Source organism: Paucidesulfovibrio gracilis DSM 16080, from assembly GCF_900167125.1.
In the GTDB taxonomy this organism is placed as follows: domain Bacteria; phylum Desulfobacterota; class Desulfovibrionia; order Desulfovibrionales; family Desulfovibrionaceae; genus Paucidesulfovibrio; species Paucidesulfovibrio gracilis.
In genome coordinates this window covers 1-46,625 of sequence record NZ_FUYC01000016.1, presented here as the reverse complement: position 1 = coordinate 46,625, position 46,625 = coordinate 1, and the positions used below count along the sequence as shown (strand labels likewise).

44 protein-coding genes and 2 tRNA genes are annotated in these 46,625 nt (G+C 60.6%); 27 read left to right on the top strand and 19 right to left on the bottom strand.

The window, feature by feature from the left end; genetic code table 11:
• The 3 genes from B5D49_RS12225 to B5D49_RS12215 all read right to left on the bottom strand — a co-directional run.
• Nucleotides 1-834, bottom strand: an 834-nt coding sequence (locus B5D49_RS12225) for an RHS repeat domain-containing protein (protein ID WP_327083021.1), incomplete at its 3' end; no start/stop codon positions are given.
• Between the two features lie 338 nt (nt 835-1,172).
• Nucleotides 1,173-1,248: transfer RNA gene (locus tag B5D49_RS12220), tRNA-Glu, on the bottom strand.
• A 4-nt stretch (nt 1,249-1,252) separates the two neighbouring features.
• Nucleotides 1,253-1,328: transfer RNA gene (locus tag B5D49_RS12215), tRNA-Lys, on the bottom strand.
• Between the two features lie 230 nt (nt 1,329-1,558).
• Here B5D49_RS12215 and B5D49_RS12210 point away from each other — a divergent pair.
• The 12 genes from B5D49_RS12210 to B5D49_RS12155 all read left to right on the top strand — a co-directional run bounded on the left by B5D49_RS12210 (nt 1,559) and on the right by B5D49_RS12155 (nt 14,595).
• Entirely contained in the window at nt 1,559-2,824 is a 1,266-nt protein-coding gene (locus B5D49_RS12210; RefSeq protein ID WP_078717995.1) for a phenylacetate--CoA ligase family protein, read from the top strand.
• Between the two features lie 118 nt (nt 2,825-2,942).
• The gene (locus tag B5D49_RS12205) at nt 2,943-3,743 is read left to right on the top strand and encodes a DUF429 domain-containing protein (protein ID WP_078717994.1); all 801 of its coding nucleotides are present in this window, start codon (nt 2,943-2,945) and stop codon (nt 3,741-3,743) included.
• Between the two features lie 79 nt (nt 3,744-3,822).
• A complete protein-coding gene (locus tag B5D49_RS12200; protein ID WP_159447227.1) occupies nt 3,823-4,983 on the top strand; it encodes a ChaN family lipoprotein in 1,161 nt (386 codons plus the stop codon).
• Complete coding sequence (locus B5D49_RS12195; RefSeq protein ID WP_078717992.1) at nt 4,980-5,477, top strand: hypothetical protein; 498 nt, start codon at nt 4,980-4,982, stop codon at nt 5,475-5,477. The genes B5D49_RS12200 and B5D49_RS12195 overlap by 4 nt, the downstream gene beginning before the upstream one ends.
• Before the next feature lie 56 nt (nt 5,478-5,533).
• Complete coding sequence (locus tag B5D49_RS12190; RefSeq protein WP_078717991.1) at nt 5,534-7,516, top strand: O-linked N-acetylglucosamine transferase, SPINDLY family protein; 1,983 nt, start codon at nt 5,534-5,536, stop codon at nt 7,514-7,516.
• Between the two features lie 69 nt (nt 7,517-7,585).
• The gene (gene mutM / locus B5D49_RS12185) at nt 7,586-8,473 is read left to right on the top strand and encodes a bifunctional DNA-formamidopyrimidine glycosylase/DNA-(apurinic or apyrimidinic site) lyase (protein WP_078717990.1); all 888 of its coding nucleotides are present in this window, start codon (nt 7,586-7,588) and stop codon (nt 8,471-8,473) included.
• A gap of 324 nt (nt 8,474-8,797) precedes the next feature.
• Complete coding sequence (gene murJ / locus B5D49_RS12180) at nt 8,798-10,375, top strand: murein biosynthesis integral membrane protein MurJ (RefSeq protein ID WP_078717989.1); 1,578 nt, start codon at nt 8,798-8,800, stop codon at nt 10,373-10,375.
• Complete coding sequence (locus B5D49_RS12175; RefSeq protein WP_078717988.1) at nt 10,372-11,232, top strand: tRNA1(Val) (adenine(37)-N6)-methyltransferase; 861 nt, start codon at nt 10,372-10,374, stop codon at nt 11,230-11,232. The genes murJ and B5D49_RS12175 overlap by 4 nt, the downstream gene beginning before the upstream one ends.
• An 81-nt stretch (nt 11,233-11,313) precedes the next feature.
• Nucleotides 11,314-12,561: an AAA family ATPase gene (locus B5D49_RS12170; RefSeq protein ID WP_078717987.1), complete on the top strand. Its 1,248-nt coding sequence runs from the start codon at nt 11,314-11,316 to the stop codon at nt 12,559-12,561.
• Complete coding sequence (locus B5D49_RS12165; RefSeq protein WP_078717986.1) at nt 12,558-13,532, top strand: metallophosphoesterase; 975 nt, start codon at nt 12,558-12,560, stop codon at nt 13,530-13,532. Before B5D49_RS12170 ends, B5D49_RS12165 begins: the two co-directional genes overlap by 4 nt.
• Nucleotides 13,525-13,878 (top strand): hypothetical protein, encoded by a 354-nt coding sequence (locus tag B5D49_RS12160; RefSeq protein ID WP_078717985.1) that lies wholly within the window; start codon nt 13,525-13,527, stop codon nt 13,876-13,878. Before B5D49_RS12165 ends, B5D49_RS12160 begins: the two co-directional genes overlap by 8 nt.
• A gap of 3 nt (nt 13,879-13,881) precedes the next feature.
• Complete coding sequence (locus B5D49_RS12155) at nt 13,882-14,595, top strand: P-loop NTPase family protein (RefSeq protein WP_078717984.1); 714 nt, start codon at nt 13,882-13,884, stop codon at nt 14,593-14,595.
• A gap of 74 nt (nt 14,596-14,669) precedes the next feature.
• Here the strand turns inward: B5D49_RS12155 and B5D49_RS12150 are convergent, their stop codons facing one another.
• Together B5D49_RS12150 and B5D49_RS12145 are read right to left on the bottom strand one after the other, a co-directional pair.
• Entirely contained in the window at nt 14,670-15,749 is a 1,080-nt protein-coding gene (locus tag B5D49_RS12150; protein WP_078717983.1) for a Fic family protein, read from the bottom strand.
• Nucleotides 15,750-15,925: 176 nt separating this feature from the next.
• Complete coding sequence (locus tag B5D49_RS12145) at nt 15,926-17,035, bottom strand: HEAT repeat domain-containing protein (protein ID WP_078717982.1); 1,110 nt, start codon at nt 17,033-17,035, stop codon at nt 15,926-15,928.
• A 142-nt stretch (nt 17,036-17,177) separates the two neighbouring features.
• Between B5D49_RS12145 and B5D49_RS12140 the strand changes: the two genes are divergently transcribed.
• Nucleotides 17,178-17,558 carry a response regulator gene (locus B5D49_RS12140; RefSeq protein ID WP_078717981.1) on the top strand — a complete coding sequence of 127 codons (381 nt, stop codon included), beginning with the start codon at nt 17,178-17,180 and terminating at the stop codon, nt 17,556-17,558.
• Nucleotides 17,559-17,774: 216 nt separating this feature from the next.
• Here the strand turns inward: B5D49_RS12140 and B5D49_RS12135 are convergent, their stop codons facing one another.
• Nucleotides 17,775-18,458 carry a CBS and ACT domain-containing protein gene (locus B5D49_RS12135; protein ID WP_078717980.1) on the bottom strand — a complete coding sequence of 228 codons (684 nt, stop codon included), beginning with the start codon at nt 18,456-18,458 and terminating at the stop codon, nt 17,775-17,777.
• 674 nt (nt 18,459-19,132) lie between these two features.
• Here B5D49_RS12135 and B5D49_RS12130 point away from each other — a divergent pair.
• The 3 genes from B5D49_RS12130 (at nt 19,133) to B5D49_RS12120 (ending at nt 21,294) form a co-directional block, all read left to right on the top strand.
• The gene (locus tag B5D49_RS12130; protein ID WP_078717979.1) at nt 19,133-19,351 is read left to right on the top strand and encodes a hypothetical protein; all 219 of its coding nucleotides are present in this window, start codon (nt 19,133-19,135) and stop codon (nt 19,349-19,351) included.
• 79 nt (nt 19,352-19,430) lie between these two features.
• Nucleotides 19,431-20,696 (top strand): EAL and HDOD domain-containing protein, encoded by a 1,266-nt coding sequence (locus tag B5D49_RS12125; protein ID WP_078717978.1) that lies wholly within the window; start codon nt 19,431-19,433, stop codon nt 20,694-20,696.
• A gap of 64 nt (nt 20,697-20,760) precedes the next feature.
• Nucleotides 20,761-21,294 (top strand): MORN repeat-containing protein, encoded by a 534-nt coding sequence (locus tag B5D49_RS12120; RefSeq protein WP_159447226.1) that lies wholly within the window; start codon nt 20,761-20,763, stop codon nt 21,292-21,294.
• Nucleotides 21,295-21,414: 120 nt separating this feature from the next.
• On the opposite strand, the gene B5D49_RS12115 is transcribed toward B5D49_RS12120, so the two are convergent.
• The 4 genes from B5D49_RS12115 to B5D49_RS12100 form a co-directional block, all read right to left on the bottom strand.
• The gene (locus tag B5D49_RS12115) at nt 21,415-22,449 is read right to left on the bottom strand and encodes a 4Fe-4S binding protein (RefSeq protein ID WP_159447225.1); all 1,035 of its coding nucleotides are present in this window, start codon (nt 22,447-22,449) and stop codon (nt 21,415-21,417) included.
• A 174-nt stretch (nt 22,450-22,623) separates the two neighbouring features.
• Nucleotides 22,624-23,388, bottom strand: a complete 765-nt coding sequence (locus tag B5D49_RS12110; protein ID WP_078717975.1) for an amino acid ABC transporter ATP-binding protein — start codon at nt 23,386-23,388, stop codon at nt 22,624-22,626.
• Between the two features lie 28 nt (nt 23,389-23,416).
• On the bottom strand, nt 23,417-24,424 hold the full coding sequence (locus B5D49_RS12105; RefSeq protein ID WP_234990734.1) for an amino acid ABC transporter permease: 1,008 nt from the start codon (nt 24,422-24,424) through the stop codon (nt 23,417-23,419).
• 57 nt (nt 24,425-24,481) lie between these two features.
• A complete protein-coding gene (locus B5D49_RS12100) occupies nt 24,482-25,270 on the bottom strand; it encodes an amino acid ABC transporter substrate-binding protein (protein WP_078717973.1) in 789 nt (262 codons plus the stop codon).
• Between the two features lie 517 nt (nt 25,271-25,787).
• Here B5D49_RS12100 and B5D49_RS12095 point away from each other — a divergent pair.
• Both B5D49_RS12095 and B5D49_RS12090 read left to right on the top strand, forming a co-directional pair.
• The gene (locus tag B5D49_RS12095; protein WP_078717972.1) at nt 25,788-28,610 is read left to right on the top strand and encodes a PAS domain S-box protein; all 2,823 of its coding nucleotides are present in this window, start codon (nt 25,788-25,790) and stop codon (nt 28,608-28,610) included.
• Between the two features lie 90 nt (nt 28,611-28,700).
• Nucleotides 28,701-29,120: a hypothetical protein gene (locus B5D49_RS12090; RefSeq protein WP_078717971.1), complete on the top strand. Its 420-nt coding sequence runs from the start codon at nt 28,701-28,703 to the stop codon at nt 29,118-29,120.
• Between the two features lie 176 nt (nt 29,121-29,296).
• Here B5D49_RS12090 and B5D49_RS12085 read toward each other — a convergent pair whose 3' ends face one another.
• Both B5D49_RS12085 and B5D49_RS12080 read right to left on the bottom strand, forming a co-directional pair.
• Nucleotides 29,297-29,626, bottom strand: a complete 330-nt coding sequence (locus B5D49_RS12085; RefSeq protein WP_078717970.1) for an AzlD domain-containing protein — start codon at nt 29,624-29,626, stop codon at nt 29,297-29,299.
• Nucleotides 29,602-30,348 carry an AzlC family ABC transporter permease gene (locus B5D49_RS12080; RefSeq protein WP_078717969.1) on the bottom strand — a complete coding sequence of 249 codons (747 nt, stop codon included), beginning with the start codon at nt 30,346-30,348 and terminating at the stop codon, nt 29,602-29,604. Before B5D49_RS12080 ends, B5D49_RS12085 begins: the two co-directional genes overlap by 25 nt.
• Before the next feature lie 218 nt (nt 30,349-30,566).
• On the opposite strand from B5D49_RS12080, the gene B5D49_RS12075 reads away from it, so the two are divergent.
• The gene (locus B5D49_RS12075) at nt 30,567-32,009 is read left to right on the top strand and encodes an aminotransferase-like domain-containing protein (protein WP_078717968.1); all 1,443 of its coding nucleotides are present in this window, start codon (nt 30,567-30,569) and stop codon (nt 32,007-32,009) included.
• Nucleotides 32,010-32,098: 89 nt separating this feature from the next.
• Here the strand turns inward: B5D49_RS12075 and B5D49_RS12070 are convergent, their stop codons facing one another.
• Complete coding sequence (locus B5D49_RS12070) at nt 32,099-34,246, bottom strand: methyl-accepting chemotaxis protein (protein WP_159447224.1); 2,148 nt, start codon at nt 34,244-34,246, stop codon at nt 32,099-32,101.
• A gap of 170 nt (nt 34,247-34,416) precedes the next feature.
• On the opposite strand from B5D49_RS12070, the gene B5D49_RS12065 reads away from it, so the two are divergent.
• Nucleotides 34,417-34,713: a hypothetical protein gene (locus B5D49_RS12065; RefSeq protein ID WP_078717966.1), complete on the top strand. Its 297-nt coding sequence runs from the start codon at nt 34,417-34,419 to the stop codon at nt 34,711-34,713.
• A gap of 76 nt (nt 34,714-34,789) precedes the next feature.
• On the opposite strand, the gene B5D49_RS12060 is transcribed toward B5D49_RS12065, so the two are convergent.
• A complete protein-coding gene (locus B5D49_RS12060; RefSeq protein ID WP_159447223.1) occupies nt 34,790-35,803 on the bottom strand; it encodes a nickel/cobalt transporter in 1,014 nt (337 codons plus the stop codon).
• A 25-nt stretch (nt 35,804-35,828) separates the two neighbouring features.
• A complete protein-coding gene (locus B5D49_RS12055) occupies nt 35,829-36,398 on the bottom strand; it encodes a DUF1007 family protein (RefSeq protein WP_159447222.1) in 570 nt (189 codons plus the stop codon).
• Nucleotides 36,399-36,667: 269 nt separating this feature from the next.
• Here B5D49_RS12055 and B5D49_RS14980 point away from each other — a divergent pair, with 269 nt between their 5' ends.
• Nucleotides 36,668-36,829 (top strand): DUF5989 family protein, encoded by a 162-nt coding sequence (locus B5D49_RS14980; protein ID WP_200806802.1) that lies wholly within the window; start codon nt 36,668-36,670, stop codon nt 36,827-36,829.
• A 129-nt stretch (nt 36,830-36,958) separates the two neighbouring features.
• Nucleotides 36,959-37,999 carry a GGDEF domain-containing protein gene (locus B5D49_RS12050; protein ID WP_078717963.1) on the top strand — a complete coding sequence of 347 codons (1,041 nt, stop codon included), beginning with the start codon at nt 36,959-36,961 and terminating at the stop codon, nt 37,997-37,999.
• A gap of 115 nt (nt 38,000-38,114) precedes the next feature.
• On the opposite strand, the gene rmuC is transcribed toward B5D49_RS12050, so the two are convergent.
• Together rmuC and B5D49_RS12040 are read right to left on the bottom strand one after the other, a co-directional pair.
• Entirely contained in the window at nt 38,115-39,566 is a 1,452-nt protein-coding gene (gene rmuC, locus B5D49_RS12045) for a DNA recombination protein RmuC (protein WP_078717962.1), read from the bottom strand.
• A 134-nt stretch (nt 39,567-39,700) separates the two neighbouring features.
• Complete coding sequence (locus B5D49_RS12040; protein ID WP_078717961.1) at nt 39,701-40,780, bottom strand: hypothetical protein; 1,080 nt, start codon at nt 40,778-40,780, stop codon at nt 39,701-39,703.
• Nucleotides 40,781-41,025: 245 nt separating this feature from the next.
• Here B5D49_RS12040 and B5D49_RS12035 point away from each other — a divergent pair, with 245 nt between their 5' ends.
• The 4 genes from B5D49_RS12035 to B5D49_RS12020 all read left to right on the top strand — a co-directional run bounded on the left by B5D49_RS12035 (nt 41,026) and on the right by B5D49_RS12020 (nt 44,325).
• Complete coding sequence (locus tag B5D49_RS12035) at nt 41,026-41,328, top strand: hypothetical protein (protein WP_078717960.1); 303 nt, start codon at nt 41,026-41,028, stop codon at nt 41,326-41,328.
• A gap of 2 nt (nt 41,329-41,330) precedes the next feature.
• On the top strand, nt 41,331-42,932 hold the full coding sequence (locus B5D49_RS12030) for a portal protein (protein WP_078717996.1): 1,602 nt from the start codon (nt 41,331-41,333) through the stop codon (nt 42,930-42,932).
• Complete coding sequence (locus B5D49_RS12025) at nt 42,932-43,348, top strand: Bbp19 family protein (protein WP_078717959.1); 417 nt, start codon at nt 42,932-42,934, stop codon at nt 43,346-43,348. Before B5D49_RS12030 ends, B5D49_RS12025 begins: the two co-directional genes overlap by 1 nt.
• 137 nt (nt 43,349-43,485) lie before the next feature.
• A complete protein-coding gene (locus B5D49_RS12020) occupies nt 43,486-44,325 on the top strand; it encodes a hypothetical protein (RefSeq protein WP_078717958.1) in 840 nt (279 codons plus the stop codon).
• Nucleotides 44,326-44,403: 78 nt separating this feature from the next.
• Here B5D49_RS12020 and B5D49_RS12015 read toward each other — a convergent pair whose 3' ends face one another.
• The gene (locus B5D49_RS12015) at nt 44,404-44,661 is read right to left on the bottom strand and encodes a hypothetical protein (protein WP_078717957.1); all 258 of its coding nucleotides are present in this window, start codon (nt 44,659-44,661) and stop codon (nt 44,404-44,406) included.
• Between the two features lie 528 nt (nt 44,662-45,189).
• On the bottom strand, nt 45,190-45,834 hold the full coding sequence (locus tag B5D49_RS12010) for a hypothetical protein (protein ID WP_078717956.1): 645 nt from the start codon (nt 45,832-45,834) through the stop codon (nt 45,190-45,192).
• A gap of 88 nt (nt 45,835-45,922) precedes the next feature.
• On the opposite strand from B5D49_RS12010, the gene B5D49_RS12005 reads away from it, so the two are divergent.
• A complete protein-coding gene (locus B5D49_RS12005) occupies nt 45,923-46,501 on the top strand; it encodes a phage connector family protein (RefSeq protein ID WP_078717955.1) in 579 nt (192 codons plus the stop codon).
• The last annotated feature ends 124 nt before the right edge of the window (nt 46,502-46,625 follow it).

Genomic DNA, 46,625 nt, shown 5'->3' with positions numbered 1-46,625 from the left:
GTCCCCGATGGGGTCGGGCGCGGTCCAGCGGCCGGTGAAGGTGTCGTAATCACGCCAGCCGAAGCGGACAAAGCCCAGATCCCGGTCGTGCAGGCCGCCCGTGAAGCCGATGGGGACGCGGAAACCGGAGTTGGTGTCCTGGATGATCCCGCCGAAGGGGTCGTAGAGGATTACCTTTATCAGGTCGCCATCCGTGTCGGCAACCACACGTAGGGAACCGACTTGGTCGTAGTGCAGGGTGAAGACGGCACCGTCCTTGCGCCGCATGGCCGAGGGCAGCCGCTCGTTGCACCCGTACACGAACTCGTAGCCCATGCGCCCGTCGTGGAACGCGCGGAGACGGACGAAATCGAGCCATTGGTAGGCCTCGACGAGTTGGCCGTTGCAATACTTGGCGGCCCGCCGGCCCTCTTCATCGTGGCGAAAGGTGTAGACGCTGTTCTGGTTCTCCACTTCCATCTTGAGCAGCCGGTAGTCCGGCGCATACTCGTACAGGTGGTACGCGGAGCCGTTCGACCAGATGGACCGGAACCCGTTTTCGTCGTGCGTGAACCCATTGTTGCCCGCACTCATCAGCCGGTTGTCCAGGTTGTACCGGTAGTCGCGGTAGTGCGGCCCCACGGTGACGGGAAAGTAGTCCCGCTGGCGGCGACCGTCCCGGTCATAGTAACACTGGCAGATAAGCCGGTTGTCCAGATGCGCCTCGAAAAGCCTCCCGGCCTTGTCGTAGGCATACTTCCAGACAACGGGCCGCCCAGCCACGATTTCGGTTTTCTCCACGATTCGACCGTCCCGGTCATGCTTCAAACTCATTTCAAATACGCTCACATGCATCTCCTTCGGGCCACTGAGCGGACGGCCCTGCCGGTATTCGCGAGGAGCATATCACGGGTTTTTCGGCCAAAACGGCCAAAACTCGGCGGTGTCGGTGGGATGCAGCAGAATGTCGGTCGAATACACGGCGCGGTCGGTGAAATACAGAGTAATTTCTGAAGGTACCGCTTGACAGGTTTTGAATACAGACCGGATTGTAGCTGAAATGTTAGATGAAATGGAAAAACGAAGACCCCGGAACCACGAGATTCCGGAGCCTTTTGTTTGTTCAGGAAAAAATGATTTGTGCCAAGCACAAAAAAAGACACTCACATGTAATGTAAGTGTCTGATTTTCTTTGGCGTCCCCAGGGGGATTTGAACCCCCGCTACCGGCGTGAGAGGCCGGCGTCCTAGGCCACTAGACGATGGGGACAAAATGGTGGGCCGTATTGGGCTCGAACCAATGACTCTCTGCTTAAAAGGCAGATACTCTACCGACTGAGTTAACGGCCCTCCGGGTACGGCCCCGTTAAGGGAACGCATTGATATACGTTGAACCCCCGATGTGTCAAGCGTGATTTGCAAGAAAATAATGAAAGGGAACGACAAGGCGTAACCAGCTCGATTTATTGTATATAATAAAAAAAGCTTGAAATCTGCCATGAATTAGGGTATAGGCAATCTCCCATTTCTTTCCATATCAAAAATATATTCATTCCTGCTTTCAAAAGGGAGAAACGAGTATGACTCGCAAAGACCGCACCGAAGGCATCTACTCCAGGCGGGAAGTCCTGGACGAATCCGAACGGCGGCAATATTACCAGCTTCAGCTGAAAGAGCTGTTGTCTTACGCCTACCGGTATTCCGAAGATGTGAAGAAGCGCTTTGATCGCGCCCAGTTTAATGTGGACAAGTTCCGCACCCTGGCCGATCTCAAGCATATCCCCATCATCAAGAAGAAAGAGTTGATCTTTTTGCAATCCATGGGACCGCGTCTGGGCGGGCTGCTGACTAAGGATCTCGGGGAATTGCGCCGCGTGTTCCTCTCGCCTGGCCCGATCTTCGATCCCGAGGACCGCGCCGAGGATTATTGGGGCTGGACCGAGGGCTTTTACGCCTCGGGATTCCGTTCCGGCGATGTGACCCAGATCACCTTCAACTACCATCTGGCTCCGGCGGGCCTGATGTTCGAGGAGCCGCTCAAGGCGCTTTCCTGCGCCGTGATCCCTGCGGGTCCGTCCAACACCACCAGCCAGATTGAGATCATGCAGAAGTTGCGGGTCACGGGATATGTGGGAACCCCGAGCTTCTTGATGCACTTGGCGCAAAAGGCCGAAGAAATGGGGCTTTCCCTGCGGAAGGATTTGTTCTTGGAAGTGGCGTTCGTCACGGGGGAAAAGTTCTCCGAGAAAATGCGCTCCACCCTGGAAAAGAAATTCGACTGCATCATGCGTCAGGGCTACGGCACTGCGGATGTGGGCTGCATCGGGTACGAATGCTTCCACAAAACCGGGCTGCACCTCTCGAACCGGGCGTTCGTGGAAATCTGCCATCCGGACACGGGTATTCCGCTCAAGGACGGGGAAGTGGGCGAGATCGTGGTCACGGCTTTCAACAAGACCTATCCGCTGATCCGTTTGGCCACGGGCGACCTGGGATACCTTGACCGCAGCCCCTGCGCCTGCGGCCGTACCAGCCCACGACTTGGCGGCATTGTCGGCCGCGTGGACACCACGGCCCGCATCAAGGGTATGTTCGTGTATCCGCACCAGGTGGAACAGGTCATGGCCCAGTTTGAGGAAATTAAGCGTTGGCAGATCGAGGTCACCAACCCCGGCGGCGTGGACGAGATGGTGCTGAACATCGAGTCCGGAGCGTTCCGGCGTGAGGATGAACTGCTGCACACCTTCCGCGAGAAGATTAAGCTGCGTCCCATCCTCAAGGTGTTGGCTCCGGGAACCCTGCCGCCGCAGATCCGGCCCATCGAGGACAAGCGTACCTGGGATTAGCGAACACCCTTTCCATCGCGAAGATGCCCGCCCCGGAGTCACGTACTTCGGGGCGGTTTTGTTTGCAAAAAGATTAAAATTGGCAAAAGAAAAAGATGTAATGACAGAGTGATAAGGTATGCAAAAAAGCTTGCATGAAAAAGAAGTGCTCGGGATCGGTGTGGATGGATGCCGGGGCGGCTGGTTGGCTGCGATCCGCCGTGCGGACCGGTTGGATTTTGTCCTGTATCCAGTATTTGATTCGCTATTGGAGGAGCACCCGGGACTCGGTGCCAACGATGTACCGGAGACCGGGACCGTGCAAACCCGTCTGTTGATCGACATGCCCATTGGTCTGCCCCATGCGGGCATGCCGGTGCGGCCGTGTGACCGGGAGGCCAGAAAGCGCCTTGGACCACGCCGGGCCAGTGTGTTTTCCCCGCCATGCCGCGAAGCATTGGGCCAGTCCGACCATGCCCGGGCCTCAGCCGTGAACAGGGAGGTCACGGGCCGTGGATTGAGTATCCAGGCCTGGAACATTGCACCGCGCATCCGGGAGGTGGATCAGGCGTTGCGCGAGGGCCGGGCATGTCCTGACCGGGTCTTGGAATGCCACCCGGAACTATTTTTTGCGGCCTTGCTCGGTGGTCCCGCTGTGTACGCCAAACGGTCCGGCCCGGGACGGGAGGAGCGGGGAATGGCGCTGACCGGGTTGTGCCGGAATGCCAAAGACCGTATCAAGGAAGCGATGCGGAAATTCGGCACATCGGTGGCCTGGGATGATTGCGCGGACGCCATGGTGCTGGCGTTGGCTGGTGGACAAAATCCCTTGATCCGTCTGGGGAGCGATCCAAAGACCGGAAAGCCCCCTCGGGACGCGGCCGGACTCCCCGTGACCATTCATGCGCCGGAATTCTTGCTGCAAACAGACCCACGCTGAATCGTGGACAAGGAGCACCATGCAAACGAGGTTGAGCCAAGGGAAAAATTTGTCAAGAACATGGCCTCAGAGGATGATGATGGGGTGCGGACTGCTGGTCGCGTGCGTGCTTGCGGCCTGTGCAGGACCGAAGCCGGTTCCACTCAACCCCATGGTCCTGCGTTTTTTGCCCGAGCGCGGGGAGTTGGCCAACAGCAACGGGGATCGGCTTGCCCTGGAAGATGTCGCCCCATTGTTGGAGGAAGCGGATTTCGTGCTAGTGGGCGAGGGCCATACCAGCGTGTGTGACCATGCGTTCCAGCGTCGTATTCTGGCTCTGATGCTCAAGGGCGGGCAACGGCCCGCCGTGGGGCTGGAGATGGTGGGAGCGGACCTGCAGCCAGTGCTGGATCGGTTTGCCGCCGGGGAATTGGATCTGGAAACACTGCCAACGGCCTTGGACTGGAAAACCATTTGGGGCTATCCTTTCTCCCTTTTTGCCCCGCAGCTTGGGCTTGCGCAGGCGTATGGATTGCCCGTGGCCGGAATCAACGCCCCCAGACGTTTGGTCAAGGCTGTGGGGCGTCAAGGTCTGGAGGGGCTGTCCCCGGAAGACAGGGAGCAGCTCCCGCGCGAGATCATTCCACCGCCAAACGGACAACGCGAGTTTTTGCAACGGTTGTTTGGCGAGCACGCTACCAGAGGGCTGGGGTCCGGCGAATTGGAGAGATTTTTGACGGTACAGGCGCTCTGGGATACCGCCATGGCGCAAAATGCCCTTGGTCTGCACCGCAGCACCGGGCGGCCCGTGCTGGTTTTTGCCGGGTCCGGGCATGTGGAACGCGGCTGGGGCATTGCCTCAAGATTGCGGATCCTCGCCCCCAAAGCCAAGGTGGTTGCCCTGGTGCCCCTGCGCGACGCCACGGAGTTTCACCCGGAGGATGGCGATGTCCTGTTCTATTGCCCTCCGGCGTTTGAGAGCCGCATGGGGATGACCATTGAAGCGCGCGAAGGCCGGATCGTGGTTGTGGCGGTGCGGCCGGAGTCCAGGGCGGAGAGGGTGGGCATCCGCCCCGGGGACCGTCTGGTCGAGGCCCAGGGTCGGCCGATGCATGGGTTTATGGATTTGCACCGGGCAGGGAAGCAGGCGCATGAGCAAGGGCAGTCCCTGACCCTGGTGGTGGAGCGGCAAGGGGTACACTATGTTGTGGATGTTGGTCGTTTAGGAAAGCATCCTGAAAAAAAGAAGGGAAAAGAATGAGTTCTGTGCGGCGAGGATCCTTTGTATTGATTTGCGGATTATTGTGGTTGCTGCTGGCTGCCTGCGGCCAAACGCAGGATGTGGCGGACCTGCTGCCCACGGAAGTGGACGGAACCGCACGAACGGAATTTTTATCCGGTGAGGCGGGCCGGCATGCCGTGAACAAACTGCATGGCAAGAGCATCAAGGTGGAGGATGCGGCAGTGGCCACCTATGGGGGCGGGCATCCACCCGCGGCCCAGGTGTGGGTTTCCCGGGCGAGCAATGCGGCCGAAGCGCGGGAGCAATTGGCCGTGATGGTGGAGCGCATGCTCCGGGGACCGTCTCCCTTTACCCCGCCCAAGGCGGAGCGGCGCAGCGGAGTGGACGTTTACCGCACCGAAGGCTTGGGCATGGTCCATTTGTTGTGGACCCGTGGTGAGCTGGCCTGGTGGGTGTCGGTTTTGCCGGAACGGGAGCAGGCATTTATGGCGGAATTTTTGGAGCAGGAGTAGCCGGAACCGCTTGGGCAACCGATGGGGCGTCGCGGCCCGGCGCAAAGGGGGGAGCTATGGACGGACCGGACAGCCGGGATCGCTCAAAATTGTTGGAGTTGGCGAACATGGAGCAGCGCCGGGGGCGGCTGGACAGGGTTCGCGAGCTGTGTCGCCGGATCTTGAACCAATGGCCTGACGATGCCGAGGCATTGTGGCTGCTGGGGTCCGTGGCCCTGCAGAGCGGCCGTCACCGTCGCGCCGAGCATTTGTTGAGCCGTGCTGTAAAATGGCTGCCCAGGACCGGGCGGCTTCGTTTGCATTGGGGAATGGCGTTTGAGGGATGCGGTCGTCTGGCCGAAGCCGTGGAGCAGTATAAACAGTGCATTGCCATGGAACCGGAACTCGCCCAGCCCTATGTTCGCTTTGGCAATCTGCTCAAGGACAACGGCCAGCTGCGGGAGGCCATGGCCTGCTATGTGGAAGCCTTGCACCGCAACGCCGAGGATTTCGCCGCATTGGTGAATCTGGGTAGCGTGTTGCTGGATCTGGGTCGCGGCCGGGAAGCCGTGGGGTTTTTGCGCACCGCGTGCAAGGTGCGGCCCGATGCCGTGGCGGCCTGGCTGCACCTGGGCGCGGCACTGCACGATATGTGGGAAACCACGGAAGCGGAAAACGCGTACTCAAAAGCGCTGGAAATCGATCCCCGGCAGACCGGCGCCATGAACAATCTGGGCGTGCTCTTGCGTGATCAAGGCCGCATCCGCGAAAGCCTGGACTGGTTCTCCAAGGCCCGGAGAACCGATCCCGCGTTTTTGACGGCGCACAGCAACTATTTGTTGACCAGACACTACCTCCTGGATGAACCCGTGGAAACGTTTGCGGATCAAGCCCGGGACATCGCCCATGAGTTGTTTGACCCCTTGACCCGTCGGGCGCATCCCCATGCAAATGATCCCGACCCGGACCGCCGTCTGCGGGTGGGCTATCTGTCCGGTGACTTCCGCCGACATGCGGTGAGCAATTTTCTTGTGCCGCTGTTGGCCAATCATTCGGCTGAAAATGTTGAGTTTTACTGTTACTCCAGCAATCCGTATGACGATGGTATTACGGATCATCTTCGCAGCATTTGTGACCAATGGCGGGATATCCGGCATCTCAGCGGGGTAGAAGCCGCCCAGGTGATCCGGGATGACGGCATTGACGTGTTGGTGGATCTGAGCGGACACAGCGGACACAACCGTCTTGAGGTCGCGGCGCGCCGACCGGCACCGGTTCAGGCCGTGTGGCTGGGATATTTCGATACCACGGGGATGCAGGCCATGGATTACCTGTTGGCTGACGGTGTAACCTGCCCCGAGTCCGAGTCCGACCGCTATGTGGAAACGGTGGAGCGGCTGCCGGAGTGCTTGTGGAGCTACGGCCCGCCCATTGTGGATTTGCCCGAGCCGGAACCGGATTCCGAAGAGGAAAAACCCTTCACATTCGGGTGCTTCAATAATACCGCAAAGATCAACAAAGGGGTTGTGGATGCCTGGTCCGCCATCCTTCGGCAGGTGCCGGGCGCGGAGTTGCTGCTCCAGTCCGGCTCGTTTGCGGATGAGGCGGTACGGGAGCGGTATCAGGAGATGTTTCAGGACAGGGGCGTTGGTGACCGCGTGGTTTTCCGGCGCCACATGGAATTGCGGGGCTATCTCGCATCCTACCGTGAGGTGGATGTGGCGCTCGACCCCTTCCCCTACGCGGGGGGGGCCACAAGCGCGGATGCCCTGTGGATGGGAGTTCCCGTGGTAACGCTGCGGGGAGAGCGGTTCGAAGGGCGGCTCACGGCTACAACCTTACGGGCTGCGGGTCTTCAGGAGCTTGTGGCCGCGGACCTGGATGCGTATATGGGGCTGGCTGTGGAGCTGGCTCGGGATGGTAACCGGTTGGCGCAGTTGCGCCGGGGGCTTCGGGAACGCATGGAGGCTTCGCCCCTGTGCGATGCTGCGCGGTTCGCCCGGGACATGGAAGCCGCCTACCGGGCCATGTGGCGGCGGTGGTGCGCGGAACAGGGGTGATAACCGGGAGCCTTCTCCGGGATTGTTGCCATGCCGGGGGCAGGTTGGAGATTTGACAAGGGAAACATCATGCCGGAATTGCCGGAAGTGGAAGTTATAGCCCGTGGATTGCGGGACACCTTGGTGGGCCGCCGGGTCACGGCGGTGCGCGTTTTTGATGAACGGGCTGTGCCGGGGCATACGCCAGAGGAATTCGAGCAACGGGTCTGCGGTGTGGATCTGTGCGGTGTTGGCCGCCGGGGCAAGCTGCTTTTGCTGGACATCCGATCTTCCGTTGAAGAGGGCCATACCTCCGCAGAAGGGATATCCGAAGGGCGGGCGGCCGCTTCGGGGTCGGGTATGTCCGTACTCACCGTTCATTTACGGATGACAGGACGGATGGTGCACGGACCCGCGCGTGAGGCCGAGACCCATGAACGGATACGGTTTTGTCTGGACGACGGCAGTGTGCTGACCTTTGCGGACGTGCGGCGTTTTGGCGGTTGCCGGGTCTTCACCCGCAATCAGTTGGAACGCTGGAGCTTTTGGCAAAGCCTGGGACCGGAACCACTCGAGGTCTCGACGGAGAGTTTTGTAGAACGGTTGCAATCCCGACGCGCCCGGATCAAGGGGTTGCTGCTGGATCAGCGCGTCATAGCCGGCATCGGCAATATTTATGCGGACGAAAGTTTATTTCGTGCCGGAATCCGGCCCGATGCTCTGGCCGCAGGATTGTCTGCCGAACGGCTGGCCGGGCTGCACGCGAGTCTGCGTGAAGTGCTGACCCAGGCCATTGCGGAAAACGGCAGCTCCATCAGTGATTATCGCACGGCACGGGGCGATGCCGGGGCATTTCAGAATAGTTTTCAGGTCTATGGACGAACGGGAAAGACCTGCTTGCGATGCGGTGGGCTGCTGTGCGGCTGCAAGGTGGCTGGCCGGTCCACCTGTTATTGTCCGGATTGTCAAACAGATTGATATCATTAGTTATAGTTTTTCTGGCGGTTGGCATAAGCAAAAGTAGAAAAGTGCTGTAGATTCAGAATATAGAAAATCTTGAGTGATTGTCTAGAGAATTAAAAACGATAAAAAATGAGATGTTGTAAATTTCAAGGTGTAGGCCTTGTGGCGCGTACAAAGAGTTGTCGCGTGTAGGGGATAAAGAGTGTTGTATTTCAGTTTGATGGAATTGTTTTTGCTCGCAGCGGACAACGTAGGTGCGCCTGGGGGGAAAAAATGACCGAATCCGCATCTCCCAAAGCGGGCGATCAGAGCGTTGATTCGCGGGGGAATGGTGCGGCGATGGGCGCGGCATCCGGTGCCTGCCACGGTGGGACACCTTCCGGCGGACTGGCCCGCAACACCCTGGTGGTGGCAGGGGCCACGCTGTTGTCACGGGTGCTCGGGTTTGTCCGGGATGTGATCGTGGCCTTTGCCCTGGGCGCGGGAGCCGCCGCCGATGCCTTTTTCGTGGCCTTCCGCATCCCCAACCTGATGCGCCGTTTGTTTGGGGAAGGCTCGCTGACCATGGCCTTTATCCCGGTGTATTCGCGAGTGCGGGAGGAGCAGGGCGAGCTGGCCGCCCGGGAGATGGCCCGTTCCGCCCTGATCTGGCTGCTGCTCATCCTGGGGGCGTTGACCCTGGTGGTGGAAGTGCTGGCCGGGCCACTCACGTATGTGGTCGCCCCGGGGTTCGCGGATGATCCAGAGCGGTTTGGCATGACCGTGCAGCTGCTGCGTATCGTCTTCCCGTACGTGATCCTGATCTGTTCCGTGGCCTTGTGCATGGGCATTCTCAACGCGCATGGCCAGTTCCTGGCTCCAGCCCTGGCCCCGGTGATGCTCAATGTGGCGCTGATCGGTTCGGCTCTTGCGGGCTACTACGCGGGCGGCGACGTGGCCGTGTGCATGGCCGGGGGCGTTCTGGGCGGCGGCGTGCTGCAATGGGCGCTGCAACAGCCTGCCTTGCGGCGGCAGGGGTTTACCTGGCGCGGGGCATGGTCCTGGCGGGATGCCGGGGTGCGGCGCATGGCTCTGCTCATGCTGCCCACGGTGTTTGGCGCGGCCGTGTACCAGGTGAACATTCTGCTGGGAACGTTGCTGGCGTCATTTTTGCCTGAGGGCAGTGTTTCCTATCTCTATTATGCGGATCGGCTGGTGCAGTTTCCGCTGGGAGTGTTCGGAATCGCCGTGAGCACGGCGGCCTTGCCGAGCCTGTCCGCCCTGGCCGCAAAAAATCGTATGGAGGAGTTCCACGGAACCCTTGGCTCGGCCCTGGGCCTGACCATCTTCATCTCCCTGCCCGCCATGGCCGGTCTTTTGGCCTTGGCCGAACCGTTGATGAAGCTGTTGTTTTTGCGCGGCGCCTTCACCCAGGAGGCGGTCCGCGCTTCGGCTCTGGCGCTGTTGGCGTATGCCGGGGGGCTGCCGTTCATCGCGGGGCTGCGGCCTTTGGTGGCGGCGTTTTATTCGTTGGAGAACACGCGAACTCCCGTGGTGGTGGCGGCGGTGTCCATGGTGGCCAACATCGGCTTGGGCGCGTGGTGGATGGGTGGGTATGGGCATGTGGGGCTGGCCATGGCCGTGAGCGTATCCTCGGCGTTGAATTTTTCGCTGCTGTTGTGGTTTCTTGGGCGAGCGCTTGGAAAGTATCCTGCACCGCTGTTGACCATTCTCAAGTGTCTTGTGCTCTCGGGTGTGGTCTTTGCCGGAGCCTGGGCCTCGGCCCTGGGACCGTATCTGCTCTGGCTCGGGATGATCCCGGTATGGGTCGTGGTCTATTTTGCCGGAGCCGTTGCCCTGCGCGTGCCGGAAGCGAACCTGCTGCTCTCGGCGCTACGGCGGCGGGTGCGCGGAAAGACAAGCCGGAAAGCGTCATGACCACGGGACCGGAACAACGGGACGCCCAGGCGCAACCCAGCCCAAGGGACCGTTTTCCCCGGGGGTTGCAACAGCCCGGGAACGGCTACCGGTTTTCCATGGACGCTTTGCTGCTGGCCGCGTTTGCGGCTCGCGCCCTGGGCGGAAGTCCGGGAGGGCGAACGCGGCATGTGCTGGACCTGGGCACCGGGTGCGGCGTGGTCGGCATCGGCTTTTTGCTGGCCCGTCAATACATGGAGCAGGCGCACGCGGGCTGGAGTTTCTCCGGAGAAACAGCCGCCGCGCAATCATGGCAGGTTGTCGGGGTGGAGCGCCTGCCGGAACTGTTTCACTGTGCAGTGCAGAATATTCAGGAACTGGGCGTTGATGAGCAATTCACCCCTGTTTTGTCAGACGTTGCAGAATATAATGTGGCGAACAATACGTATGACGCAGTGATCAGCAATCCGCCGTTTCGAGCCTTGGGACGGGGGCGTGCCTGCCCATCGGCCGGGCGGGACGCAGCCCGGTTCGAGGATGCGAAAGGACCGGTTCCGTTTTTCCGGGCAGCCCGGGCCGCACTGCGGGACAAAGCGCCGTTTTATCTGGTGCATCTGCCGGAGCGACTGCCGGAATTGTTTTGCCTGGCCCGGGACATGGGCCTGGAACCCAAGCGAATGCGGCTGGTGCACGGGCATGGACAGGCTGAGGCGCGTATGGTCTTGCTGGAGATGCGCAAGAATGCCGGGTCAGGACTGCGTGTGGAGCCGCCGCTCCAGCTCTACCACGGCCACGGGCCGGACCGGTGTCTGACCCGGGAGGCACTTGCGTTTTGTCCCTTTTTGCAGTGCAATGCGGAAAAGCGGGGCGCTTCGTAAAGGGCGTTCCCCTGGATCGTGTTGATGGATGCGCGGGGAAGCCAGGTTCCCCCAACGAAACCCCCATAGGCGTAGCGGGCCATGATACAACGCATTATCCTACAGGACTTCCAGGCCCACAACCACACGGTGCTGGAGCTGGACCCGGGCGTGAACGTGCTCACCGGGCCGAACAACACGGGCAAATCCGCCATTGTGGAAGCGTTGCGTTGTTTGGCTACCAATCCTCCACCCAAGCATGTGATCCGCCATGGGGCCAAGCTGGCCCGCGTGGAGGTGGAGCTGGAGAACGGGGTACGCGTTGCCTGGAATCGTAAGAAAACCACGGCATGGTACGAGCTGTTCAAACCGGGGGACGAGGAGCCGGAATACTTCCGCAAGCTCGGCCGGGGCATGGTGCCGGATGAAATTCGCGACGCCCTGCGGCTGGACGAAGTGGAGCTGGAGAACAATACCCAGGTGGATGTCCACATTGGGGACCAGAAACGGCCGATATTTTTATTGGATAGCGCCGTCGCCGATGCAAGGTTGGCGGAGTTTTTTGCCGCGTCCAGCGAGGGTGCGCACCTGCTGGCCATGCAGAGCGCGCTCAAAAGCCGCACCCGGGAAGCGCGCATGCGGCACCGGGTCTTGGGCGAGGGCATGGAACGGTGTGAACAGGGGCTGGAACGGTTGCAAACCCTGCCCAGGATCACCCTGCACGGATTGCATGCCCGGGCAGCGGCCAAGGCCGCCGGAGAAGGGGAGGCAGCGCTCACCCGGTTGCAGCAGACCCGGGATCGGCAAAACGACTTGCAAATCCGGCAGCGCCGTGCCGGAAAACGGGCGCAGGCGCTGGAGGCTCTTGCTTCGCCGCCCACACCCGCCGACGTGCATTTGCTCAAAGAACGCCTCAACAGCATGCGACGGTTGGAGCAGCGGCGGGCAACCGCCCACCGGGTGCAGCACGCCTTGACTGCGCTCACTCCTCCGCCTGAGCCGGAATCCACAATAAACCACAAGCAACTGATTCACTCTCTCAACCATCTGGAACGTAAGCAATACTTCGAATCACAAAAGGCAACGATCCTTACTACACTACAAGGCGTTCCCCAACCGCTCGACGTGCAGCCTCTGGCCGAATTGCTCAAGGAGATGCAGGGGCTGGAGCAACGGATGGAATCTGCCCGCCGAATAGTGGCAGCCCGGGAGGACCGGTTGCGAAACCATGGGGAAGCATTGCAGCAACGCTTGCGTGAAGTGGGCCATTGCCCCCTGTGCGGCAATGCCCTGAATCAGGATGCGTTTCTGGGCGGCGCAGCCCGGGAAAAAGGGGACGGCAACGGATGAGCAATACTCACCCGATCCCCGAGCAACTGCCCCGGGTGCGAGGCAACGGACTGTTTTTGATCGGTGATCCGCACGTGGCGGATATCCCGCCCGGGCATCGCCTTCCGGGGTACCGTGAGCAGGTCTTGAGCAAATTGGCGGCCTGCCTGGACCGCGCCCGGGAACTGGAAATGCCCGTGGTGCTGCTGGGCGATCTGTTCCACCGACCCAGGGACAACTCCAACACATTGCTTGTGGAACTCATGAGCCTGTTTCGGCCGCATCGTCCGTTTGTGTTGGTGGGTAACCATGACAAGCACCTGGCCCGCTGGACCCGGGATGTGTCCCTGGCTGTGCTGGGCGAGGCCGGAGTCATCCGGCTCATGCAGGAGCCGGGATTGCAGTTCGTGCTGGAGACGCCGGAGGCAAAGGTCGTGGTGGGCGCCACCCCGGATGGTCACCGTCTGCCCAGAGGGCTGGACCGGGAGTATGTGCCGGATGAGGCGACCGTGCTCTGGTTCACGCACCACAACATCAGCTTTCCGGATTTTTTGGATCGCGCCGGGCGCATCAAGGAATTGCCCGGCATCGACTGGCTCATCAACGGGCATATCCACCGGCCTCAGCCCCAGGTGCAGGCCGGAAGCACCACCTGGGCCAACCCCGGAAACATCACCCGGCTGACCTTTTCCCGGCGTTCCAGCGAAAAGATTCCGGCCGCCGCAATCTGGACGCCGGGGTGTGAGGAATTGACAAGCTGGCAGGTGCCGCACGAACCGTTTTACGACGTGTTCCCGCGCCAGGAGTTTCCGCCCGAGGAGCAGGAGGAACACGGGGAGTCGCGGTTTTTGGAGGGGCTGGAACGGCTGGCCATGCGCCGTAGCAGCGAAGGAACCGGCTTGCGGGAATTTTTGCAGGCCAATCTCAACCCGGAGCAGCCCGAGTCGGCCTTGATCTGGGCGTTGTATAAAGAGGTGGTGGACAATGAATGAGAAGCCGAGAAGTGGCGGCGAGAGCGATGAAGCCCTCCAGCGTGAATTGAATCAGCTCAAGGACGAATATGAGCGGTTGCGGGATGAAAAGGTCCGCGCCCAGCGCGATGTGGAGACCTTGAACCGTCAGCTGGAGGAGTGCCGGAACCAGGCGGAGCAGGAATACGGCACATCGGACCCGGAGCAGCTCCAGGCGTTGCTTGTGGAGCGCCGCCGGGAGAATGCCCGTTTGGTGGCCGAGTATCGTACCCATTTGGAAGCGGTGCGAGCCGGCTTGGATGCGGTGGAAGCCGAGGAGTCCAGAGCCGCGGAGAATGGAGAGAACGGCGCCGAGGGAGCGTTTTAGGCCATGGATTGCAGCGAGCTGGATGAATTGTCGGAACGGGTGGCCCAATTATCGGGGCTGGCCGCAAGCCGTCACCAGGAGTATTTGGCGTTGGCCTCTGAGCGGGCGCAGCTGGACCGGTTTTTGGAACTGGCACCCCGGGCCGTGACCACCCTGGAGGAGCTTTCCACCCGGTTGTTTGGGGAAATACTCGATGAAATTGAGTCCAACCTGACCCACGCCGTGCGGGAAGTGTTGGGCCAGAACCGTACCGTGGTCAGCGAGCGGCGGACAGTCGGCAACCGGCTTCAGGTGCATTTTTCCATTCACAGCGGGGAGGATCCGGACCATCAGGAGGATATCCTGCGGGGGCAGGGCGGATCTGTGGCCAACATCCTTTCCGTGGGGCTGCGGCTCATTGCCCTGTCCCAGCTGGATCCGTACCGGCACCGGCCGTTTTTGGTGCTGGATGAGCAGGATTGCTGGCTCAAGCCGGAACTGGTTCCCCGGTTTATGCAACTTATAGCCCGTATTGCCCGGCGGCTTGACTTGCAATTGCTGGTCATTTCCCATCATCCCGTGGATACGTTTGCCTCGGCTGCGGACCGGATTTTGGAACTTGTGCCGAATCAGGACGAGGGACCAAGGGTTCGGTGCCGTCCCTTGCGGGAAAAGCGGCTGGCCGATCCCAATGGACCGGAACCGGAAGAGGAGGCAAACGTCGCGTCAGTGGACTAGGGCGTTGTGTGGCTTGCCATGCATGTCCAGCCGTTTGCGTGTGCAAAACCGTCGCGCCGCATCAGGGGGGAGGCTCAGCCCAGCCGGTGGTGCTGAAAATAATAGCTCGTGCCTTTTTTGACCAGCAGCTCCAACTCCAGCAACCGGCCGAGATCCCGTCTGGCCGTGTGTTCACTGACCTTGTCGTACAACAACTTGTAGGGCTGTTTAAGGAACAGATCCTTGAGCAGAAAAGGCAACGGTTCGCCGGTGTCCGGGTCGGTCTCTCTGTCCAGCAGCAGGGAGAGCAGCTGGTGCGTGCGTTTGTTAATGCGGCGCGATTCCGCCAAAATGCGGAAATGGTCGCCCAGGGCCAGCTTGCGCAGGGGGACCGTGCATTGGGAATGCAGGGCCGTGAGGTTGTCGCGCAGGACCGAAAGCATGAAGACCAGAAATTCCGTGAGCGAGTCCATCACGGCTGGTTCCCCTTGTTCCGAGGGGAAAAAACGCATGTATTCGTCGATGCGGCGGCGGTAGGTCAAGGGCTGCATCAGGCAGGCGAAGCGGTAGCCGCCCACGGCGAGGATGGAGCTTTCAAAGAAACGGGCCACCCGCCCTGTGCCGTGGGCAAAGGGCATGATCCGGTGCAGATGGTAGTGGAAGATTCCGGCCCGCACAGCTTGTTCCATGTCGGACATGTCCTGGGCATTGATGCGGGTGACCAGGGAGAGCACGCGATTTTCCGCGCCGGGTACGTATTCGCCCATGCCCCGGGCAAGGGTTCCCTGGACCATGACCGCGTGGACTTTGCGTAAAAACCCGTCGGACACGCCGAACACGCCCGGTTCGGTGCGCTGTTTGGGAAGCGGGGCGTAGGCCAGGCCCAGGTTGGCGATGACGCGCCGGGCGCGGGCCACAGTGGGACCGGCCGGATCATCGGGGCTGGTTCCTTCGTCAGCGAGACATTCCCGAACCTCGTCCAGGCGCATGGGGTTGCCTGCCATGGCGGCCGTGGCATGGATGGCCTGTTCCGTGAGGTCGCGCTCCAGATCGTGGGCCAGATCGGGCCGAACCGGCAGAGCGTTCAGGGACCGGCATATTCCCCGGACCTCTCCGGCCAACGGAAGCACCTCTACCGGGTCGAAATGTGTGGAAAATTTTTCATCGCCAGCCATTTTGCACCACCTAGTTTCCCGAAAATAAATGGATATCCTATGCTGCAAAAGTATTTCATGCAGCAAGGAGTGTCAAGAAGCCGCTTTGCCAAGCCCGGCCTCGGGCGCACCATGGCCGAAGAAGAATCCGGACCTTGCAGGAATCGGGCGCAGGAACCGAAGACCAGGGAAAAGGATCACGGGAGCTTCGGCATGGGTTTGTGCGCATGGTACCATTGCAGAAACGGCTCCGCACTGCCCTGAAATGTGATTCCGGTACGTTGCTCCCACACCTGGATAAGCATTCGATGGGATGCCGAGTACGCGGGATGATTGCGGTTCAGCAGGGCATGGGCCAGGGCTTCCAGGGCCGGGCCATGTTCTGGAAAACGAGCCAGCAAGGCGACCAGTCGGTCCTGGGGTTCGGCCCAGGCGTGGCGCAGCCCGTGGCAAAGCCGATCCAGCACCGGCAAGGGCTGGGCGCGGACCACCATTTCCACTGTGGGCACAGGATAGTTTCGTTCCAATTGCGCCAGAATCAAAGTGGCAGCATCCGGTTCGCCTGTACGGGAGGGTGTGGGGCAGCCCCCGGGAGCCGGAGCGCAAAGCAGCAACCCAAGGCAGCGAGCATCCACGTTCGTGAGGGCGAGCAACGCCCGCCATGTCTCGGAATAATCCTCCTCACGAAGCAATGCTGGCAGACGGCGTGCCAAGGGAACACGGCTCAAGGCGGCCGCGTAAGCGCGAACAAGAGCGGACTCGGGTTCTCGTGCCAGCGCCTTGAGCAGGTTCCGGGCCTGCTCGCCCTGTCCGGGATGCCGGGCCAGAGATTGCAGGATAAACCAGCGCACGGCCGTACTGTCGTCCTCCAGGGCGGGACCGACCAGTTCCGCGGGAAGTTCCAAGAGGGGCAGGTCCGCGGATGTCAGCGTGGGATCAAGGGCGGAAACAAAACGTTGCGTGGAAGTCAATTCCAGAGGGGTTTCGTCAAAGGAAAACGGCAACCCCGGATCAATCCAGCCGCCATTCAGCAACCGTTGGGCCGCCTCACGAGGCGTGAATTTTCGCAGATCCTGGGGACCATGCACCGCGATCACCGCATCCAGCGCACGGGTAAATTCTTCGGCGGCCAGCACCGAGGCGCGCAGCCGGGCATAAGTCCGCAGTTCCGGCAGACTTGTGGGGGCGTCCAGTGGCGCGGCATTGCCGGGCGCACACCACAAAAGGAGAAAAAGAATCAGCCCGGGAATGCTCCTTCCCCAAAAGGGCAGTGCAGGAAGATGGCGGCAGCACCATGCAGTGGGCATGAGGGAATCCTTTATTATCAGTCTGTTGAGCGAAGAACCAAAGTCGTATAAATTGTCAATTGCCTGATACTGTTTGCGAAATGACATAAGATGGAGTAGGAGGGCAACACCGTATGTCCCAAGAACAAGCAGGAGTGGCTTGATGACCGGCAATACGAACATTCGCATTCTTGTCGTGGATGACTCCAGCGCCATTCGACGCATCATCATCAGTGCGCTCAAAGAGCTGGGCTTTCGCAACGTGCTGGAGGCTGGCGACGGCGCCCAGGCTCTGGAGGTCTTGCAGAGCCACACAATACAACTGATCCTCAGCGACTACAAGATGCCCCGCATGAGCGGCATGGAGCTGTTGGAGAAGGTGCGCGCCAGTGAAGAGCACCGCAATATCCCGTTCATTATGGTCACAGCCGAGGCCCAGAAGGAAGCGGTTGTGGAAGCAGTGCAAAAAGGCGTGAACGGCTACATCGTCAAGCCTTTCAAGTCGGACGCCCTGGGTCGGAAGATTCTCCAGGTGCTGGGTTGATCCCCGGGACGCAAACCGCGAAACCTCCCAGCCGGACAAGCAAAACGGGTCTGACGTACAAGGACGCAGACCCGTTGCAATCTGTCAAATGATCTGAACAATGGAACAGTCTGAAGTTCCATTCGTATTTTTCAATTCGTCATAATTTTTGCAATTGAATTTGCCGCCGTTTTTCAGCCGTTTCCGCGGGAGTGATCCCTGCCGGACGCCTCGCGTTTAATCGTCAAGATACGTTACTTCCCCATCCAGAATGTAGTACAGCAGATCATGCTCGGCGCTCAGGTAGGCCACCAGGGATCCCAGGCTGTGGTCACCCATATGCTCCACCCGGATGTAGGCGTGGCGGTATCCTGCCTGGGACATGTCGTGCGAGGTCAGCACGCTGGAAAAATGGATGTTTTGCGAGCGGAGATCATCCAATAAAAGGGCCAGAGGGCCGGGCTTGGCCTCCAGCCGGAATGCAAACTGCGCCCCGCCGCGGGCCAGGCCCGTGGCCGACGCCAGGAAGCGGAACACATCCACCTCGGTGATGATCCCGCGCAAGGAACCATCCTTTTCCACCACGGGAAGTCCGCCCACCTTCAGGCGCGCCAGCAGACTCGCCACATGGTCCATGGCCGTGTCCGGTCCGACGCAGACAGGATCCTCGGTCATGATGGATCCGATGCGCAGTTCGGCCAGTCCGCGCCCCTGTTCTTCCACGCTTCCGCCAGGCAGGTACTTGGAGGGCATGGCGTCGCGGATGTCGCGGTCCGAAACAATGCCCACCACACGGCCGTCAGCGTGCAACACCGGGAACTGGCGGATTCCCTGTGTGCGCATGACCTCGGCCGCGGACACCACGCTCTGCTCTTCTCCAAGGGTCATGGAACCCTCCGTCATCCAATAGCGAACCAGCATGTAGCCACTCCTCGTGTTTTCGCAGTTTGCCCCAAAAGGCGATCCGCAGCGTTGTATTCGACTGAGTCCTCTGTAGCGTAACACCGCGATGTATCGGCGGTTTGTGCCTTGTTTAGCGCTTTGCGCCTCTCCATCCATGAACAGTCCGAAATGGATCTGGACACCGGGCCGTCGCCCCTTGCGATTGGCGGAAATCCTCCATGTCCGGGAATGGATCCATGATTTTCGGTTTGGAATGTAAAACATATTGCCGCGTATTTCCATAGCGGCCGTGTCAGGGAAACGGATTTCCCACGGGCAGCGGGGAACCGGCAGAGCTGGAAAGGTGTGTGCACTGCGCTGTGGAGTTTTACTGTTGAATTGTTGCAACAAGAAAAGACGCTCAAGAGTGTTTTGAATATACAGCAACTGTAGTGTACAGTCCTGTTCTGCTGCTTTGCGGAATATAGCCGCAGTATTCAGTGGTGTTAATAGTCTATATCAATAACATTTTCCAATATGGAATGTTGTAAGTGGAAAAAGCAAAATCTTACAAAATATTTTAAGGTGAAACGAAACTCAAATAGCTGAAATAGTGCAAATTTTATAGATCAAACTGTTGACAGTACGTATGGACGTACATATGCTCGCTTCTGTTATGGCAAACAGCAACAACTACGAACAGGAGCGGTATCATGAAACTGATACTCCTGCAGCGCGATAGCAACGGAAATCTTCCGAGTCCGGCCGAGTTGCGCGCCCAAGGGTTGTGGGTTTCCCGGGCGTGCGATCCCGAGGCGGACCAACCTTCCTTGGAGGCGGACGAAAAAGGCTCCCACGAAAACGAAGAGTCCATACGAAAGGCCAAACGGCATCTGGCCGGAGTGGTACTGACAGATCCCAAGGGAAAATAAGGGGGATGGCCGGACGTTGACAGGAGCAGACGCAACGAATAACTGATCCCTAAAGAGGAAACGGAACCAAATACGTATTGTGGAAGAAGCCAAACACTATACCAATACCTTTCTGGCCAGGCAGCCCATTTTCGACGCCACGTTGAACACCTGGGGATACATGGTGCTGTTTCGGGCCTGCCAGGGTGACGCCTGCGCTGAGATCGTGGATCCTTCCCAGGCCACGGCCGAGGTGCTGGCCACTTTGCCCATGCTCGCGGATACACTGCCCGAAGAGACCAAGGCCATGATCCGGTTTCCGGCCCGGAGCCTGCGGGATGACCTTCCCGGGGTGTTGCGGCCCGAAAGCACGGCCATGATCACGGCCCGGGTGGGCAGCGTGGACGAGGACGAGCTGTCGGTGTTGCGTGGCCTGAAGCAGGATGGCTATCTCGTGGCTGTGGACAACCTCACGCCCGGATGCGAAACAGACGAACTCGTGCGGATGGCGGACATTCTGGTGCTGGACTTTCAGGCGCAAAGCCAGGAGGAATTGCGTCAGCTGTCCCGTATCGGGGCGCAGAGCGGCCTGCCGCTCATGGGCAAGCGCGTGGAAAGCCTTGCCGCTGTGGAACTGGCCAGAGAATTGGGCGTAAGCCTGTTCCATGGCTATTTTTACCAAAAGCCGCAGGTGCAGTCCGCCAAGCGACTGACCACATCCAAGGCCACCCGGCTGCGACTGTTCGAGATTCTGGACCAGGACGAACCGGATTTTACCATGGTGGCCGAGGCCATTGAGCCGGATCCCGCCATTTGCTTCCGTTTGCTGAATTTTTTGAATTCCCCGTATTTCGGTTTTTCCCAGCCCATCGAATCCATCCGCCACGCCATCGTGCTGGCCGGGTGGTACAAGGTCCGCAACTGGCTGCGGCTTATTCTGCTGACGGACATCGCCCCCAGGGAGAAAACCGGCGAACTGGTCTATCTTTCCGCGCATCGTGCCCGGTTCCTGGAGCAGCTGGCCCTGGCCGCTGGACGGGACGAGCTGTCCTCCACGTTGTTTCTTATGGGTATCTTTTCGCTATTGGATGCGTTGCTGGACATGCCCATGCATCGCGTCATGGAGCTGGTCCACCTGGATGAGCGCATTGCCGCGGCCCTGCTTGGCGGAGTCAGCGCCCTGGCTCCCTGGTTGTCCCTGGTACGGACCATTGAAAACGGGGATTGGGACGCCATGGGGCATCTGGCCGTGAACCTGGACTTGCCCACGGGTTCGGTGTCCACGGCGTATGCCGACGCCTATTCCTGGACCGACGAGTTTTTCAAATTCGCCATGGATCGGACCGGCGAGGGGTCTACGACCTGATCCGGCACCAGAACACACCGGCAACGGCTGCGGCGTGCGGCCGCAACATCCCGACGGAGCGATCATGTTTGCAATGAGGCATCAGCAATGGCGGCGCGTGGCGCGGCGGACCCGGAGCCTGGCATTCGGCCTGGCTTTGGCGGGAGCGTTGACCCTCCCTCTCCAGGCCCGGGCGCAATGTGTGGACGGAGACTGCATCAACGGTTCCGGCACCAAGATCACCCGCGGCCACAAATACACCGGAGAATTTCGCGACAACCACCGCCACGGCTTCGGCGTGTACGAATTCCCCAATGGGGACGTGTACCAGGGCGAGTTTGTGGAAGGCGACATGGAGGGCAAGGGTACCTACCAGTACGCCAATGGGGACGTGTACGAAGGGGCATTCAAGGACAACCAGCCCGATGGTGTGGGCGAGTTTCGTTATCAGGATGGCACCCGGGTGCACGGCGTGTTTCACCAGGGCATTCTTGTGGGTCCGGGCCAGGAGGTGGTTTCCGAGGAGCTACCGGATTCGGATGCCTCGCAGACCGGCGCCGCGGACAGTGTTCAGGTGCGGCCTTGGGGATCGGGCGGTCCTGCCATTATGGGGGATTGAATCCGCGTATGCTTTGCAGGCCCAGAGCTTGTACAGCAACGGTTCAAAAGCCGGGTTCGTCTTGCTGGACGGACCCGGCTTTTGCATTGCAGGTTGAGGCGAGCCGCGCCCTGGTGAGGATCACGGCTCCGTCGTCAAGGCCATGCGCGTGAGGCGTTGGACCATCTCCCGGGGCAGGTCCGCATCCCAGTGGCCGGTGGCCCGCGCCCACGCATAAAAGCCGAGCAGCACGGCCACGGCTCCAGCCCCTACCAGCCAAAGCGGTACCCGCCGGGAGCCGGCCCGCAAGGAAAGACAGTCCGGAGCGGGGCAGGCGGCCACACATTCACCACAACCCAGACATTGGGTGGTGTTCACCCGTTGCTGTTGATCCACACGTATACCGTTGGGACAGGTTTGCGCGCATTTGCCGCAGGAAATGCAGCGGTCGGCATTCCGGTGCACGGCTACGGGCGAAAGCAGGCTCACCAGCCCCAGGAGCGCGCCGTAAGGACAGAGAAACCGGCACCAGAAGTTACGAATCAGCACGGAAGCAACGATCAACCCCGTAAGAATGAGCACAAGCGTGGTGGAGGGGTGCGAAAAAAAGAAAAGCATGCGCGCCTGGGCCGCCACATAGTGCGAACCGGACCGGAACGCTTCAATGGCGGGCAGGCTGAGCAGCACGAAAAACCCTAGCAACGAACCGGCCAAAAGCAGGTATTTGGGAAACCCCAGAATGCGCCGCCAGGGACCGGATACCGGGAAGGACAGCCCCAAGGCGCGCCCCAGCCGGTCCAACCCGTTGGATATGCCGCCCAAAGGACAGATCCAGCCGCAAAAGCCGCGCCGAAACAGGGCGCACATAACCAGCAAGGCAAGAAATATGGTCAGGGAAGCGGGGTGGACCGGATCCCACTGACCGGTAAGCGCCCAACGTTTCAGGGTCATCAGGGAGACGATGGGCAGCCAGCCGTCCACAGCTCCGGGCGCCTGCGTGTACGTTTCGGTTTTTCCCATGGCCCAGGCCACATGCCGCGCCAGTTGCCACACCAGGAACACATGAAACAAGGCGAACGCGGACTGGACGGTCAGGCGTAAGGCTTTGGGTCGCGTAAGGAATGGAATTGAGCCAGAACGTGTTGTTTTTTTGTGATAAAAAAATTCGAAAAGCATTCGACAACCTTTCGACCAGTGAGGGTCGCAGAGCCTGTGGCGAAGCGGGGGATGCGCATCATGCGCGTGGCAGCGGGGGATGTCAATGGAACCGGGACCGGGATCGCCAGCCATAGAAAGGCAAAAGGGACGGCGAACCGTCCCTTTTCTGCGGAAAGGTCGATGCCGACCGGATCAGAGCATTTTGTCCAGAAACGAGCGGATCCTGTCGTTGTCCGCGCCTTCGGAAAAGAATTGGGAAGGGGAACCCTGGGCCAGAAACCCGCCGTTTTCCATAAAGATAACCGTATCCGCAACCTCGCGGGCAAAGCCCATGTTGTGGGTTACGATGACCATGGTCATGCCCTCGTCGGCCAGGGAGCGGATCGTGTCAAAAACCTCGCCCACGAGTTCCGGATCCAGGGCGGAGGTGGGTTCGTCGAACAAGATCAGCTTGGGCTGCATGGCCAGGGCGCGGGCAATGGCCACGCGTTGCTTTTGTCCGCCGGAAAGGGTGGCCGGGAAACAGTCCTTGCGGTCCACCATGCCGACCTTATGCAGCATGGCCATGGCGATTTCGCGGCATTGGGACCGGGGTTTGCCCAGCACGGTGAGCGGCCCTTCCATCACATTGCCCAAGGCGGTCATGTGCGGGAAAAGATTGAACTGCTGGAAGACCATGCCGATTTCCGCCCGCAGTGCGCAGAGCTGGGATTGGGGAGCCGGGACGCGTTTGCCTTTGCGCTCGGTCCAGCCGCATTCCCGGCCTTCGAACACCAATTGTCCCTCGTCCATGGTTTCCAGAAAATTCATGGTCCGCAGCAGGGTGGACTTGCCCGAACCGGACGGACCCACGATGACCACTTTTTCGCCACGCCGGATGTCCAGGTCGATGTGGTCTACGGCCAGGGTCTGGCCGAACCGTTTGACCACGCCCTGTAGTTGGAGGATGGGCTGCATAGAAGACTCCTTGGGATGTTCCGGCATGTCAGCGCCGTTCATAGACGCCCACGCGCCGTTCCACCCACTCGAACGTCACGGTGAAGACCGTGGTGATGGCCAGATAGATGAGGGCGGCGAAAAACAGCACGCTCACGTTGAAGTAGGCGTTGAACATTTGATCCGCGGCGCGCATCAGTTCCACCATGGCGATGGTGGAGACCAGGGCGGTGTCCTTGATCAGGGCGATGAACTCATTGGCAAAGGGGGGAATGATGCGTTTGTAGGTCTGGGGAATGATGACCCGTCGCATGGTCTGCCGATACGTCATGCCCAGCGCCTTGGCTGCCTCGGTCTGGCCGTCGTCAATGGATTGGATGCCCGCACGGATGATCTCCGCAAGGTAGGCGGAGTAGTTCAGGCAAAGGCCGAGCAGGGCGGCCGTGAGCGGATCCAGGGTGATGCCGATGGCGGGCAGGCCGTAATAGATGAAAAAGAGTTGCAACAGCAGGGGCGTGCCGCGAAAGATCCAGATGTCCAGCCAACAAAGCGTGGAGAGCGGCTTGAACCGGGAGATGCGGCCCAGGGCGATGAACAGGCCGCCCACCGGGGACACGAGCATGGTGACAAAGACCAGCAGCAGGGTCATGAGCGTGCCGTGCAGCAGCGAGGGCATGAACCGACGGGCATCCTGAAGCAGTTTCTTCCAGGCCGGAAGCCGGGCCTCCTCGATGGAGCGGAGCAGGGTTTTGGCCTCAATGTTCTCGGGGAAGACGGCCAGCACGTCCCGGACATAGGCTTCCGCGGCATCAAGGTCCGTATCGGCCCAGGCCATGCGGGCCAGCTGCATGCGGGCATAGAGGTAGGTGCCGCCCCGTTCGCCCTCGGCCGGAGCCGGAACGCTGGAAAACAGTTCGCGGGCCGCGTCCATATCGCCCTGGTTCAGGGCGGTTTTGGCGTCTCCCACCAGTTCGGCCGGGGAAGCCGGAGCCTTAGCCGTGTTCGCCGCCAGGGGCAGCGCCCACCAGAGAAACACGATCAGGAGCGGGACCAGCACGGCCCCGCTCCGTTTCATCGCGTCGCGTGTCGCGCGCGTATGCATCAATATCCCCGCTTAGAAGTTGGCCGGATTGGTGATGTCCTCACCAAACCACTTGATGGAGATTTCGCCCATGGTTCCGTCGGCCACCATGGCGTCGATGGTTTCTTGAACCTTGTCGCGCAGGGAAACGTCAGCCTTGCGGAACGCCACGCCGAACGGCTCCTTGGTGATGAAGCCGGGCAGCGCCTTGAACTTGCCGGGCTGGGCCGCGGTGAAATACAAGCCGGAAAGGTTGTCCACCACGACGCTGTCCAAACGGCCGGACTCCAGGTCCAGGAAGGCCTTGGGGTTGTCGTCGTATTCGCGGATCTGGGCCGGGGCCATGGGCAGGGACTTGGCCGCTTCCAGAGCCGGGGAACCGGCCTGCACGCCCACGTTCTTGTCGCCGAGATCCTCATGGGCCTTGATGGCCTGCTCGTCCATGCGCACGATGGCGATCTGGCCGTCCATCATATACGGCTGGGTGAAGAGCACTTGGGCGGCGCGTTCCTCGGTAATGGTCATGCCGTTCCAGATGGCGTCGAATTTGTTGCTGTTCAGCGAGTTGATCACGCCCTTCCAGGCCGTGGGCTGCCAGACGATTTTGATGCCCAGGCGGCGGCCCACTTCCTCGGCGGCATCGATGTCGAAGCCCACGAGCTGGCCGTCGTCGGTGCGGAAGCCCATGGGCGGGAACGCATCGTCAAGGCCGATGACGAGTTGGCCGCTGGATTGGACTTTTTCCCAGGAGTCGTCGGCCTGGGCGGTCATGGCGGCGCAAAGAGCCGCCAGTACGATCAGCAGGGTCAGGATACGTTTCATGGATCTCCCTCCGGTGTCCTACATGTTGTTGTGACTGATACGCCCTAGCCCATGGCCGCGGAACATGCAAGCGCATGGTACCCGCAACCGGTCTGCGGCACGGGGGAGACCTGTGTGGAAAACCGCCTGACAACGGGCAATAGCGGCGATTTTTGCTTCTGCCGGTCTTGACTTGGAGGCGTGTGTCCTTATCTTATGCATAAGAGCACGAGGGCAATAAAAACGGAGGGTAGAATCAAATAAAAACCCGACAAAACAGAATGGCGGATGGAGCCGCCCCCGAACATCAGAAGTAGCGCAGCATTTCGTCCCCAAGGCCCAGGCCGGGGAACAGCCGGACAATCCGGCAGGCTGCGCGTTTTTTTGTCGTGGCGGACAAACGATCCTCTGGCCTTCCGAGATGTTGCACCATCTTCCCCACGCATGAAAAACCGATGCTGACGCGACCCTCACTTTGTCGTATGCTGCCTTGAGCAGACCGCCCGGTACAACCGGCGTTGGAAAACGGCATCAAAAAATGAAACACAATTCCGAACACAATATGGCAAGAGCCTTGGCCTGTCTCTGGATCGTGGTGTGTTGTCTCGCGGCACTGCCGGCCCAGGCAGCCTGTCTCTGGGACATGGATTGCGGCACGTTCTGGGGCTGGCTGCTGCTGGCGCTTCTTCCCCCCGGGTTGGTGGCGTTATGGTGGTTTGCCCTCATGGGGCTGCGTATGCGCCGAATCCGTTTCCTTGGCATGGGCATGGATGCCCGGGGGGACGGCATGGCCGTGTTGAACCGAAAACATGTGTACTGCGCTGTGAACGAGGCCTATGCCGCTTTGCTGGGATTGGCCCCGGAAGATATTGCCGGGCGGTCCGTGCGCGATCTGTGGGGTGACGAGGCGTATGCTCAGCGCATCTTGCCAAACCTTGAGGCCGCGTTTGCCGGAAAAACCGTGCGCGGTCGTCTTGTGGTCTCGATTCCGGCTCTGCAGGGTCGCAATGTGGAGGTTACCTACCAGCCGGTGTTCCAGCACGGCCGGGCCACGCACGTGAGCCTGTTTCTGCACGACGTAACCCGCAGGGTTCAGGCGGAAGCGGCCCTGCGCGACCGCACAACCCTGTACGAGACCCTGGTGGAGAGCACCAACAGTATTATTCTGCGGGTTACGCCCCAGGGCCGCATCACCTTTATGAACAACTACGGTCTGCGGTTTTTCGGCTACACCATGGAGGAAGTGCGCGACAGGCATGTTCTGGGGCTGATCGTGCCGCCCGTGGATTCCGATGGCCGCGATCTGCGGACCATGTGGGAATCCATCATGGCGGATGTGGACCGGCACGCCCTGAACCAGAACGAGAATTTGCGCCGCAACGGGGAGCGGGCCTGGATTCTTTGGAGCAATCGGGCGCTGCGGGATAACAATGGCCAGATCACCGAAGTGCTCAGCGTGGGGCATGACGTGACGCCCCTGCGCCAGAGCCGACAGGAGCTGGAAGGGTTGCGCATGGCCCTGGACCAGGCAGGATACGGCATGGCCGTGGCTGATCTGGATGGCCGGGTCCGCTACCTGAACCCTGCCTGGACCAGCATGCACGGTCTGGACCCCAGGGGCGGGGTGGTGGGCCGCAACATCGGTGAATTCCTGGCACCGCTGAACGATTTGGATCGCCTGGAGGCTGTATTCACCACAGTGCGGGAGCGCGGCGTATACCAGGAGGAAATGCAGCATACGGCCAGGGACGGCACGACCTTTACGGCCTTGACCTCCATCACGCTGTTGCGCAGTCCCTCCCGGGAGCCGGACGGATTGGTGCTCATGACCGTGGACGTAAGCGAGCGCAGAAAACTGCTTGCGGAATTGGAGCGCAGCCGGCAGCGGCTCAAGGTCATCGTGGACAACGTGCATGACGTGGTCTTCAGCATGGATGCGGACGGGCGGTTTCAATTCGTCTCCTCGGCCGTGCGGGAATTGTTCGGGTACGAGCCAAAAGAGGTGGAGGGCCGAAAGCTGGAGTTCCTCGCCCACCCGGAAGATGCGCTCCTGTGCCGCGAGGCGCTCACGGAATATGCCCAGGGTCGGTCCGCGCCCAACAGCCTGGAGCTGCGCGGCCGCAATCGCGAGGGACAGATCATTTGGTTGGTGGTCAATGTTTCCGGAATAATGGCCCGCAACGGTATTCCTGAGCAGCTGGTGGGCGTCATGCGCGACACCACGGAATACCGGCGCATGACCATGGAACTGCACGAAAGCCGGGAACGTTTTCGGGAATTGGTCCAAGCCATCGAAGAAGCCTATTGGCTCCAGGATGAGCACGGGATTGTGTATACCAGTCCGGGGTTTGAGCCTATTTTCGGTTTGACCGGAACGGCGCTGCAGAACACTCCCGCGCAGTTGCTGGAGCATGTCCAACCTGAGGACAGGGAGTTGGTTCGGCAAATGCTGCCCGGCGGAAAACTGGCCGATACCCAGCAGGACGTGACCCTGCGGGTGCTGCTGGAGGAGGATGCCGTTCGCTGGGTGCGGGTGCGCACCTTCCCGGTGGTCCGCAATGGCAAAGTGCTGCGTGTGGCGGGTGTGGCCCAGGATGTCACGGCCTATACCCTGGCCGTGCAGCAGCAGCGCGAGGCCAAGGAGGCCGCGGAACAGGCCAGTCGTGTCAAAAGTGATTTCCTGGCGCGCATGGGCCATGAATTCCGGACGCCCCTCAATGGGGTGCTCGGCATGCTCCAGCTCATCGCCATGCCCGGCGTGGACAAGGAAACGCGGATGTCCCGCGTGCGGGAGGCCGAACATTCGGCCCGGAGCCTGCGGGATCTGTTGGAACGGCTGTTGGAATTCGTGTCCCTGGAGTCCTGCTCCCGTGCCGAGGTGGAGGAGTACCCCTTCAGCCTGCGGGATATGCTGCGGGGAATCCAGTCCCGCCATGAACAATCAGCCCGGGAAAAGGGGCTTGACTTTGCGGTGCTCGTGGACGAGAAGCAGCGCGACTTTCGCGGTGACGGGGCCAAGCTGCGGCGTGTCCTGGAGCAGTTGGTGGACAACGCCGTCAAATTTACGCCCAAGGGGCGGGTGAAGGTGCATGTCCGGCAGGAGCAGACCGGAAAAAACCGCTTGCGGACCTGTTTTTATGTGGACGATGAAGGGCCGGGTATTCCTGAGGAAATGCGTGAAGTGGTCTTTGAACCGTTTATGCAGGGAGATGGAACCTACACCCGCAGGTACGGCGGAACCGGCCTGGGATTGGGAATCGTACGGCAGCTGGTCAAATGTCTGGGCGCAACCATCGCACTGGAAGAAAGTCCCTGGGGCGGCACCAGGGTGGTCATGTGTCTGGAGGGGGATTCTGTTTGAGCAAAGTCCGAGCTGGCCGAAAAATGTGGACTTTTTTTTCTTGATGGACTACCAATCAGGTTCCTGAATATCCATCAATCAGTGAGCAGTATGCGAACGAATCAAAACAAAAAGCTAACCCGCCTCCGGATCGTCCGGCTGAGTTGCGCTGCTGTGGCCGCCGTGCTGTTGGTTTGCAGCGTGGCCTTTGCGGTCAAGGACGCCTCGGTGGGCGAAACCGTGCTCAAGCAGGGCGATATTTGGGAACACCGCCTGGATTCCGGCGAATATGCCTATCGCATCGACTACCTGGATGGAGACATGTTCGTGACCGTGAGCGCTCAATTTTTGGGTCCGCAGGGGGGCATTCTTATGGAAACCAGCCATACCCTGGTGCGGGATCAGCGCATGAGCGTGCAGCAAAATTTCCGTACGGATGCGGTTTCGGATTCCGCCGCGCCGGAGCGGATCCGATTCGCCTGCGATTCGGGCCGGGTCCGCGTGGCCCTGCATACCGATTCCCTGCCGTAACCGATTGCCCCTACCCGATGCACGGGTTCCCCTTGGTGGGCATCGCGGTCTTGTTTCGTTGAAGATTTTTTTTCGGGGAAGCTATAGATTCCCCTTCGGCTTCCACAAGCCGAGAAAAAACGCCCCTGGTCATTGCGGCCAAGGGCGTTTTTTTGTTGCAAAGGCAACTGGATTCTTCAAATGCCAAACCCCCAGCGCGCCAGGGCCACAAGCCCCATACCCAGGGCCACGGTGCCGAAAAAGCTCCGGGTACGGATGCAGAAGGGCAGCAATATCAGGCTGACCCAAAGGAATACGTTGGTGCCGGATACGTCCAGTTTGGCATCCGGCGCCAGCAGGGAAGGCACCAGCAGAGCCGAGAGCACGGCAACGGGGACATACGAAAGAAAGCGGCGCAGCCCCGGGGAAAGGGACCGCGAAGAAAGCGCCAGCACGGGCAAGGCGCGCGGGATGTACGTGACCAGGGCCATGCCCACGATGGTCAGGAAGAGTGTCTGTTCGTCCATGCTCCCTCCAGATATGCGCCCAGACCGGCAAAGGCCACGGTGGCGACGATGACGTTCCATTGATTCATGCCCGACAGAAACAATCCCGTGGAAAGGGCGCCCGCGCCCAAGGCAATGATGACATGCAGGCGGGTGCGCGTCTGCATCACCAGCAGGGCGATGAACATGGCGGGCAAGGCAAAATCAAGCCCCACGGGGCGCACGTCCGGGATCAGCGTGCTGGTTGTTACCCCGAGCCAGGAACTGAGCACCCAGGCGCCGTGGGCAGTGACATTGAGGCTGAAGGATTCGGCGCGGCTGATCGGGGAATCGGGGTTTTGAAACCGTCCGCTGTGCACCGCAAAGGTTTCGTCCGTAATCCCGTAGCTGAACAGAGCCTGCTGGAGCCGGTTCATGTCCTTCAGGTGCGGAGCCAGGGACGCGGACATGAGCAGGTGGCGCAGGTTCACGATGAACGTGGTGATGATGATGGTGGCGGGCGGTGTACCCACGGCCAGCAAACCGGCCGCAATGAGCTGGGATGATCCGGCGTAGACCAGGGCGGACATGAAGACCACGTTGGCGGCGCTAAGGCCCACCTTGGCTCCGAGTACGCCAAAGGCGAACCCCACGGGGATGTAGCCCAGCACCAGGGGCAGCGCCTGACGCGCTCCACTGAGCAGGCCCGGGGCGAGTGTGCGTGGCGCGGCTTGCGGCCGGGGCGAGGAAGTGGTTTCCGACATGATGGCTCCTTGCGTTCGGGCGGCTTGACGGTGCATGCCGATTCGGCAGAGTCGGGACCGCAAACCCCGAAAGCATGCACGTTTGGGCGAGGCATGAAAAGGGAAATTCCGCCGGGCGGAATATGCTCCGGATTGCCTTGCTCCAATGAAACAGATACGCTGTCACCGGTACAGACACAGAAAAATGAATCTTTGAGGGGTACAGACCCGGGGGCAGTATGCAGTCAACCTGGCAGGAACCGTTCCTGTACCAGTCCGTGGAACGGCAGATAATGGAAATGATCGAAGGCGGCACCCTGGAAAAGGGGGACCGGCTGCCCTCGTTGCGGGCTATGCGTGTGCGCACCGGGTTATCGCTTTCCACGGTGAACCAGGCCTATATGGAGCTGGAGTCCAAGGGGGTGATCGAATCGCGGCCGCGGTCCGGGTTTTTCGTGCGGCGGTCGTTTCGACGCCTGGAAGCCCCGCTGCCCCGCCCGGCCAACCCCACGCCGCGGGCCGTGAACCGGAGCCAATTGATTCAGACCGTGTTGGAGGCGGTGGGCAATCCTTCGCTGGCTCCTTTGGGCGTGATTTGTCCCACCGAGGAATTGTTGCCCACCAAGGCGCTGACCCGCATTCTCAACCGCGTGATGCGGGAGCATCCGACCCGGGCCATGAGTTACGAAACCATCCCGGGCAATGAGGAATTGCGTCGCCAGATTTCGTTTCGCTGCACGGATCCGGAGGCCGCGATCAAACCTGATGATCTGATCATCACGGCCGGGGCCATGGAGGGGCTGTCCATTTGCCTGCGTGCGCTGACCCGCCCCGGCGATAACGTGCTCATCCAGACGCCGACCTATTATTGTTTTTTGCAATTGCTTGAAAATTTGGGATTGCGCGCCGTGGAAGTGCCATCCGGCCCGGAAACCGGCGTGGACCCGGCGGACGTGGCCTCCGCGTTGGAAAAGTACGAAGTCAAAGCCTGCATCATGTGTCCCAACTTCAACAATCCCGACGGCAGCTTGACCCCGACCCGGGCTAAGCGCGAAATCCTCCGGCTCCTGGAGCAGCGGGACGTCCCCCTGGTGGAGGACGACGTGTATACGGACCTGCATTTTACGGGTCCGAGACCGTGCAGTTACAAGGCTTTGGACAACAAAGGGATGGTCATGCTCTGCTGTTCCTTTTCCAAGTCCGTGTGTCCGGGCTGGCGTGTGGGCTGGCTGGCGCCCGGCCGCTTTCACGACCGCGCCCTGGAGGTCAAGGCCACCACCAACGTCTGCACGGCTAGTCCGAACCAGATGGCCATGGCGGAGTTTTTGGCTGCGGGGTTGTATGAGCGGCAGCTGAAGCGGCTGCGCTCGGCCGTGGAAAAACAGATGCGGCTGATGCGTGGACTGTTGGGCCAGTGCTTTCCAGCCGGGACGCGGGTCACCGAACCCCGGGGCGGAGCTGTGCTTTGGGTGGATCTGCCCGGGCAGGCGGACGCAGTGGAGCTGTTCTACCGCGCCAAGGAGCACGGCATCGGGGTTGTTCCCGGTCCCATCTTCACCATGCAGGAGGGGTTTGACAATTGTCTGCGTCTCAGTTGCGGCGGTGTCTGGTCCGAATCCCTGGAGCAGGCGCTCCGGACGCTGGGTTCCCTGGCCTCGGAGCTGGCGGGAACGGACGCGTAATCCGGCCGGTCAAACCGAAAAAAACAGCGGTCCGGGTAGCCATCCCGGGCCGCTGTTTTGCGTGGGAGCTTCGCCCATGTCGGGCGTGGCTAGAAGTGGTGCAGGTCTGCTTCAGATTCTTCCACGCCTGCATTGTCCTCGGAATCAAGGGCGCGCTGCCCTGGCTGGTCCCCATCATCCTTGGTCCGGAAGCGCTGGAGCACGTCCCGCAGCCAGGCGGACTGGGAGGAAAGCTCCTCCGCAGCGGAGGCGGTCTGTTCCGCGCTGGCGGTATTGGCCTGGGTGACCTGCTCCACCTGGGTCAACCCCCGGTTGACCTGGCTGACGGCCTCGGCCTGCTCGCGGCTGGCGTTGGCAATGTCGTCCACCAGTTCCGCGGCTTTGGCCGCGGATTCCACGATGCCGGCCAGGGCGTCGTTGGTCTGCGAGGCGATTTCCGCGCCCGAGTTGACCCGGGCTTGGGAATCTTCGATGAGCTTGGAGGTTTCCTGGGCGGCCTTGGCGCTCCGGGAGGCGAGATTGCGCACCTCCTCGGCCACCACCGCAAATCCCTTGCCGTGTTTTCCGGCACGGGCCGCCTCAACCGCCGCATTCAGAGCCAGCAAATTGGTCTGGAAAGCGATTTCGTCAATAACCTTGATGATTTTAGAAACGGATTCACTGGATTCGGTAATGGCGTCCATGGCCTGGAGCAGCTCGGCCATGCTGTTTTGGCCATTGCGGGCCTGGTCCCGGGCCTCGCTGGTCAGCCGTGTGGCGGCCCCGGCGTTTTCCGCGTTCACACGGGTGCGCTCCGTGACTTCCGTGACGGAACTGGTGATCTCCTCCAGGGAAGCAGCCTGTTGGGTGGCGCCCTGGGAAAGGGTCTGGCTGGAGTCGGACACCTGCGTGGCTCCGGCCGCGATCTGATCCGCAGCCAACTGAACCTGCGAGACCAGCTCGTTGAGGCTTTCGCTCATTTGCGCAAGCGCATGGCCCAGGGTATCGTTTTCAGAGGCGACCTTCACGCTTTCGGTCAGATCGCCCTTGGCGATGCGTTCGGCCAGCTTGGCCCGATGGTCCTGGGCCTGGATGAGGTCCACCAGCGCCTTGCCCATTTCCTCCATTTCATCCCCGGTCTGCAAGGACATGCCGCAGGCCAGATCCCCCATGGAGACGCGGCAGATGGTCTCCTGCAGGCGGCTCATGGGCAGCATGATGGCATAGCGCAGGGCCAGGAGCAGGAGCACACCCGGCAGCAGCAACACAAGCAGGAACACGCCCGTAAGGGTCCACCAGAGATTTCGGATGTTCTTTTTTTGGGCTTCGGCATTGATTACGTAGGCCATGACCCCGATTTGGGTATCCTGATAGTCGCGCACCGGGAAAATACCTTGGACATGCGAACCGCTGGCATCCATGGTCAGACCCTGGCGGCCGAGGCTGAGGACATCGGAGGTGAGATTTTGGTCGTCAAGGGTCTTTTGGTCGCCGGAGACGAGCACATAATCGCCAATTATCGGAAACTTGTCGGCATCCTGCAAGCGAGTGGTGATGGGGAGTTTATCCGCATTCATAAACAGCAAAACCGAGGAGCCGTCCTCGTCCTGGGCAGCGTCCAGGATGGGAGAAAAGTCCACCAGAACCTCCACGGAACCGAGCTGTTCGCCTCCGTCCTGGATGGGCGCCAGGCCGCGAATCACGAACCCGCCGCGCCCCAGTTCGATGCCCTGTACCGGTTGCCCGGTGCGGTTTACGTCCAGCACGGTCTGGCGAAAGGATGAAATGTCGTCGGAAATATCCACCCACTGGCCGTCGCGTTTGGTCTGCTTGTCGCGCCAAAGCCGGGCCAGACTGCGCCCGTTGGGCAGGTGAAAATGCAGCTTCAGGGGCGCGCCGCTCACGGCCTTGAACCCGGCCAGTTCGTCCCGAAAGGCCTCGCGCAATTGCTCACGTGCAGCCTGGGCCTGCGGATCGGCCGGGGCGTCGATGTTGCCGCGGTGGGCCTGAATGTAAGCCTGAATCACCTCCGGCCGAGTGCTGTACAGGCTGGCCATGTTCCGGGCCAGCCTGGAGGCGAGGTCGATTTCCTCGCGAATGGATTCCACTTTGGCCTGGGCGCGCGATTTCAACGACATGTCATGCAGATCGTTCACTTCGGCCCGCACGATGAGCATGGCACCGAGGCCAAGCGCAACTACGCTGCAGACAAAGGGGATGATCATTTTCCAGCGGATGCTGATGCGGTTCAGCTGCATGGAACCTCCGTGGCATGTGGGTTGGAGAGAATCAGCAGGATAGTAGCACGCTGGATTTGAAAGTGGAACAGGAAGCCGGTATTGTGAAACCTGGAACAAAAGCGGAAGAACCGACAGACAACCCGGCGACATGAGGGCATGATTGTTGCTGAAACCTTTATGGAGGTCGCATGACGGATCAGGAGATTCAGGAAACGTTTGAGCGGTTTTTTGAAAAATATAAAAAGACCGAGGGGGACCGATCCGCGTGGTCCGCCTATTGGACGGATCAGAATTCCCACGGGGTCTTTGAGATCGTGATGACCAAATGCCCGAGAGGTACGGTGTTCAAACCCTACGCGGATAAGCGCAAGCTTACGGAATATGTGGGATGGGAGACATTCCTTGAGGCATTGCCGGAATTGGAACGGGAACAGCCCGCCCTGGACAGGGAGGCGTTCTTCAACGGCATGCGGGACATCTTGTAAGATCTGCCGGGCAACGGATCGGCGAAGCCGAGATGTTCACTCCATGCAGCGCGGCCTGGTCCGAGGGGAAAACCGCTCAGGCCAGGCTGCCCAGGAACAGGATGGTCCCGAATAGGGTGATGCAGACCGCACCGGTCAACGAAAAGGCCGCGTGCAGCAACGCGGCGCGTCGGGACTCGGCTCCGGCGGCGCAGATGGCCAGCTTGCGGGCGCCCGTGGCCACCAGGCCGAAGCTGCCGGTGGTCAGTCCCATGCCCAATGCGAGAAAGGCCATGGACAAAAAACCGGTTCCCACAATGCCGAGGCTCAGGGAAAAGACCAAAATCAGCGTGGCGCCGGGACACGGAACCAGCCCCGTGACAAAGGCCGTGCCAAGCATGCCGCGCAATGTGGACGGCGTGGCCGCAGTGGAGGAGGAGTCCGACCCCTTGCGCCAGAGTCCGCGTATGGCCTGGATGGTCAGGCCCAGCCCGAGACAGACCAGGAGCAGATAACTGGCGCGCTCCAGCCACAATCCCGCAGCTTGGAATTCCGCCATGTTCTTGGCGAAAAGCAGATACACCCCGGCCACAAGCAATGTGGCGGACCCCACATGCGTGATGGACAGAACCATGCCCATGAGCATGGCGCGTCCCGGACCGCCGCCGTGACCCAGGCAATAGGCGCTGATCACTGTTTTGCCGTGTCCCGGTCCCAGAGCGTGGAAGATCCCATAGAGCAGGGCCAGCCCGAGAAAGGACCAGAACGCCACCCCGCCAGGATGCGAGCGGATGGTCCGGGCGTATCCGGCCATGGATTGCTTGATCTTTTTTTGCTGCCGGGCCGAGGCCTGCAACACCGTGCCGACCCAGCCCATGGATCCCTGCCGGGCCGGGTCCACGCTGGAAGAATCGTGGGGTTGCGTCGCATTGGCCTGCTCCCCGGGTTGCTCCGTGGGCTGGGCGGAAGAGTCGCCCGACGGACCAAAGGGACCGGCAAGAGCCGATCCGCCGGGCCAGAGCGCCATGACCAGGAGCAGCGCGGCAACCAACAGGATCGGATGCGAAACAAAGGGGCGCATGGCGCAGGATCGGAGGCCGGGGAGGGACATGGGGCGCATGGGGTTCCGTGGAGGCTCAGGGCGCACTGAAGCGCAGGTTGATGAACACGGGCACGATACAGCCGAAGTACGTCAATTCCGGTGCGGAGACGTTGCTCTTGGCAGTCTGCACGCCGGGCGGAGCCTCCACGCTGACCGCGGAGTCCAGCAGGACCATGTCCGCGTAATATTCCGGGTCGTATACGCTGATGGCCACGTTGTGCGTACCCGAGGCAAAGGGCACCACGCAAGGAGTGAAAAAATGGTAGATGAGCTGGCCGTTCCGCACCTCGGGCCGGAAGTCGCGGGCCTGGTGCGGATGAATCTCCTCGCCGTCCACACGCAGTACGGTCAGGTAATTGTACTCTTTTAATATAGAGAAAATTTCCTGCGCATATTTGGCGGTTTCCGCGGCATTAAACTGCTGATCGCCGTTGGTATCGTATTCCATGAGCATGCCCGCAGAGAACATTTCGTCGAAAATCCAGGTTTGCTGAAATCCGGTCAGGCCCGAGGCATCGAAAACCGCAATGGCCTTGCAATCGATGAAAATATGCGGGTGGGCCATGGCCGGTGCCGGAGGCTGCATCGCCATCAACAGCAGCATTACCGGAAGCGATCGGACCGCAAAACGAAAAAAATGATGGAATTGCGGGGGAGACGATGAATGACGAGAGATGACAGGCATGCGCTCCAGTATCCTGTGGACCGGGTCGGACGCAAGGGGCGCTTGCATATTTTTTCATGGTTTGGCAAAGAGAAACAAAACGTCAGCAGAGTATAACGTACTGTGAAAATTGATTTCATGCTGTTTCATCCGGGCCTGGGCAAGGACGGCGAATCCCCTGGCATACCATAGGGGCAAGGAGGCTGGGCGTGGGCCTGTGGCAATCCATCTGGTCGTATTGGAAAGTGCGGAAAAAGTATTGGCTGCTCCCCATGGGGCTTTCATTGTTCGTTATGGGCGTTTTGGCGGTGATCATCCTCTTGCTGGCGCGACAAAACGACATGAGCGGCATGCTCTATCGTCTTTTGTAGTGGAATCGGGCTGTGTGAGAACAAGGTTGCTTCGTGATTGTGGGGCGGGCTTCCGTGTGGTAGGGATACCGAGGGTCACGCTCTGTCCATGGGAGCGGATTCACCCAAGTGTTCTTCACGGGAGGGCTCATGGACGCTATGGTTCGCCAGCGCAATGAGGAATGGAACAGGATCATCCACCGTCTGGATAAGGCCGGTGTCCCGCCGGATGTCCGCTGGCGCACCCTGATTCTCTACATGCGCAATGTCCGTGGCTTTTCATTCCTTTCCGAGCGCCAAAAATCCGAAATTCAGCAACTCATCGTGGAGACCATCAAGGCGCGTGAGTATACCGACACGCAGTATGCCGACGTGGTCCGCCGACAGGAAGAGATTCTGCTCGGCCCGCATAAGGAAAAAATCCGCATGGCCCTGGACGAGTCCGAGGCGCTGCTGGGTGATTTTCGGGAATTGCTGCTGCGCAAAAAAGGAGACGTGCAGGATCTGGAGACCCTGACCGTGGAGCTGGTGGAAAGTGAAAAGGATCCACGGGAAATGATTTCAGCCATGCGCAAGGCGTTTCATGACGTGGTTCAGGCCATGGAAGCGGACATGGCCGACCTCACGCGCATGTCCATGGTGGACGGCCTGACCCAGCTCTACAATCGTCGCGCCTTTGACGAACATGTGGAATGCTGCGCCAGAACCTGTTTGCAGGAGCGGCTGCCCCTGGCCCTGATCATGGCGGACATCGACAATTTCAAACGCTTCAACGATACCTACGGCCACCGCATTGGCGACCAGGCCTTGCGCGTCGTGGCCAAGGTGTTGCAGACCCATGCCAGCGAGGTCAACGGAGGAAACGGCAAGGATCCCAACGCAAAATATTTCGCGGCCCGCTACGGGGGCGAGGAATTCGCGGTGGTGTTGCGCGGGGTCGGGCTTTCCGAGGCAGCTGGTTTGGCCGAGTCGCTCCGCTCCCGTGTGGAACGGTACAATTTCACCATTCAGGACAACAGCGGCAATGTGCTGCACGGCGGGATCCGCATCACGGTCAGCCTTGGCGTGGCCCAGCTGGACCCGTGCTGGAACGGCGCCTGGGCCGATAATCTTGTGGAGGCTGCGGACAAGCGGCTCTATGAAGCCAAGGAACGGGGTCGCAACTGTGTCTGTTGGGCCGATCCCGACTGATTCGCCGCGTTGAGCCTTTGTACGCCCCGCTTGTGGGGGGCATGCACGCAAAAAAAACCGTCCTTGCTCCTGGCAGGGGCGGTTTTTTTGGGGCCGGCGGATGCGCGGCGTTGCATCACGTTTCTGGCCCGGTGTCGGGCTGGATCAGGGCGCGTGGATCTGTATCCCCGCATTCCGGGGCTTCCGGCAGTTGTGGTTCCCGGGCGGCCCGTTCCAGAGGCGCGAGTTCCGGGATTTCCTTGCCGCCGGCCGCGCCCAGGTCGCGGAATTTTCTTGCCGAGGCCAGAACACGGGACTCCAGTGACCCCACGGCCTGGTTGTAGGTCTGCATCGAGGTTCCCAGCGAACGGCCGAGTTTGACCATGTGTTCGGCAAACACGCGAACCCGGTCGTGCAGCTCCCGGCCCAGGGTGTTTACCTGCTGGGCGCTGCGGGCGATGGTTTCCTGCTGCCAGCCGTAGGCCACGGCCCGGAGCAGGGCGATGAGCGTGGTCGGCGAGGCAATGATCACGCCATTGCCCACGCCTTCCTCAATGAGGTTGGGATCGCGGTGCAAGGCCGAACTGAAAAACATCTCTCCGGGCAGAAACATGATCACGAATTCCGGTGTGGGCGTGAACCTGGACCAATAGCTTTTCCCGCCGAGCTGACGCAGATGTTGCCGGATGTGCCTGGCATGGCGGTCCAATTGTTGATCCCGCTGGGCTTCGTCCGTGGTTTCAATGGCTTCCAGGTACGCTTCCAGGGGGGCTTTGGCGTCCACCACGATGTTTTTGTCGCCCGGGAGCCGGATGATCATGTCGGGCCGAAGATTGCCCTGGTCCGAACAGGTCTGCTGCTGTTCAAAAAAGTCGCAATGGTCGAGCATCCCGGCCAGCTCCACCACACGCCGAAGCTGGATTTCCCCCCAACGTCCGCGCACCAGCGGTTTGGTCAGGGCGTGGACCAGCTTGCCGGTTTCATCCTTGAGCTTGGCCTGGGTCAGGGCCATGGAGCGTACCTGTTCCGTGAGCGTGGAGTAAGCCGAGACGCGGGCTTTTTCCAGCTCCTGGATTTTGTTTTGGACCTGGTCCAGATTTTCCCGCAGGGGCGAGACCAGCTGTTCAATGCCTTTACGCCGTTGCTCCAGATCCCCCCGAGCTGACTCCTGCAATTTGGCAAAGGATTCATGCGCCAGTTGCAGGAAGGCGTCGTTATTGTTGCGCAGCGTTTCCTGGGACAGCACCTTGAAGGTGTCCGAAAGGTTGGTTTGCAGGTCCGAGAGCAAGGCCACCTTTTCTTCCACGGCCCGGTTGGCCTCGTCCATGCGGGCGCGCAGCTCGGCCTTGTGTTCGGCAAGGGTTCGGCATTGGGCCTGGAGTTCGGCAATCTCGGTTTCAAGCGCAGGAATGCGTTGGGATTCGTTTTCGGCCACGGCGCGTTCGGAGCGGGCCGTGTGAAGTTGCTCCTCCAGATCGGCGCGAAGACGCGTCTGCCGTCGCACCAGGAGCAGGAGTCCCACGGCGGCAAGGCAGGCGCAGAGCAGAAAGGTCAGGACAGCAACGAAAGCGGGCTGGGAAAGCAGCATGGCAACCTCCGCTAGGCAGGGTAGAGCATGGCTGCTCCGTGTCAAGCGGATATCAAGCAAAGCGGAAAGGGCAAGGAGGAAAACGGGGCCGGGACGTCACTGACCAGGAGCCGGGCAGGAACAAAGGGGGGCGGTCAGCCCTGGCTGTTGAACAAGGCTCCGCCCTGGCGTTCCGGGGCGGCCAGCACATACGTGTTGGAGCGGTTGTCCTCGAAGAGGAACGTGGGCAGGTGTTCTTCGTTGTAATGTACGCTGGAGGCGTCCACATCCGTAAACGTGTTGGAGTGGTTGTGGGTCACCTGTTCGGAAAAATCAAAGCTGCGGTTTTCCACCAGGGGCCGCGTGGGGTCCGGCGGCACCGAGGAATCCAGCAGATCCAAAAGCGCGCCCGTGTCCACCAGATCCGTGCTGAGCACGAAGTGCATCTTTTCCGGAGGTTCCCAGGTGCTGCGGGAGTCCAGCGGTTCCCAGGCCTGAACCTTGACCTCGTGCTGAAATTCGTCACTGGGCCAGTTTTGGGTATGCACGAACCTCGGCCCGTGAAAATTGCTCATCTGATGGGGGAAGACGCGTCCGGGCCGCGGCGGATTCACGCGGGCCGGAGGCATGTTCGGGTCGATGCCGAGCTTGGGCGCGATGGGAACATGCCCGCCCGGCACGAAGTGGCTACCGCCGAGACCGATGGGGACGTTGCCGCCGGGTGTGAAATGACTGAACCCCGGAGTGGGGCGTACGTCGCCGCCCGGCGTGAAGTGAAAATATCCTGGAGTGGGGCGCACATTGCCGCCCGGAGTAAAGTGACCGCCGGCAGTCGTGCTGATGGGGACGTTGCCCGAAGGGGTGTAGATGCCGCCCGTGGTCTGGTGCACCGGGGTCTGGCCGCCCGGGGTGAAGTGGTTGTCCCCGCCGGTGGCCGGGGCATTGAGAGCCACGGATACCATGGTGCTGCCCGTGGCCAATCCGCCGCCACCGCCTCCGCCGCCACCGCTTCCGCCCGTAGCCGGACCCATGGTCCAACCCGGCGTGGTGTTGATGGGGACGCGGGCCTGGGACGTGTCGATAGGGACATGCCCGGCCGGAGACACGGGAACCGAGGCCGCGGGAGCCGGACGCACCTCGCCGGGGGGACCGGCCGTGATATGCCCGGCCGGACCAGCTGTGGTGTGGCCCGGAGGTCCGGCCACGATGAAGTCGGTGACGCCCATCATGGACATGCGCTTCGCTCCTTGCAGCTCACGCTACACACTTTTCCCATATTCTATCTCGTATAGGTACGAAACCATCTTTACCCCAGCCTGTCAAGGGCAGGCAGGCAAAGGCGTGGTGGTGGGGCTGTCAATAGGGAAGTTTTATCCTTTTGCCGCCCCTGGACCTTCCTGTTTTATCCGGGCGGAAAAACCAAGGCTACCATGGCGTCGCGCCGGGATGATCCGGCGAAGAAACAGCAAGGAGGACGGTCATGGGAGGAGCTTCGTCCGTGGTCTCCACGGTGGCTGGGTTCATTGCCGGCGGCTCAAGGCCGCGGGGTTCGTCCGGGCCGAGTGCCTCGGAGTTGCGTGCCCGGGAGCGGGAACAGCAGCGTAAGCAGGAAGCCGAGGAACGCCGGAAAAAAAGGGAGCGCAAGGAGGAGGCCAAGGAATTGGCCGAGGTGCGAAAGCAAAAGCGGGCCGGCGCAGGAACCCTGCTTTCCGGCGGCGGTGCGGCCCGGTTGGGCGAGGCCGATCTGGAACGCGGCGGCCTGAAGGGAACATTGGGGGAATGAAAATGCGCAGGGCCGAACAGGAACTGGAACTGGCCGAAAGCATCACCCAACGGCTGCAAGCCATGCAGAATGCCCGCTCCGTCTGGGATCCTGTCTGGAAGGACTGCACCGAATACATGTTGCCGCGCAAGGATTCCTTTGGCGGCATGGTGCGGCCCGGGCAGGCCGGGGACGAGCGAATCTACGATTCCTCGCCCACCCATGCCCTGGAGCAGTTGGCCTCGGGATTGGGCGGTCTGCTGACCAACCCCGCGTTGCCCTGGTTTGATATCCGGGTCCGCGGAACGCGGGATGGAGACCGGCGGGACGTGCGTGCCTTTTTGCAGCAGGCACGGGAACGCATGGTCCGGTTGTTCAATACGGAATCCTCGGGATTTCAAACCCATGTGCATGAGTTGTATCTGGACATCGCCCTGCTGGGCACGGCCGTGATGTACGTGGAAGCGGACCCGGAGAGCGTGGTGCGTTTTTCCACCCGGCCCCTGGGGGAAATCTACGTGGCGGAAAACGTCCGGGGCGTGGTGGATACGGTGTATCGCCGCTATGAGCTGACGGCCCGGCAGGTGGTGCAGGAGTGGGGGGCGGAAAGTTCCGAACGGGTCCGCTCCCTGGCCAAGGATCGTCCGGATGCCGGTGTTGAGATCGTCCATGCGGTGTTTCCAAGGGAGGACCGCGACCCGGCCGGGTTCACATGTGCGGATTTTCCCTGGGCCTGCCTCTATCTGGAGGTGGAGGGAGGACACATTCTGGAGGAATCCGGCTATCTGGAAATGCCGTACATGGTGCCGCGCTGGGCCAAGGCTGCCGGAGAAACCTACGGCCGCGGTCCCGGACTCACGGCCCTGTCGGACGTGCGCGTGCTCAACGCCATGGCCCGCACCGCGCTCATGGCCTCGGAAAAAATGAGCGATCCGCCGTTGATGGTACCGGATGACGGATTCCTTGGTCCGGTCCATACTGGTCCGGGCGGGCTGTCCTATTACCGTGCAGGCAGCCGCGACCGCATCGAAGCCTTGCCCGTGGCTGTGGATCTGAACGCGGCCGAAGAGATGATGCGCACGCGCCGGGACAACATCCGTCGGATTTTCCTGATGGATCAATTCACCCCGGAAGGACCGGGCACCACGGCCACGGAAGCCGTAATCCGGCAAAGCGAAAAAATGCGGCTGCTTGGTCCGGTATTGGGCCGCATGCAAACGGAATTCCTCAGCCCGCTGATTCGTCGGGTTTTTCAGATTCTGCTTCGAGCCGGGGAGCTGCCGCCGCTTCCCTCGGGGCTGCATCCCGACGACCTGGAGGTGGAATACCTCTCCCCGGTGGCGCGGGCGCAAAAACAATACGAAGCCCAGGCCTTGGTGCAAATGATGGAGTACCTCGGACCGTTTTTCCGGTCCGGCGATGTGTTTTCGATCATGGATAACTTTGAAACGGACCGCATTGCGCGGCATGCAGCGGAAATGTTCGGTACTCCGGGGGACTATCTGCGTCCGTTGGAAGAAGTGCAGGCTGTGCGGGAGGCCCGGTTGCAGGAAATGCCGCCTGGAGCGGCGGAAGCATCAATGGCCGGGGAGATTGTCCGGCCGGAACAGGGGGAAGCGCTTTGATGGAACGAACCGATTTGGCGGCCGCTTACGCACGGGTGTTTCGCGGACCGGATGGGGAGCTGGTGTTGGGGGATTTGCTGCGGCGTGCCCGATTCGACCGTCCGCTGTTCTCCCGGGATGCCCTGGAAATGGCCCATGCCGAGGGGGCGCGAACGCTGGCCCTGCAAGTGCTTGAGCTGGTGCGACGCGGGACAGGTCGCAACGAAACCAGGTCCGGACATCCCCACTCCGGCAACCCGGAATCAGGTTCCGAGTGCCATGTGCGAGACCAGACAGCGCAGGAGCAGGCGGCCGATTCATTGCATAGAATAAACCAACTACTGCATGGCCTGCAACGTGTTGAGGTGCGTAACCCACGTACTGAGAGCCAGGGTTACGGTGAAGGCCACGACCCCGAGAAGGGTTACACGCAGTAGAAACCGTATACGTCGCATGATGACTCCTCTGGTTTTGAGAAGCGGAAAGCTCTTCCCGTCAGGAGGAAAAGCAAGGCCCGTGCCAGAGGGTATCGAAAGTTGTCTAGAGAAAATCTAGTAAAAGTGGAGAAAAGCAAATGAAGGAAAACAGAACGGAACAGGGGTGGTGGAACACGTTGCCCCAGGATTGGACAGCCCCGCTTCGGGGGAAGGATGGCACCGAAATCGAGGTGCCGTTGCGGGAGCATCCTGCCCTGCGCAAATACGCGAGCAAGGATGAGGCGGTCAAGGCGTTGGTGCATGCCCAGCGCCTGGTGGGGAGAAAGCCCGACGGGTATGTGCGCGTGCCGGGACCGGAAGCCGAACCCGAGGAGCGAAACGCGTTTCGCTCGGCCCTGGGGTTGCCGAAACGCCCTGAAGAATATGGGCTGCCCGAGTTGGATTTGCCCGAAGGGTTTGAAGTGGATGGCAAGTTGCAGGGGGAGTTTTTGCAGGTTGCCCATGAGCTGGGACTCACGCCGGAACAGGTGCATGGGTTGTACGCCTGGTTCCTGCCGCGCAATGTGGAGACCGTCCGGGCCATGGAGCAGGATCGCGAGGATCGCCGAGGCAAGGAACTGGAAAGCCTGCGCGGACTGCACAGAGGCGACACGCGGGCCGTGCTGGAGGCGGCGCGTCGAGCTGCGTTAACACTGGGTGGCGAGGAGCTGTTGGCGGTGCTGGACGAAACCGGAGCCGCGGATCGGGCTGTTGTGGTCAGTGCGTTGTCCCGCCTGGCGCCGGTGCTCCTGGAGGGGCGCTTCCGGTTTCGCGATGCCGGAGCCGCCCGGACCATCACACCGGAAAAGCTCAAGGAAATGATGCGCGATCCCCGGTATCACGATCCGCTGCAACGGGATCCCGCTTTTGTGGACAAGGTGGCCAAGGGCTTTGCCACACTGTATCCGGGGAAATACGAACCCGGGACAAGGGTTTAACGAAGAAAGGGGCGATTCCGGATCCGTTCCGGTCTCGCCCCTTGTTCCTTCCACGAGGAAGAAAAGCGCGGGAAAGCATCAGCTGTCGCTGTAGGCGCCCATAAACAGCAAGGCCGCAGCGCGGTTCCAGGACAACGGACGGCGCGGCTCCAGGTCTTCGAACTCTTCAGGCAGGGAGTGCGAAGGCACGTCCAGTTGCTCTTCGCTGACGGGTCCGGCCACGGAAACCGTCTCCTGCTGCGGGGCAGCGGCCTGAAATTGGTGTTCGTTGGATAGCATTGCAGTGAAGATCACGGCGGAAAGCGCCAGGATCATGAGACAAATGGTCTTATACATATATAACCTCGTTTCCCTATGCGGTGCAGGGGTGGGACCAACAAATCCGTACCGCGCAGGAGGGGTTTCGATAGGGGAAAAAATGGCGTCATGCAAGCAAAATCAGCCGGTGCCGGGGAGCCGCCGCAACCCTGCTGGGCGGAGTAGGAACAGCGTTTATTCACCATGCTGCATGTAAGCCGCAATGCACATGTCAATACATTGATTTCAAAGCGTTCTAAAAGTGTACCCGAAAAAAAATGCGTTGCCCATTGTTTCTTGTTTTCAGCAATCGGCCACGAAAGGAGAGGATTTCAATATGACAAAGAAGAACAAATTAATGAAGAATCACAGGGGGAAATTGATCTACTAGAAAACAATAACCATTGCTGAACAAAAAGCAAGGGGAAGAAAACGGAAAAAGCGTATATAGAGTACGATTTATTTTGAACGCCAGGAAAAAAAGGACAAAAGAAAAAGCCGTAAGAGCGGGGTTGGGAAGCAGAAAGATCAGAGACAGTGGATTGCAGGGGAGGAAACCGAAGCTGGCTAAAGATACCGGAGCAAACCACACATCAGGCGGCGACCGCCAAGCCGGGCCGGAAGCCAAAGCAGGTCCGCGGTAATGCGTCCCCGCATGGAGGCGGCGTCCGCGGAAAAACCCGACCGACCCGTAGCGCGAAAGTATTCCCGGGTGAACCAATAAGCCATTCCTTCCTGCCAGGAGAGAAGCAGCGGAGCCAGGAGAGCGTCGAGCAGGCAATGCGCGGCCTCGCGCACGGGATGATGGTTTAGATAGGCCAGGGCCAGGGCGCGAACAAGCTCCTGCTCGGCACGTGGACCGTACTCAATGCGGATGACGCGATCCGGCACCAGGGCAAGCAGGATAGGCAGAAAATAAAGCAACGCAATACAAAAACTTGTGAAAAGAAATACGCCGACATGGAACCAGCCCGCCCAGGCAAAGATCACAAAGGCGACGAGCAGTCCGGCCAAACATGCATATGTTGCCGCCCGTTTCCATTTGGAGGCGTTGAGCCGGATTCCGGAGTCCGCATCCTCAAACAACGCCGCATCCTGGTCGGGTGGAATAAAGCGAAGCTGGCCGCGCGTCAGCCCGGGAGAAGGAAGACCCAGCTCCTTGCGATACCAGCCGAGCACATCCCGGACCAATGCTTTTTCCGCGTTGTTCATAGCAGCAACGACACCCCCGGCAGAAAAGGGCCGATAGGAAAAAATACAACAAACAGCAACCAGACAACCTTACGAAGGGGAAGAACAAATGGCAACGAGCGTCATTGAGATTTGCAACAATGCGTTGCAGGATTTAGGCGAAGAACCCATCACCACGTTTTCGGACGGCAGCAAGGCCGCTCGTTTGTGCGCCCAACGCTGGCCGTCGGTGCGCGATGCCGTGTTACGCTCGCATCCGTGGAATTGCGCCATGGCCCAGGCGGATTTGCCCGCCAACCAGGGCGCGCCGCTCTGGAAATGGGCCTGCCGGTACGAACTGCCCGCGGATTTTTTGCGGATTGTGCGCGTGGTCAGCGCCGTACAACAAACCGTACATGAGTGGGAAATCCAAGGACGGCACATCCTCTGCGACGAAGCCGCTCCCCTGTTCATTGCCTATGTGCGCCGGGAAACCGATCCGCAACGATACGACGCGCTGCTTTCCGAAGCTCTGGCCGCGCGTATGGCCTCGGCATTGGCCTACCCCTTGACGGGTTCCACCTCGCTGGCACAGGCGCATTGGGACGTGTACGGCAGAAAATTGCTCGAGGCCAGGGGCGTGGACGCCCGGGAAGGCGTGCCGGAATCCGTGACCGCCAATGCCTGGCTCACCGCAAAAATGGGATAAGCCGCTGTTTGGTGTGTTGGATGCCTTCGGCGACCAGGGGGCAAACCTTTCTGAAGAAAGGTTCTTCCCCCTGGACCCCCTTTCCAAAGACTTTTATTGGCTCCAGGCCTGCGGCCTGTCGCGG

What these genes read in the sequence shown, in the direction of transcription:
- B5D49_RS12210 (WP_078717995.1), top strand. Translation starts at nt 1,559, where the DNA reads ATGACTCGCAAAGACCGCACCGAAGGCATCTACTCCAGGCGGGAAGTC.
- B5D49_RS12205 (WP_078717994.1), top strand. Translation starts at nt 2,943, where the DNA reads ATGCAAAAAAGCTTGCATGAAAAAGAAGTGCTCGGGATCGGTGTGGAT.
- B5D49_RS12200 (WP_159447227.1), top strand. Translation starts at nt 3,823, where the DNA reads ATGGGGTGCGGACTGCTGGTCGCGTGCGTGCTTGCGGCCTGTGCAGGA.
- B5D49_RS12195 (WP_078717992.1), top strand. Translation starts at nt 4,980, where the DNA reads ATGAGTTCTGTGCGGCGAGGATCCTTTGTATTGATTTGCGGATTATTG.
- B5D49_RS12190 (WP_078717991.1), top strand. Translation starts at nt 5,534, where the DNA reads ATGGACGGACCGGACAGCCGGGATCGCTCAAAATTGTTGGAGTTGGCG.
- mutM (WP_078717990.1), top strand. Translation starts at nt 7,586, where the DNA reads ATGCCGGAATTGCCGGAAGTGGAAGTTATAGCCCGTGGATTGCGGGAC.
- murJ (WP_078717989.1), top strand. Translation starts at nt 8,798, where the DNA reads ATGGGCGCGGCATCCGGTGCCTGCCACGGTGGGACACCTTCCGGCGGA.
- B5D49_RS12175 (WP_078717988.1), top strand. Translation starts at nt 10,372, where the DNA reads ATGACCACGGGACCGGAACAACGGGACGCCCAGGCGCAACCCAGCCCA.
- B5D49_RS12170 (WP_078717987.1), top strand. Translation starts at nt 11,314, where the DNA reads ATGATACAACGCATTATCCTACAGGACTTCCAGGCCCACAACCACACG.
- B5D49_RS12165 (WP_078717986.1), top strand. Translation starts at nt 12,558, where the DNA reads ATGAGCAATACTCACCCGATCCCCGAGCAACTGCCCCGGGTGCGAGGC.
- B5D49_RS12160 (WP_078717985.1), top strand. Translation starts at nt 13,525, where the DNA reads ATGAATGAGAAGCCGAGAAGTGGCGGCGAGAGCGATGAAGCCCTCCAG.
- B5D49_RS12155 (WP_078717984.1), top strand. Translation starts at nt 13,882, where the DNA reads ATGGATTGCAGCGAGCTGGATGAATTGTCGGAACGGGTGGCCCAATTA.
- B5D49_RS12150 (WP_078717983.1), bottom strand. Translation starts at nt 15,749, where the DNA reads ATGGCTGGCGATGAAAAATTTTCCACACATTTCGACCCGGTAGAGGTG.
- B5D49_RS12145 (WP_078717982.1), bottom strand. Translation starts at nt 17,035, where the DNA reads ATGCCCACTGCATGGTGCTGCCGCCATCTTCCTGCACTGCCCTTTTGG.
- B5D49_RS12140 (WP_078717981.1), top strand. Translation starts at nt 17,178, where the DNA reads ATGACCGGCAATACGAACATTCGCATTCTTGTCGTGGATGACTCCAGC.
- B5D49_RS12135 (WP_078717980.1), bottom strand. Translation starts at nt 18,458, where the DNA reads ATGCTGGTTCGCTATTGGATGACGGAGGGTTCCATGACCCTTGGAGAA.
- B5D49_RS12130 (WP_078717979.1), top strand. Translation starts at nt 19,133, where the DNA reads ATGAAACTGATACTCCTGCAGCGCGATAGCAACGGAAATCTTCCGAGT.
- B5D49_RS12120 (WP_159447226.1), top strand. Translation starts at nt 20,761, where the DNA reads ATGTTTGCAATGAGGCATCAGCAATGGCGGCGCGTGGCGCGGCGGACC.
- B5D49_RS12115 (WP_159447225.1), bottom strand. Translation starts at nt 22,449, where the DNA reads ATGCTTTTCGAATTTTTTTATCACAAAAAAACAACACGTTCTGGCTCA.
- B5D49_RS12110 (WP_078717975.1), bottom strand. Translation starts at nt 23,388, where the DNA reads ATGCAGCCCATCCTCCAACTACAGGGCGTGGTCAAACGGTTCGGCCAG.
- B5D49_RS12100 (WP_078717973.1), bottom strand. Translation starts at nt 25,270, where the DNA reads ATGAAACGTATCCTGACCCTGCTGATCGTACTGGCGGCTCTTTGCGCC.
- B5D49_RS12095 (WP_078717972.1), top strand. Translation starts at nt 25,788, where the DNA reads ATGAAACACAATTCCGAACACAATATGGCAAGAGCCTTGGCCTGTCTC.
- B5D49_RS12090 (WP_078717971.1), top strand. Translation starts at nt 28,701, where the DNA reads ATGCGAACGAATCAAAACAAAAAGCTAACCCGCCTCCGGATCGTCCGG.
- B5D49_RS12085 (WP_078717970.1), bottom strand. Translation starts at nt 29,626, where the DNA reads ATGGACGAACAGACACTCTTCCTGACCATCGTGGGCATGGCCCTGGTC.
- B5D49_RS12080 (WP_078717969.1), bottom strand. Translation starts at nt 30,348, where the DNA reads ATGTCGGAAACCACTTCCTCGCCCCGGCCGCAAGCCGCGCCACGCACA.
- B5D49_RS12075 (WP_078717968.1), top strand. Translation starts at nt 30,567, where the DNA reads ATGCAGTCAACCTGGCAGGAACCGTTCCTGTACCAGTCCGTGGAACGG.
- B5D49_RS12070 (WP_159447224.1), bottom strand. Translation starts at nt 34,246, where the DNA reads ATGCAGCTGAACCGCATCAGCATCCGCTGGAAAATGATCATCCCCTTT.
- B5D49_RS12065 (WP_078717966.1), top strand. Translation starts at nt 34,417, where the DNA reads ATGACGGATCAGGAGATTCAGGAAACGTTTGAGCGGTTTTTTGAAAAA.
- B5D49_RS12060 (WP_159447223.1), bottom strand. Translation starts at nt 35,803, where the DNA reads ATGTCCCTCCCCGGCCTCCGATCCTGCGCCATGCGCCCCTTTGTTTCG.
- B5D49_RS12055 (WP_159447222.1), bottom strand. Translation starts at nt 36,398, where the DNA reads ATGCTGCTGTTGATGGCGATGCAGCCTCCGGCACCGGCCATGGCCCAC.
- B5D49_RS12050 (WP_078717963.1), top strand. Translation starts at nt 36,959, where the DNA reads ATGGACGCTATGGTTCGCCAGCGCAATGAGGAATGGAACAGGATCATC.
- rmuC (WP_078717962.1), bottom strand. Translation starts at nt 39,566, where the DNA reads ATGCTGCTTTCCCAGCCCGCTTTCGTTGCTGTCCTGACCTTTCTGCTC.
- B5D49_RS12040 (WP_078717961.1), bottom strand. Translation starts at nt 40,780, where the DNA reads ATGTCCATGATGGGCGTCACCGACTTCATCGTGGCCGGACCTCCGGGC.
- B5D49_RS12035 (WP_078717960.1), top strand. Translation starts at nt 41,026, where the DNA reads ATGGGAGGAGCTTCGTCCGTGGTCTCCACGGTGGCTGGGTTCATTGCC.
- B5D49_RS12030 (WP_078717996.1), top strand. Translation starts at nt 41,331, where the DNA reads ATGCGCAGGGCCGAACAGGAACTGGAACTGGCCGAAAGCATCACCCAA.
- B5D49_RS12025 (WP_078717959.1), top strand. Translation starts at nt 42,932, where the DNA reads ATGGAACGAACCGATTTGGCGGCCGCTTACGCACGGGTGTTTCGCGGA.
- B5D49_RS12020 (WP_078717958.1), top strand. Translation starts at nt 43,486, where the DNA reads ATGAAGGAAAACAGAACGGAACAGGGGTGGTGGAACACGTTGCCCCAG.
- B5D49_RS12015 (WP_078717957.1), bottom strand. Translation starts at nt 44,661, where the DNA reads ATGTATAAGACCATTTGTCTCATGATCCTGGCGCTTTCCGCCGTGATC.
- B5D49_RS12010 (WP_078717956.1), bottom strand. Translation starts at nt 45,834, where the DNA reads ATGAACAACGCGGAAAAAGCATTGGTCCGGGATGTGCTCGGCTGGTAT.
- B5D49_RS12005 (WP_078717955.1), top strand. Translation starts at nt 45,923, where the DNA reads ATGGCAACGAGCGTCATTGAGATTTGCAACAATGCGTTGCAGGATTTA.